Below are 57,671 nucleotides of genomic sequence, written 5' to 3'. Positions count from 1 at the left end.
CTCCTCACCTTCGTCGACAACCGGCAGGACGCGTCGCTGCAGGCCGGGCACTTCAACGACTTCGCCCAGGTCACCCAGTTGCGCGGCGCCTTGTACCAGGCCGCGCTGCAGGCGGGCGAGGAGGGGCTGCGCCATGACGACCTCGCGGAGGCGGTCACCGAGGTCATGGGCCTCACGCCCCGCGACTACGCGGCCGGCTCCGACCTGCCGCCGTCGATGGAGCGCCGGGCGACCAAGGCCTTCCGCGACGTCGTCGGCTACCGCCTCTACCGCGACCTGGAGCGCGGCTGGCGCATCACCATGCCGAACCTGGAGCAGACGGGTCTGCTGCGCATCGACTACGAGGACCTCGGCTGGGTCGCGGCGCACCCCGAGCGCTGGCAGTCCGCGCACGCCGTGCTGCGCGACGCCGATCCGGCACTGCGCGAGGAGGTCTCCCGCACCCTGCTCGACTACATGCGGCGCGAACTGGCCATCGACGTGCAGTACTTCCGTGACGACTTCGACACCCTGCAGCGGGCGAGCGAGGAGCGCCTGACCGGGCCGTGGGTGCTGAGCGAGAGCGACCGGCCGGTCGTCGGAACGGTCTACCCGTACGGCTCCCGGCCGGGCATGGAGCGCTCCGCGAAGTTCCTGTCGGCGCGCGGCAAGTTCGGCAAGTACCTGCAGCGGAACATGCCGGAACTGCGCGGCCTCCCGCTCGACGACGTCCAGTGCGTCATCGAGGACCTGCTGAAGGTGCTGCGGGAGGCGGACCTGGTGCGCGAGGTGGAGGCGACGCCCGAGCACTCCGGCCCGGCGTACCGCCGTCGGGCGGCGCAGAAGCGCACCGGCTACCGGGTGTCGGCCGCCGCGCTGATCTGGCGGGCCGGGGACGGTCAGCGCGGCGCGATCGACCCGCTGGCGCGCACCTACAGCAGCGGCGAGGGCCCGCGCGTCAACCCGTTCTTCCGCGACCTGTACCGCACCGCGGCCGCCGAACTGGCCGGCCTGTACGCGCGGGAGCACACCGCGCAGGTCGCCCCCGAGGACCGGCTGGAGCGGGAACGCCAGTTCCGTAACGCCGAACTGCCCCTGCTGTACTGCTCGCCGACGATGGAACTGGGCGTGGACATCTCCTCGCTCAACGCCGTGCTGATGCGCAACGTGCCGCCGACGCCGGCCAACTACGCGCAGCGCTCGGGCCGTGCGGGCCGCTCCGGACAGCCCGCGCTGGTGACGACGTACTGCGCGACCGGCAACAGCCACGACCAGTACTACTTCCGCCGCTCCCAGGACATGGTGTCCGGGCAGGTGGCCCCGCCGCGCCTGGACCTCGCCAACGAGGACCTGGTCCGCTCCCACCTGCAGGGCATCTGGCTGGCGGAGACCGGGATGAGGCTGGGCACCGCGATCCCGGAGGTCGTCGACGTCGCCTACGACCCCGACGGCAGTGACCGCCCCGACCCGCGGATGCCGCTGCCGCTGCGTGCCGACATCCTCAGCCGGTCGCTGGACGAGGACGCCCGCAGGCGCGCCGCCGCCACCGCCCGGACCGTCCTCGCCCCGCTGATCGCCGAGTTCGAGAAGACGACGTGGTGGTACGACGAGTGGATCGAGGACCGCGTCGAGCAGGCCCCGGCGGAGTTCGACGCCGCCTTCGACCGGTGGCGGGACCTGTTCCGGGCGGCCGTCATCGACCAGTACGAGCAGAACAAGCGCGTCGTCGACCACACCCTGTCCCCGGGCGAGCAGAGCCGTGCGCGCAGTCGCCGACGGGAGGCCGAGACGCAGACGAACCTGCTGCTGAACCGCTCCGTCGACAGCAAGTCGGTGATGAGCGACTTCAACCCGTACCGGTATCTGGCCTCCGAGGGCTTCCTGCCGGGCTACAGTTTCCCGCGGCTGCCGCTGGCCGCGTACATCCCGCGTTCCGGCAACCGCCGCAACGCCGACGGCGACTACCTGCAGCGTCCGCGCTTCCTCGCGATCCGCGAGTTCGGTCCCGGCGCGCTCATCTACCACGAGGGCGCCCGCTACCAGGTGACCCGCGTGCAGCTGCCGCCGGACGCCTCGGGCGAGCTGGCGACGACGGAGGCCAGGCGCTGCGACGGCTGCGGCTACCACCACCCCGTGAAGCCGGGCACCGACACGTGCACGATGTGCGGTGAGGAGCTGCGCGGCAAGCGCACCGGCCTGCTCCACCTGCACACCGTGTACACCACGCCGCGCGAGCGGATCTCCTCGGACGAGGAGGAGCGCCGCCGGGCCGGCTTCCGGCTGGAGACGTCGTACGCCTTCCAGGACCACGGGGCCCGCAAGGGACGGCTGACCTCGCACGTCACCGACGCCGACGGGACGCCCGTCCTCGACCTGGACTACGGCGACTCCGCGACCGTCCGCATCACCAACCTGGGTCGTGTCCGCGCCAAGGAGGGCGAGCCGGACGGCTACTGGCTGGACCTGGGCGACGGCCGCTGGCTCAACGACCGGGCCGCGGCGGACGCCATCGAGGGCACCGGCATGCCGGTGGTTGACGAGGACGGCAACGAGAAGCGCCGCAAGAAGCGGGTGTTGCCCTTCGTGGAGGACCGCCGCAACATCCTCGTGGTCACCCTGGAGGAGCCGCTGCCCGAGCCGGAGGCCCTGTCCTTCCTGTATGCGCTGGAGCGGGGCATCGAGGCGGCGTTCGAGCTGGAGGACTCCGAACTGACCGCGGAGCTGCTGCCGCCGGAGGACGGCCCGCGCCGCCGCATGCTGTTCACGGAGGCCGCCGAGGGCGGTGCCGGTGTGCTGCGCCGGATCCAGCACGAGAAGGACGCCCTCGCCGAGGCCGCCCGGACCGCCCTGGAGATCTGCCACTTCGACCCGGACACCGGCGAGGACGAGGGCGGCCCCAAGGGCGGCGAGAAGTGCGCCCGCGGCTGCTACGCCTGCCTGCTGACGTACGCCAACCAGACGCACCACCGGCAGCTGAGCCGGCACGCCGCCCGCCCGCTGCTGGCACGGCTGGCCCGGGCCCGCACCGAGCGGGAGGACCGCGGCGAGTCCCGCAGCGAACACTTCCGCAGGCTCGCCCCGGCCACCGCGTCGCGGCCTGCCGCGCCGACGCCGGTGGAGGCCGATCTGGCGGCGCTCGTGGCCGCGGGTGATCTGCTCGGCTGGCTGAAGGCCAAGGGGTACCGGCTGCCGAACGAGGTCGACGTCTTCGTCGACGGCGCGGCGGCCCGCCCCGACTTCGTCTTCCGCCTGGACGGCGCCCACCTCGCCGTGTTCGTCGACCTTCCCGGCCGCACGCCCGACTCCACCCGCGACGTCGAGGCCGGCTACCGCCTGGAGGACGCCGGCTGGGACGTCCTGCGGTTCCCCGCGGACGCGGACTGGGACACCATCGTCGAGCACAACGCCGCCTACTTCCGCCTGCGCTGACCGCCGCGCCCTGCCGACACCAAGGAAACCGAGACATCTCATGAGCCTCACGTACACAGCCGGCTCCCTGGTCGCCGCCCGTGGCCGGGAATGGGTGGTGCTGCCCGAGAGCGCCCCCGACATGCTGGTGCTGCGCCCCCTGGGCGGGAGCGAGGACGACATCGCGGCCGTCTTCCCCGCCTTCGAGGAGGTGCGTCCCGCCGAGTTCGCGGCGCCGAGCCCGGCCGACCTGGGCGACCAGCGGGCCGCCGGCCTGCTGCGCACCGCGCTGCGCATCGGGTTCCGCTCGGGCGCGGGCCCGTTCCGTTCGCTCGCGTCGATCGCCGTGGAGCCCCGCGCCTACCAGCTGGTGCCGCTGCTGATGGCGCTGCGGCAGCGCACCGTGCGGCTGCTGATCTCGGACGACGTCGGCATCGGCAAGACGGTCGAGGCGGGTCTGATCGCCAAGGAGCTGCTGGCCCAGGGCGAGGCGTCCGGGCTGGCGGTGCTGTGCTCGCCCGCGCTGGCCGAGCAGTGGCAGTCCGAGCTGCGGGAGAAGTTCGGCATCGACGCCGAACTGGTCCTGGCGTCCACCGTGTCCCGTCTGGAGCGCGGCCTGGAGCTGGGCCAGTCCCTGTTCGACAGGCACCCGTACACGATCATCTCGACGGACTTCATCAAGTCGACCCGGCACCGCGAGGACTTCGTACGCCACTGCCCCGACCTGGTGATCGTCGACGAGGCGCACACCTGTGTGGCCGCGGACGACTCCGCGCAGGGCGGCACGTCGTCCGCGGCGAACCAGCTCCGCTACGAGCTGCTGCGCAGGGTCTCCGCCAAGGCGGACCGGCACCTGCTCCTGCTGACCGCGACCCCGCACTCCGGCAAGGAGTCCGCGTTCCGCAACCTGCTCGGCCTGGTGCGGCCCGAGCTGGCCACGCTGGACCTGGACTCCCCGGCGGGGCGCGCGAAGCTCGCCGAGCACTTCGTGGCCCGCAAGCGCGCCGACGTCCGCGACTACCTCACCAAGGAGGACGGTCTCGCCGACGACTCCCTCGCGGAGCGGACGGCCTTCCCGTCCGACCGCTGGACCAAGGACGAGCCGTACAAGCTGACGCCCGCCTACCGGGCGCTGCTCGACGACGCCATCGCCTACGCGCGGGACCGGGTCGCGGCGGCCGGGGAGCAGGGCAAGCGGGAGTCCCGGATCGCCTGGTGGTCGGTGATCGCGCTGCTGCGCTCGATGGTGTCCTCCCCCGCGGCCGCCGCCCAGACCCTGAAGACGCGGTCCGAGTCCGCCGCCGCCCGCACCGCGCAGGAGGCGGACGCGCTGGGCTCTCCGGTCGCCGCGGACTCGGCCGAGAACGACCGCCTGGAAGGCATGGACGTCGCGCCGGGCGCCGCCGAGTCCGAGGAGGCGGGCGCCCGGCTGCTGGAACTGTCCGAGCGGGCCGCGCAGTTGGTGGGTCCGGCGCAGGACGCGAAACTGAAGGCGCTCATCCGTCACTTGAAGGGCCTGATCGCCGACGGCTACCACCCGATCGTCTTCTGCCGCTACATCCCGACCGCCGAGTACCTCGCCGAGCAGCTGGAGGGCAAGCTCGGCAAGAAGACGAAGATCGCCTCGGTGACCGGCATGCTCTCCCCGCAGCAGCGTCTGGAGCGCATCGAGCAGCTCGCCGCCGACTCCGCCGAGGAGGCCGGCGACCCCGCCGTCCGCCGCGTGCTGATCGCCACGGACTGCCTTGCCGAGGGCGTCAACCTCCAGCACTACTTCGACGCCGTCGTCCACTACGACCTGGCGTGGAACCCCACCCGCCACGACCAGCGGGAGGGTCGCGTCGACCGCTACGGGCAGAAGCGCGACCAGGTCCGTGTCATCACCATGTACGGCGAGGACAACGGCATCGACGGCAAGGTCCTGGAGGTGCTGTTCAAGAAGCACCGGCAGATCAAGAAGGACCTCGGCATCTCCGTCTCCGTCCCCGACGAGACGGCGTCCGGCGTCACCGACGCCGTGGTCGAGTGGCTGCTGCTGCACGGCCGGCAGGGCAGCCAGGAGAGCCTGTTCGAGCTGCCCGGTCACCAGGAGTCCTTCGACCGTATCGAACGCGAGTGGACCTCGGCCGCGGAGCGGGAGAAGACCTCCCGCTCGAAGTACGCGCAGCGTGCCATCCACCCGGAGGAGGTGGCCCGCGAGGTCGCCGCCGTACGGGCCGCGCTCGGCGGCGCCGACGAGGTGCGCGAGTTCGCCCTGGAGGCGCTGCGCGACCTGGACGCGCTGGTCCGCGACGCCCGCGACGGCAGCGGCGACTTCACCGCCCAGCTCGGCGGGGCCCCGGCCGGCCTGCGCGACGCGCTCGCCGCCACGCTCGGCGGCGGGCTGATCGAGGAGGACCGGGAGATCCCGGTCCGTACGTCGCCGGCGATCGCCCGCGGCGAGGCGGCGCTGGTCCGCACCGACCCGGCGATCGCCGCCATCGCCTCGTATGTCCTGGACTCGGCGCTCGACGCGAACACTCCCGGCCCCCGCCCGGCCCGCCGCTGCGGTGTGGTCACGACGGACGCGGTGGCGACCCGCACCACGCTGCTGCTGGTCCGCTACCGCTTCCACCTCACGCTGCCGTCCCGTTCCGGCGAGCGGCAGCTGGTCGCGGAGGACGCCCGCCTGCTCGCCTTCGAGGGCATGCCGTCGCGCGCCCGCTGGCTGGACGACGACGCTGCCACCGCGCTCCTGGCGGCCCGTGCCACCGCCAACACGCACGAGCAGATGGCCCGCAACGCCATCACCCGTGCTCTGGACGGCCTGCCGGACCTGTCCGCCCACCTCACCGAGTACGGCAAAGCTCTCGCCGCCGAACTCGACGCCTCGCACCGCCGGGTGCGCAAGGCCAACGAGGAGATCGTCCGCGGCCTGAAGGTCGTCCCGCAGGAGCCCGCCGACGTCCTCGGCGTGTACGTCTACCTGCCGCAGCCCGCCTCTACCGTGTCCGGAGCCGAAGCCTGATGCCCGTCGCCGCCGCCCGCACCACCCTGGCCTTCACCGCCGTCACCACCGTCGGCGGACTGCTCCCCGCCGACATGCTCCTGCGCATCGCCGAGGCACGGAACCTGCCGGGCACCAAGCCCGCCGACTACGGCCTGCCCGCGTCGGTCCCCGTGCGCGACGAGGCCGAGCGCGCCTGGGAGTACCTCAAGCCGCTCTGGCGCGACCTGCGCACGGCCCTCCCCTCCGACCCGAACACCGGGGCTCCCGCCGCCGACCCGACCGGCCGCGCCGGCACCGACTGGCTCGCCCAGCTCTTCCGCAAGCTGGACTTCGGCGCCCTGACGGAGGTCGGCGCGGCGGGCATCCCCGCCGACTCCGACCCGGAGAAGCGGTTCCCAGTCTCCCACCGCCACGGCCCGGCGCTCATCCACCTGATCCCCTGGAACCAGGAACTGGACAAGCGCCCGGCCCCCGGCCAGGTCCCGCCCCAGTCCATGCTTCAGGACTGCCTCAACCGCACCGAGGCCCACCTGTGGGCGATCCTCACCAACGGCCGCCGCCTGCGCCTGCTGCGCGACTCGTCGTCCTTCTCCACGGCCGCGTACGTCGAGTTCGACCTGGAGGCGCTGTTCGACGGCGAGCTGTTCAGCGAATTCGTGCTGCTGTACAGCCTGCTGCACGCATCGCGGTTCGAGGTGCCGGAGGGGGCGGCGCCTTCGGGGTGCTGGCTGGAGAAGTGGCGGACGGTCGCCATCGAGTCCGGCAGCCGCGCGCTCGACCACTTCCGCGACGGCGTGCAGGCGGCCCTCACCGTCCTCGGCACCGGTTTCCTGAGCCACCCGCAGAACCACAAGCTGCGCGAGAACCTGGACGTCCATGCCTTCCAGACGGCTCTGCTCCGGCTCGTCTACCGCATGATCTTCCTCTTCGTCGCCGAGGACCGGGGCGCCCTGCTGGACCCGGCGGCGGACGAGGTGACCCGCGACCGCTTCACCCGCTACTTCTCCACGGCCCGCCTGCGCCGCCACGCCCTGCGCCGCCTGGGCACCGCTCACGACGACCGGTACCGCGCCCTGAACCTGCTCATCGAGGCGCTGGGCTCCGAGGAGGGCCGCCCCGAGCTGGGCCTGAAGGGACTCGGCGGACTGTTCAACGACACCCCCGCCGACGAGCCGCTGCACGGTGCGCGCCTGGCCAACCGCCACCTCTTCGAGGCGGTCAAGCACCTGGCCCGCGTGCGCGACGCCGGTTCCGCCCGCTGGCGCCCCGTCGACTACCAGCACATGGGCGCCGAGGAACTCGGCTCCGTCTACGAGGCGCTGCTGGAGCTGGTGCCCAAGCACAGCGCCGCCGACCGCACCTTCGAGCTGATCGACCGTATCGGCAACGACCGCAAGAAGACCGGCAGTTACTACACCCCGACCGAGCTCACCGAGACTCTGCTCGACTCGACGCTGGACCCGGTGATAGACGACGCCGTCAAGCGGGGGGAGCGGCGCGCGAGCGCCGAGGGCCACCCGGACCCCTCGGACGCGATCGTCGAGGAACTCCTCTCGCTCACGGTCTGCGCCCCCGCCTGCGGTTCGGGCCACTTCCTCGTGGCGGCCGCCCGCCGTATCGCCAAGCGCGTCGCCGCCGTCCGCGACCGCAACCCCGAGCCCACGGCCGAGTCGGTGCGCCACGCCCGCCACGAGGTCGTCTCCCGCTGCGTGTACGGCGTGGACCTCAACCCGATGGCGGTCGAACTCGCCAAGGTGTCCCTCTGGCTGGAGGCGATGGAGCCGGGCAGGCCCCTCGGCTTCCTGGACGCGCACATCAAGCACGGCAACGGCCTGATCGGCGCGACCCCGGCCCTGATGCGGGACGGCATCCCGGACCGGGCGTTCAAGAAGACCGAGGGCGACGACGAGGCCTGGGCCCGGCAGCTGCTCAACCGCAACACGGAGGAACGCAAGGGCCAGGGCAGCCTGTTCGAGACCGAGACGGAGACGAAGGTCGCCAACGCCTCCTTCGCCCGGGGCCTGCGCCGGATCACCGCCTCCCCGGACGACAACCTCGCCGACGTCCGCCGCAAGGAGGCCGCCTACCGGGACTGGTCCGCATCGGACGAGTACCGGCACGCCCTGCACCTGGCGGACGCCTGGTGCGCGGCGTTCGTCTGGGTCAAGCGCGAGGACGCGCCGCCGGCCATCACCCACAAGGTGTTCCGGGACCTGGAGGACCCCGCAGGCGACGCGGCCCCGCAGTCGGTGCACGACGAGATCGCGCGCCTGCGTAAGCAGTACGCCTTTTTCCACTGGCACCTGGAGTTCCCCGAGATCTTCACGGTCCCGGAGGACGGCGCCGCCTCCGCGGACACGGGCGCGGTCGACCCGGCGACGGGGTGGGCCGGCGGGTTCTCGTGCGTGGTCGGCAACCCGCCGTGGGATCGTTCCGAGTTCGAGGACAAGAAGTACTTCAGTGTGGTGGAACCGTCCATCGCAGAATTGACGGGTGCTGCCATGCGCAAGCGGATCACTGAGTGGCTTCAAAGGAACCCGACGGAAGCGGAGCGATACCAGACCGCTCGCCGGACGCTGAAGTCCACCTTCATGTTCGCGGCGAACTCAGGTGTCTTCCCCTTGTGCGCGCAAGGGCTCACCGCTGGGGGCGTTACCAAGCTCCAGACGGACCAACTGTTCACTGAGCTCTTCTCAAACGTGTGCAGTCCAACTGGCCGCTTCGGCTCCATCATCCCGACTGCTATCGCCACCAACGCCGGCGGGCAGTTCCTGTTCGGCGACTTCGTACGCAGGGGAGTACTGGCGTCGCTGCTGGACTTCGAGAATCGGCGCCCCACATCCCCTGCGTTGCCTAAGGGAGGCAAGTGGTTCGAAAGTGTCCACCCTGGATATAAGTTTTGCCTGCTTTCACTTACCGGCCGAGCCCAGCGGGAGGCCGCCGCGCGCTTCGGCTTCTTCCTCTCCGACATCACCGACCTCGACAACCCCGAAAATGTCTTCACGGTGGCACCGGAAGACCTTGCGCTGATCAATCCGAACACTGGGACCTTGCCGATCTTCCGCAACCGGCGGGACGCAAATCTCACAACAGAGATCTACCGGCGCTTCCCGGTACTGCAGAACGAAACAGCGCGAGACGGCAACCCCTGGAGAATCGACTTCAAGTACATCTTCCGCAGCGCCAACGACAGGGACATTCTCCGCACACGCGCCGACCTGGAAGAGGAGGGCTGGCAGCTACAAGGCAACGCGTTCGTGCGCGGCGACGAACGCATGCTGCCTCTGTACGAAGCCAAGATGGTCGACTTCTTCAATCATCGGGCTGCCGACGTCATCAAGAGCGCGACCGCTGTCAACCGGCAGAATCAGCCCAGGTATCTGTCTGTGAACGAGCTTCAAGACCCGACGCGACAGTCCCTGCCTCTCAACTGGATTCAGGACACTGGAACGATCTTGACGGAGCGGAATGGCCGAGAGGTCGAGGTACCCGGCGTCAGCATGCGTCTTGCAGAAGCACGCTGGGAACACGACTGGCTGTGCGGCTGGTGCGATGTGACCGCTTCAACCAATGAACGAACCGCCATTCCGGCCTTCATTCCTCGGGTGGCTGCGCTGCACACTTTCCCCCTGATGCTGCCGCGCGTCGCGCCTCCGCTGGTTGCGGCCCTGGTCGCCACCCAGTCCTCCCTGGTCTTCGACTTCGTGAGCCGTCAGAAGATCAGCGACGCCCATATGAAGCTCTTCATCTGGAAGCAGCTTCCCGTCCCCACCCCCGCACAGCTCGAACCCCACGTCCCCTTCCTGCTCCCTCGCGTACTCGAACTCGTCTACACGGCCTGTGACATGACCCCGCTTGCCCGCGATCTGGGTGACGAGGGCGAGCCGTTCCGGTGGGACGAGGACCGCCGCGCCCAACTGCGCGCAGAGCTGGACGCGTTCTTCTTCCACCTCTACGGCATTTCCCGCGAGGACACCGACTACGTCCTGGAGTCCTTCCAGTCGGAGTCGGGCGGCCTGAAGAACAACGAGATCGCCAAGTACGGCGAGTACCGCACCAAGCGGCTGGTCCTCGCTGAGTACGACCGCATGGCCGCTGCCGGCCTCACCCTGGAGAACCCGCTCGTCGAGGGCGAGGGCGGCACCTACCGCTCGACCCTTACCCCGCCTCCCGGCCAGGGCCCCCGGCACGACTGACCGAGGAGGCGACACCACGTGGTACGCCGAAGCCAGACCAGCAACCCGCGCTCGATCGTCGTCCTGACGTCGGGCGCGGACTGGGGCACGCGTGCGGCCGGGCAGCGGCGGAGCAGCGGGGCCGAGTCACCGCTACCCAAGCGCCAGCCGGCGAAGATCAAGGCGTTGCAGCGGACCATCAGCGTGGCCCGCGCGGCCATCAACACGAAGCACTGGAATGAGGCGCGTTACGCCCTCAGCCGGGCTCGCGCTCTCACCGACGACCTCCCCGCCCACCTGACCGTGCAGGAGCGGGAGCAGCTCTCGGCGCTCCGCAAGAAGTACGCGGCGCGCAACACCCCGGCTGCCAAGAAGGCCCAGCAAGCGAAGCCGAAAGCAGCCAACCGTGCGGGCGGCAAGAAGCCCGCTCCGAAGAAGTCCACGGCGAAGAGCGTCGCGCAGAAGCCGAAGCCCGCGCCCGTGCGCGACCTCGGTGACCGTTTCATCAACCGCGCCGCCCTCGGCTACGGGTCCACGGACAGGGCCAAGGACTCCTCGACGCGGTGAGGGCGTGCCGTCCGCTGCTCCAGCCGACGGCACGCCCTCAAGTCGCTCAGCACTCCGACGCGAACCGCACGAACCGCCCCCAGCCTTCCCGGCCGACGGCGAAGGCCGGGCGGTTCACGTCCTTCGAGTCCCGCACGTGGACGGCGTGTTCGGCGATCGCTACCTCCACGCAGTCATCGCCCTGGGTGCCGCTGTAGCTGGACTTGAACCAAGCGAGTTCCGTCGTTCCGCTGTTCATAGCTCTCCTCGCAGTCGCTCCAGCAGGTCCCGGGACTCCTTGGGATTGAGGGCCTGCGAGCGCAGTGTGTCATAGCGTCGGCAGAGCAAGCTCATCTCTTTCGGGTCGGAGATCAACCGCCCGTTCTGCTGCCCTTCGGAGTAGCCGAGCCGCCGCCCGTCCGGAGTCTCCAGGATGCGTACGGGCCCGTCCAAGCACCCATGAAACTCCAACTCCAGCGGCACCACTTGCAGCGTGACGTTGCGCGGCGCGGTCAGCTCAAGGACGTGGTCCAGCATGCTCGCCTGCACCTGGGGGCCACCCAGCCCGCGCCGGAAGACCGCCTCCTCCACGATGAAGCCGAACGGCACCGTCGGCCGCTCCCGCATCATCGTCTGCCGCTCCATCCGCGCGGCAACCTGGGCTTCCGTCTGCTCATCGGTCAGCAGCGGGATGCTGTTGTCGAACACCGCCCGCGCATACGCCTCCGACTGCAACAACCCCGGCACCAACCGGCACTCGTACGTGCACAGGCTCACCGCCTCCCGCTCCAGCCGGGCCCACCGGCGGAACCACGCCGCGAGCCCCGCCTCGCCCCGCGTCAGATGCCGGGCGGCCTTCCGCAGCGCGCCCGTGTTGCCGAGGGCCTCCTCCGCGCGCTCCACGAACGCCTCATCGGGCATCCGGCGGCCCAGCTCCACCGACTCCACGGTGTGCTTGGAGAACTGGACCCGGGCGCTCAGCTCGGCCCGGCTGAGGCCCGCGTGTTCGCGCAGGGCCTGGACGACGGCGCCGAACGTGCGGAGGCTGTCGGACGGGTGGGGCTCGCGTTCCCACTCCCCCGCCGGAACCGCCCGCGCGCCGGCGCCCTCGGCCACCGCCTCCCCCTCGACTCCGACGCTTCCCATCCGCCGCCCCTTTCTGCCGTACGGCACCCGCGGCGGCTCCTCACGCCGCCCCGCAGTCACCGGCCAGCGTGACGGAACACCACCCGTACCGTCCACTCTTCGTGTCCGTACGCTGACTCAGCGTACGGGGTGCCAGACTCGTCCTCGCCCCGTCCGACCGCCACTCTGACGGCAGGGAGAGCGAGGAGGAACGGCCCGTTCCCGCAGTCCGGAGCGCCGTAGTCGCGAGCGCCGTGGTCCGGAGCGCCGTACGGGAACACCCGGCCGCACCTCACTCCCTCCCGTCGGCTCCCGCCCGGGCACGGGCGGCGGCGGTCGGTCCCGGCCGCGTTCAGACGACCTGGAAGGTGCACAGATGCAGAACGGAACCCACCTGTACGCGCTGGACATCAGCGGGGCCTCGTTCGTGAAGGCGTGCGGCGGTCCCTGCACGGAGGGATGCGTGACGCTGGCCCGGATCGGCGCGGACGCCTGGGCCCTCGGCGACAGCAAGCGGCCGGACGCGCAGCCGCTGCGGTTCACCACGGCGGAGCTGGCCGCGGCCGGTATCGACCCGGCGCGCTTCGGCCTCGGCGTCTGATCCTCACCCCCACTGCACCACCCTTTCCCCCTGCCGGCCGGACCAGGGCCCTCCCCGCGTCCGGCCGGCGCTTCCCGCAGCAGGAAGCAGGACAGCTCATGCACCACCACGCCTACCTGTGGACCGGCCCGAAGGCGCGCTTCGACGACGAGGCCCTGCGGCGGCCCCCGCACCCCGATCCGCCCCCGGCGGAGAGCAGGCCGGAAGTGATCGAGCGCTACCGGCAGGCGGCCGCGGAGTTCCGCACGGCGGACCTGCCGCCGCTGGAGACGGCGTACTGGCTCGTCAAGCCGCGCTCCCTGGTGCGGGGCACGTGGGACGAGGCGAAGGAGGCGGCGGCGTGGCTCGGTGAGCGGCTGGCCGAGTACGCGCCCCGGTTCACCTGCGCGGCCGACCGGGACACCGCGCGCCTGGCCCGGCTGGTGGACGCCGCCGCGGAGAGTCTGCGCTCGGGCGCCGACGTGTCGTACGGCTACTACCTCGACCGCCCCTCTTACCTGTCCCTGGCCGTGGTGACGTGCTCCCCGAACCGCGCGAAGCCCGAACTGGCCTGCCCGTGCGCGTAGTCGGGAGCCGGGACGACCGGCCCGTGGCCCACCGCGACGGCTCCGCACGGCCGTCCGCACCCGTCACCCTGCGTGGCGGAGGGCGGGCGGTCGGGCCGACCACACCGGGCACCCTCCGCGTCCGTACGCTGACCCCGCGTACGGGGCACGGCCCTCGCCCTCACCGGCGCCCTCCCGCCACGCTGGCGTCATGAATCACGCGACACCCGACGTCGGCGCCCCGGCGGGCACCTTCACGCAACTGCTGTCCTCCACGCGGCGCGGCGCCCGGCTGGCCCGGTTGCTCACCGTCACCGAACTGCGGTCCTGGGGCGCCCCGGACGACCTGACGGAGCGCGCCGAGATCGTCGTCGCCGAACTCGCGGCGAACGCCGTGCTCCACGGCCGCGTACCGGGCCGCAGCTTCCGGCTGACGCTCGTGTACGACGCCGCGGCCGGACACCTGCGCATCGAGGTCACCGACGCCCGCGGAGACGCCTACCCGCACCGCACGGCCTGCGGCACGGAGGGCGACGCGCTCCGCCTCGGCGGTCGCGGTCTGGCGCTGGTGACCGCCCTCGCCGATCACTGGGACTGCGTCCCGTACCCGCCGGGCGGCAAGACCGTCCGGGCGGCGCTGTCCACGCGAAGGGAGACGACGCCGTGACGCGTGCAGCACGGCCCGGCCGCACTCCACCGCCCGACCCCCTTCCTCGAAACGAAACTCGGCCAGCCACTTAGTTCGTACGAGTATTCGAAAGGTGGGGCCCGATGTAGCCGACGATCACCTTGCCCGTGGCGCCCGCCGTGTCGTCGTAGAAGTGAACGCGAGGGGCGATCCTTCCCTTGCTGTCGATCTTTATGTGGGCTTCCATGAACACCTTGCCCGAGGCGTCGACCTCCGACGGCACCGGGAGCATGCGCTGCTGCCGGAACTTCTTGTCGCTGCGCACGGATTCGGACTCCACCATGGCCACACGCGTCACCGGATAGGTGCGCATGCCCTGCGGGGAAGCCTCGCAGAAATCCCGGAAGGTTCCGTCGAATCCCTGCTCGCCGCCGCTGCACGCCCCGTACGAGTCCAGCGCCAGCAGGGCGTCCCACACCTTCGACGCCCAAGTCGAACTTTTGATGTCGTCGTCGAGGTCCTCCGCCTTGCTCGTGTCGTAGGTCAGGACAAGATGCTGCATCCGCTCCTGCACCCGTTCGTTCAGTTCGGCGAAGGACATCGGCGCCGGTTCTTCCGCCGGCGGCGTGTAGGCGTCCTCCGCCCGGCCGGCCTCGACCAGCCGCTGCTGCAGAACCGCCACTTGGTGGCGCAAGGCGGACAGTTGGGCCTGGGTGGCGTCGTGGTCGGCGATCTCGTCCTCGTAGCGGTCGGTCGCCTCCCGTAGCTGCTCGTCGAGCGCGCGTCTGCTGCGCTCCGCCAGGTCTCGGGCGCTGGCGGCCTCGCTCAGCTCTTCCAGCGCTTTGTCGATCGTCTCGTTTGCCGTGCTCAACTGGGCCCGCAGGGAGTCGACGGTCTCGTTTCCCGAGGACTCAGCGGTCTGGGACCGTGCCGCGCGCAGATCCTTGAGGACCTCCTCGATGCCTGGGAACGCGGGCTCGGCGAGCAGGGCCGGTTGCGGTGTGGTGACAGCGTGCTGGCGTGGATATCTGGAAATCCGGATGTCCGCGTTGCGGAACTTCGGATCGCTGAGCCGTCGGTACGTCAGCAGACGATGCCGCCGACCGTCTTCGGCGGAGCCGAGGGCGACGCCCGGCAGATAGGTGCGTATCTGACCCGGGAACACGTCGTGCCGGTCCCCGGCCGCCTCCCGGAACGCGGGAACGGCCTCCCGCTCCAGCCGGAACACCGAGGCAATGCCGACCAGGTTTCTGACGACTCCCGTCAGCAGCTTCTCCCAGGTCGCATCGTCGTTGGGTGGCTCCGCCACGAGGACCAACGGAAGCCCACGGGTGGGATCGGTGAGAGCGGACGTGAGCAGGCCGACCGAGTCGGAGCGGACGAGGTGAGGTGCCGTGGTGAGCCGGATCGTCCCGTCCGACACGGTGAAGTGGTCCAGTATTTCGCGGACGAGCCGAGGAGGTACCGGCGTGACCTGCCGTCTGCCCGGACTGGGGTAGTGCTCCAGGTCGACACCGACGTACGCGGTGTTCGACGCGCGGTCGACAGCGGACGTGAGTGTCGTCTGCCAGGTCCCCTCGTGCCTGTCCTCCTTGCTCTCCCGTAGACGAAGCCGCAGGGCGGTCTGGTGGCCGTCGGTGTCGTATGAATCGGTCACGGTGAGGGTGTAGGTCTCCGTGAGCCGATGAACACCCGAGGAGAGGTGCGTCGCCAGTCCCTTGCTCTCCAGCCAGGAGGTGAAGCATGAGCGAGCCCCGGCGAACATCTGCTCCTGCTCGTCGTCGGGGATCGGCAGGACCGCCCGGTAGACCAGCGGGTTCTCGGCGCGCGGCTCGTCTCGGACGAACTCGCCCCGGCCCCACCGCGGAGCCTTTGGCGTGGGCTTGCGGCTGGGCATCACCAGTGGAGTGGGTCTCAACGCTGACCTCTGTTTGATCGACGAAGAACGAGAGCGATGGCAGATGGTGGCGAACAGAACCGATTACCGGGTGAGTGCGAACGCGTCAACGCCTACGCGGCCAGCGCAGGGAACACCACCACCGAGCCGTCCTTGTCGCGGGCCATCTCGATCGCCACGTCCGTCGCGCGGGCGTCGGGCACGGCCCCGTCGCCCAGCCGGCGGAGGCGGTGCGCGGCCCGCAGCAGGCGGTCGGCCTCGGGGGCGAGGAGGGGGCGCCGGCTCGAACGTCCCAGTTCGAGTGCCGACAGGCGTACCAGGACCTGGGCGATGCCCGACTCCAGCGCGTCGACGCTTCGCTGCTCGCGCCGCAGTACGCGGGTGAAGTTGCGGAACGGGTTGCCGGGCTCGGCGTCGGCGTGCTCCACGGCCTGGAGGACGGCGACCCGCCGCTTCAGAGCGATGGCCAGGGAGGCGAGTTCGAGGTGGGCGCGGAACGTGCCCGCGTCGTCGTCGATGCCGGGGAACGCCTTCGTCAGCGTGCCGAGGTCGACGGGTGCGCCCTCGGGCAGTGCGTCGAGCGCGCCCTGCCACCGGGCGAGGCGGTCCTCGGCCTTGCTCAGCGCCGTGTCGAGGGTGTGCACCGCCGAGTCGAGTCCCAGCGACAGGCCGAGCTTGCCCTGGTCGAGCAGAACAGCCGTGGCCTTGTCGATGGCCGCACGGCATCCGTTGAGTGCGCTGTGCTCGTCGTCGAGCCTGTCCTGCTGGAGTTGCTCCAGCATCTCCGTGATGTGCTCGATGGCCTGCTGACGCTTGTGGTCGGCGTGCGCACTCACGCCAACCGCGACGGCCATGAGCACCAGCGGAGCGGCCACGGTGAGCGCCGTACCGCCGGCGGCCACGGCGCCCGCGGTCGCCCCCGCCCCGCCGGCCGTGCCCGCCGCTGCGGCCCCTCCGACCGGCACGAACGTCGCGCCGCCCACGATCTTGCCCGCGGTGTCCACGATCGGCCCGCGAATCCCACCGGCCACCGCGTTTGACGGCATTGAGCGCAGAAGGCCCTGGCCGAGTTGGGCGGCGTGCTTTGCCGGGACCACGATGCGGTACAGGTTCTCACCGGAGGCGGTCACCTTGGCCGTCGTGAGGGAACTGCGCGAGGCTCGCGTGACGAAATCCGACAGGTGCTGCGCCAAGGGACTCACAGCGTCGAGCCGGATGCCACGGCTCCGGTCGATCCTGCCGGGCAGCGGGTGCACCTCAAGGGTGACGATCGGCTCGTCGGCCAGGGCGGCCAGCACACTGCGCAGTTCGGCCAGGCGCTCGGCCGTCATCGACTCGCCCTCGGTCAGCGCCGGTACCCGGGTGTCACCGGTCGCCAGCGTCCACACCGGCACGGTCGTCCGGCGGTCGTCAGTCATGATCTCCCCCTCTTGTCTCCCCGGACACCCTACGGCGGGCCTCCGACAACCACGGCCGCCCGTCAGTCCAGCAGCCGCTCGGCGCGCTCCGGGACACCGCGAAGGTGCCGGCCGCCGGCCACCATGTCGAGAAGAAGGCGGTGCCCTTCGATGCAGTGGATGTGCCCGGCCACCACAGCCTCGCGCATGACGGTGACGCTGGTCTTGACGGGGATGCCACGTGCGGTGGCGTACTCGCCCGCGTCGCGGTCGTCCGTGATCCAGACGGCACCGGCGAACTCCTCACGCGTCTGGATCAGGGCGAGGGTTTCGGCTTCACCGAGGTGACGCAGGGGCTCGGTCGGGGCGCCGCCGAACACCGCCCGGCGCAGCCGATCCGCGAGGGCGATCTCGGCATCGGTGCACAACTCGATCGGCTCGCCCAGCCAGCCCTCGGCGGGGAGCTGGGCGAGGTCGCGCACGTAGGCGGCGCTGCGACGGGCTTCCTCCGCCACCGCTTCGGTCCATCGGCCGCACCCGTCGAGCACCTTGCGGAGCAGATCCAGACGTCGCACGCTGCCGAAGTTGCACAGAACCGTGTTGTCGGGGAAGAGGCTGACGCGGCTGGGAGAATCCAAGGGACCTGTCATGGCTGGAATACCGGGTCGCCCTTCTCGTCCTCCGGCAGTGGGCGTGCGGCGCGCGCGGGTTCGACTATGGCTCTCAGGTCGTCGACGGTGCGGTCCAGGTAGGCGGCCAGCGGGCGGAGCGTCGTCTCACCGGCCTCGTACGCGGCGAGCAGTTCCGCCATCGGGACCAGCGGCGGGCGGGCCACCGCGGATTCCGCACGGTGGCGGTAGTGGTCGTCGAGCCGGCCCGTGAGGACGTGGCACGTCTCGGTGGTGAAGCCTCGGAACCGGTCCCGGCGGGCGGTGTCGAGGAGGCCGAGTCGGTTGAGGCGCGCCGCCAGCGCACTCGGTGACACCTTGAACGTGACGACGAGTTCGCTGAGTTCGGCGTCGGTGGGGCTGTCCGGGTCGGTGACCGTGCGCTCCCAGGCAGCCCGCACCTCGGCTTCCGGCATCAGGAAGTGGGCGGCGAAGACGTTGGCCCTCACCTCCGCGTAGTCCTTCTGCCTGCCGGGCTGTGGTGCCGCGTCGGCGCGCAGGTCCTGGGCGTCACGGGCGAGAAGGTGTCCGACCTCGTGGGCCAGGGTGAAGCGCGCCCGGGTCCACTCCTGGGTGGTCGCGAGCAGGACGATGCGGAAGGCGTCGGACTGCCAGGTCGCACCGGACAGGGCAGCCCGGGCGGGGAAGTCGACGAGCGCCACGTCGATTCCGCAGTGGTCCGCGAGGAGCCGGGTCAAGGCCGGCAGATCCATGCCGGCGGGGGATCCCGCGTTTCGCCGCGCGAGGTGGTCCGTGAGGTCGGCCGCCAGACGTTCGCCTTGGTCGACGTACCGTTCGAGATCCGGGCGGGGTGCGGGCAGGTCGGGGACCGGGCGGGGCCGGCCCAGCAGTTTCAGGACGTCGTAGGCGTTCTGGTAACGGCAGGCGATCGCCTCGATCTCGGCCCACCCCGTCCCTTCGGCAATCGTCCCGGCGGGGCGGGCGGCGGAACGGGGACGTACCGGCTCGCGTCCGCTGAGCAGGTAGTCCACCGTCGTGCCGGTGGCTTCCGCGATACGGGCGAGATCCAGAGAACTGAAGCGGCGCACGCCGCTGAGCGACTTGGAGAGCTTGTCCGGAGAAAGACCCACCCGATCGGCGAACGCGGCCTGGGACAAGGAGGCTGCGTCCATAACCCTGCGTACACGGTCGATCACAGTCTCGGTCATCAGCCCACGGTATCCGCGTGTTGCGAAAATCGCAACACGTCGGCGGGGGCCGTCTGCCCCGTGGCGCCCCATGGCGGCCACCGCCAATGACCCTCCTTGCGTTCCCGTGCCGACGATCCGAGTGGTCCCGGCGGCGGCGCACGCTCGCGCCCTCTGTCCCGCCGTCACCGTGTACCCACCCACCCGTCCAGCCCCTCCAGATGCCGCGGCAACCGGCTCCCCTGCCAGCCCAGCACCAGCCGCTCGCGGGCCCGGGTGATCATGACGTAGTACGCCATGCGCAGGGCCGCCGACGTGGGGTCGGTGCCGGCATCGGATTCCGCGTCGGCGATGACGACGGTGTCGAAGTCCAGACCCTTGGCGCTGGCGCGGTGGACGAGGACGACGCCGGGGCGGGAGAGGTCGAGGTCACGGTAGCGGCCGGAGGTGGCGGTCGAGCTGTACAGCTGGGGTTCCTGGGCGAGGCTTGCTCGTTCCAGGCGGCTCATCAGGTCGGCGGCCGTCCGCAGTGAGTTGACGATGACGCCGATGCGGTGCCGCGGTTGCCTCGCCGCCAGGCCGGCGATGTCGTCGGCGAGGTCCCCGGGGCCGGTGTAGTGATGGAGCACGGGCAGGGCGCCGCTGCGGAAGGGGAGGGCGGGCCGGCTGCCGCCGGTGCGGAAGTGTTCAGCGAGGGCGGCGATCTCGCGGGTGTTGCGATGGTTGCCGGAGATCTCCGTGCGGCCCGTGGAGCGGCCGAGGGCCTCGGCGATCTCGGCCAGGGTGGAGTTCGTCTCCGTCAGGCGCTGGCACTCGTCGGCGAAGACCGTGACGGAGGCAGCGGTGAGACGGACCAGCCGGTAGAAGCCCGGGGACAGGTCCTGGCCTTCGTCGATGACCAGGTGCGGGGTGGTCGACTCGTCCTCGCCGAGGGTGTCCGCGGCCCGGCGGGTGAGGGTCGGCCAGTCGAACCAGCCGTCCTCGGTGCGCGGGACGTCCCGGCCGAAGCGGCGCTGGATCCAGCTGTGGACGGTGGCGGCCTCGACCGGGGCGCCGGGGACCGTCAGGCCCCGCAGGGTGTCGCGCAGGAGCTGGCGCAGCAGGTTCGAGCGGGACAGCAGCAGTGTGGGGCGGTCGGTGAGAGCGAGGTGGACGGCGCGGTGTGCGGCGAGCAGGCTCTTGCCGCTGCCGGGCGGGCCGCTGACGAGATGGTTGCCCGACAGCGGCAGGGCCTCCAGACAGTCACGCTGGGCCGGGGAGAGGTCCGGGTGGAGCACGGGCGTGTGCGCGGTGGTCATCGGGGTCATCCCTGGGCGGTGGCGGCGGCGTACTCGCGGCTCGCGGTGAGGACGTCGGTGAAGTAGCCGGGGACGCGGGCCGAACCCACGACCAGGGCGCGGTCGAGGAGGGTGTTGCCGGTCTCGCAGCTCGTCTCGGGCAGCAGGGTGCAGGCGTGACAGGCGGCCCGGTTGAGGTTGCCGAAACCCTGACCGGTGTGTTCGGCGCACAGCGGGTCCGCCGAGCACCAGGCTGCCGCTTCCAGCATCCGGATGAGCGTCTCGGCGAAGTTGGGTGCCTCGCCCTGCCGGACGAGACCGCCGAGGGTGCCCTCCGCGTCGCCGGCGGCCGTGTAGATGAGCAGTCCGTGCTGGCCGTACTCGGGACGGCCGTAGACGCGTTCACGGAGGCTGGCGGTGGTGTAGCCGGAGTCGAAGGAGAGCTGGCGGATGAGGAGGTGGGCGACGGTGTGCAGCAGCAGGAACCGGGGGGAGAGTTCGGCGCCGACGGTCTCGGCCAGCTGGTCGCCGCGGAACGACGCGTCGAGGTCGGCCCGGACGCCGAGGACGTGGGCCCGGACGCGGGGGTCCTGCTCCCAGGCGGTCAGCCGCCGCTCGTCGAGGGTGAGGACGATCCCCTCGCCGTAGACCTCGGTCGCGGGCAGCCAGCGCAGACGGCCACTGGTGTCGGCCGGTACCAGGGTGCCGTTCGGGGAGTGGCGGCGGAAGCCGGTCAGCGCCCGCACCTCACGCAGCCGGTCGACGAGGACGACCTTGCCGATGTGCGCGTCGAGGGTGGCCCAGGGCTCCTCCTGTTCTCCGTCGAGGCCGAGTCCGCCGCGGCGGACGGCGAACTCCTTGCTGGGCTCGGGGAACCGGTCGGCGTCGAAGGCGTACCACTCGTCGCGGCTCAGGTCGATCTTCTCGCGCTGGGCGGACCGCGGGCCGGCGGGAGAAGGTGCGGCCGGGGCGCCGGTGGCCTCCGCTACGAGGTGGTCGATGAGGCTGTCCGGGGCCTCGGTGTCCTCCTTGATCATGCCGCGGAACGTGTCGGCGCGCGGGGTGCCGAGTGCGTCGAGCAGCAGAGGCCAGCAGCCGTGGTTCAGGACGGCCTCCGCCAGGTTCCGCTCCGCTCGCGGGGCCTCGGTGGTCTGCGGGATGTCGAGGGCGGAGTAGACGACCGGGTAGTAGACGTTGCCGGCGGTGCGCTGCACGATGTGCACCTGCTGGTCGCAGGATGCTCTTGTGTCCCAGCGCTGCCAGGGGTTGCGGCCCGGGCAGTGCCCGCCCTGCGGGCCGAGGATGTCGAGCAGGTCGCGCTGGGCGCCGCACGGCGTGCCGTCCTGCCGGGTCGCTCCGCAGTGCACCGAGAGCGCTTCGAGGCCGGAGGCGCGGTCGGCTACACGGAAGCTGAGACGGCGTGCCTTCCAGGCGTTCTCCGACTCGGGGCAGGAGTCCCGCAGTTCGGGCGGGAGCTTGGAATGGGCCCAGTACCACCAGTCGACGTCGTCGAGGTGCCCGTCCGCGCAGATGCGCACGAAGCGCATCGGGGTGAGACGGGGCGCGGCAGCGCACGACGTGCAGACGGGCGGCTCGCCGGGCTTCTCGTGCTCGCGCAGCACGCGGACCATGCTCCGGCAGGCGCCGCAGAACAGCCAGCCGGGGAAGCGGATGTAGGGCACGCCCGGGCGGTCGGGCTGGTCGTAACGGTCGTTGAGGGTGTGGGGTGCGGCGTAGAAGTTCTTGACGCCGAGCCGGGTGGCGAGCCGCTCGGAGGGGACGGGTGTCTTGAGATCCGGCCACCTCTCGATGCCGGCGGCGACGAAGGACTCCCCCTGGACGTCGAGTATCGCGCCCACGCCGAACGGCAGGACGGTCTGCGCCTGGCGGACGCGGAGTTTGCGCTTCACTTTCCTGCTCCTGTCACGGTGATCTGGCACTCCCGGTCCACGCTGCGCATCGAGTTGGGGGTCTCCCACAGGCCGTAGCGCTGCTCGAAGGCCTTGAGCAGGTTGTGCTGGCCTTTGCCCTGGTTGCGGTAGTAGAGGTGCTTGCCCTCGGCGGCGGCGGTGCCGGCCAGCCGGTACCAGCTGTCGAGGAGATAGCCGAGTTCGGCCCGTACCTCGGTGCGTACGGTGTCGGCGTCGGCTCCGGCGGCGCCCCGTTCCGCTGTCGCGGCCCGCACGGCGAGGGCGTCCGCGATCCGCGCGGCCTCTTCCCGGTGGTCAGTGATCCGTCCGGCCTGGTTCTCGGCGGCGAGGCCGAGCCGGTGGCGGACGAGGATCACGAGTGCCGCGTGCAGGGCCCGGCGCCGGGCGGGCAGCGACCAGGGGGTGACGCTGGCGGGCTCGACGTAGCGGTAGAGAGCCCGGTGGTAGTCGACGAACGTCTCGTAGTGGGAGCGGTCGCGCGGGCGGGTGGCGTTGAAGTAGGTGACGACGAGTCCGGGCACCCGGTGGCGGCCGACGCGGCTGGTGGCCTGGATGTACTCGGCGGTGGTCTTGGGCTGGCCCTGCATGAGCATGTAGGCGAGCCGCTTCACGTCGACGCCGACGGAGAGCATGTTGGTGCACGGCAGGAACGACACCGCTCGAGGGTCGTTCCAGGGCTTTTCGAGGCGGTCGAGGAGGATCGGCTGATCGGCGCGCCGCACGCTGCTGTCGAGCTGCTGGACCTGGTCGCCGGCCAGCTCCCGCGTCCCGGCGCCCTCGTCGAGTCCGCGGAGCTGGGCGGGGATGTCGTCGCCGGCGGCGGTGACGGTACGGCCGAGTTCGCGCAGGCTGTGGTGGTAGGCGACGAGGGTCCAGTAGGCGTCGCGGTGTTCCTCGGGCAGCTGGTGGACGCCCTGCAGCATGGCCGCCGTGGTGGCGACGGCACCGCGACCGGCGGTGTGACCCTGCGCCATGACACCGAGGTAGAGGCGGCCGGGGCGGCCGGCGTCGGGGACGGCGAAGAAACTGTCGCGAGCGTCGAGTCCGGACGGGGGAAAGAGCTGGACGTCCTGGTGGTGCAGGGCGCGGACCTGTTCCGCGGAGCGCCGGATGGTGGCCGTGGCGGCGACGATCTTGGGCGGGTGGCTGTCCGGTCCGGTGCACAGCTCCAGGACGGCCGCCTCGTAGAGCCCGACCGTGGTGCCGAGCGGTCCGGTGAGCAGGTGCAGCTCGTCCTGGATGATCAGCGACGGGGGCCGGTGGCCGGTACCGGTTCCGAAGAGGCGGCCGGAGTCGGGTTCCCAGGCGAGCCGGGCGAACTTGTCGACGGTGCCCAGGACGAAGGTGGGCGGAGCCTCGTAGAGATGCTGGTCGACGACGGCGACGGGCAGGACGTCATGGAAGGCGCACGCGTCACGGGTGCAGTGGAACGCGAACGCGTCCGTCCCGGCGCGGACGCCGTAGTCGGCGCGGACGCTGGACCAGGACGGCGGCAGGATGCGTGTCCCGCACCAGGGGCAGCGGTCGAGAATGAACACGTCCTCCGGGTGACTGGCCGCGCGCTGCTCGTCGAAGGCCTTCTTGGCCGACTGGTACGTGTTCGGGGTGGTGGTGTCTCCGACCCACAGGCCGATGGTGATGGGTTCGGTACCGAGTCCGAGACCGGGTTCGGTGCGGCGGAGGTGCTCCAGGGCGCAGATCGTGGTGGCGGCGCGCTGGAACTGCTGGGTCGTGAGCAGGCTGAGGGTGTAGCGGCTGAGCACGGTGGTCCCGCCACCCTCGCCGCGGATCCGGCGCAGGGCGATGGTGAAGGCGGCCAGCAGCAGATAGGCCTCGGTCTTGCCACCGCCGGTGGGGAACCAGATCAAGTCGGTGGTCGCCCGGTCCTCGTGCCCGGGGTCGACGACACCGTCGAGGGCGAGGAGGAAGAAGGCGAGCTGGAAGGGCCGCCAGGCGGCATGCGGGTCGACGGGCGGGTCGAGGGCCACGGCATCGGAGCGCAGACGCCGCTGACCGGCCTGGTCGGGAGCGGAATGCCGCATCTGCAGCAGCATGGCGCGCTGGGCGACACGGAAGGCGTCGAGCACGTCGGGTCGGCCGGGGTCGCACAGGGTGCGCACGCCCGCGTCGATCCGGGTGACCGCCCGATGTATGCGGTCCAGGATCCGCTCCGCGGCCTCCCGCCCCCACTCCGGGACCTCGACGGAGCGTTGAGCCACGTACCAGCCGTGATAGGCGGCAGCGAACTCAGCCAGCTCTTCGCGCAGTTGGTCCCTGTCGACGGCGGGGTCCGCAAGGTGGGGAAGGTTAAGGACCGGGGCGTCGAGCGGGCCGCCGGCCCGGACGGCCGGTACCTCGGCGCGCGGCAGGACCTCGCAGGCGAGGAGTTCGACGCGGCCGTCGTGGCCGCGTTCCTCGCGGACGGCGCAGCCGTGGCCGACGGCATGAGTGATGACATGCCGGTACTGGAGGCGGAGTTCGCGTTCCTCGGGATCGCGGCTGGCAAGTCGGACGCTGGGATACGGCAGCACGGATCCGTCGACGGGGCGGACGGTGAGCCCGCACTGGAACAGCATGTCGTCCCAGTTGGGCGTCTTGCCGCCGGAGCTGTCGTGGTGGCGGTCGTTGATCAGGGCCACGGTGATCAGCGTGCCGTCGCCGTAGCGGCGGCGGGTCACCTGGATCCTCGCGCGGTCGTCGAGGACGGGCACGTCCTGGCGGTCGGGGCCGATCTGGTGCGTCTCGGGCCGAAGGGGTATGCGGTGCCAGCGCCTGCCGCGCCCCGCTTCGCCCCGCCGCGTCTCGTAGCGGGCGGCGGTGCAGCTCACCTCGACCTCGGTGGCGTCGGTGTAGAAGCTGAGGCCGAGGGAGGCCGGCAGCCAGCTGTTGGTCTCGGGCACGGGATCGGCGGCGGGGCTTACGTCGGGGGCGGACAACTCGGCACCCGGCGCCTCGGGCTCGTCACCGGTGACGGCGAGCTGCCGCTGGAGTTCGGCCTGCTGCGGGTAGAGGGTGCCCATCAGGTACTGCCGGTCGGGCGGGGCGTCGAGCACTTCGTCGTCGCCGCCGGCGGGGCCGACGAGCTGGCGGGTGAGGTAGTCGACCAGCTCCTGGCGGGGGTCCATGTGCGGATTCCTTCGGATCAGGTGAGAGGGGCCGTGAGATACGTACGAGGGATCAACCGGTGGCGGACCAGCTGGCCGATGAACTGGGCTTTGGCCTTCGATTCGATCTGGCGGATGCGTTCGCGGGTGACGCCGAACCGGACACCGATGTTCTCCAGGGTGTCCGGCTCGTCGCCGTCGAGGCCGGTGCGCCGGACGAGGATGTGCCGCTCGCGCTCGGTGAGATGCCCGAGGACATGCCGCAGGCGCTCGTGGAACTCCTTGCGGAGCAGCACGGTGAAAGGGCCGGGCAGCCGGCTCGGCCCGATGATCAGGTCGCCGAGGGCCGTGTCGTCGCCGATGATCCGGTCCAGGGAGTCGGTGGGCCGGCTGATCCGCCGTACCTCTTCCACTTCTGCGAAGGTGAGTCCGGTCGCGTAGGCGACGTCGGCGACCGACGTGGCGCGGCCTTGGCTGAGCAACGTGCGCTCGGCCGCTGCGACCTTGCCGACCCGCTCGTGCAGGTACACGGGCAGCCGAATCATGGTGCCCTCGTCGGCGATGGCGCGGGTGATGGCCTGTCTGATCCACCACGTCGCGTAGGTCGACAGTTTGTAGCCCTTGGTGACGTCGAACTTGCGGACCGCGCGCATGAGTCCGAGGGTTCCGTGCTGAACCAGGTCCTCCAGGTCGAGTCCGTGGCCCTGATGGCCGTGCGCGATCTTCCACACGAGCCGTTGGTTGTGCAGGACGAGGCACTCGTAGGCGCGCCGTCGCTCGCTGTCCCTGGGCAGCGCCTTGATCTCCTCCTCGGGAACGTCGCGGCCGAGACGGTCGGTGCCACCGCGGAGGAGTACGGCGAGGCCGACTTCCTCCTCTGCGGTGAGCAACGCCTTGCCCACGTTCCGGCGCCGACGGTCGTCCTCCAGCACGGCTCGGGCGGCGCGGACGGCGTCCGGCAGCGCGTCGCCCACAGGGGCAGGGGAAGGGCAGGCGGCGCGCGTCCCGTCCGTCGGCGGCTCCGCGGGGACGGCGGACGATGCCCGAGCCGCGGGGCCGACCGCCCGGCCGTCGGGCAGCGGCAGCGCAACAGCGGGGGGCGGGCGGGGGCCTGCCTCTTATATACATCTCCGAGCCCACGAGACGTGTGGAAGGGGATGTGGCGAGCGGTGGGGCCGCCGGATCGCCGAGGCGCGGTGCCCCGGTACCGCCGAAGGGCCCGGCGCCCGGGTCCACCAGGGGCGGGCCGCCGGGTTCCGCGAGCGGTGAGCCACCCGAGCGGGCGAGCGGGGTGCCGCCGGGCGCGGCGAGCGGCGGTCCGCCGGTGCGGCCGGCCGGCGCCGGGCCGGACGCGGCGAACGGCGCGCCCTCGGGTCCGGTGAGCGGCGGGGCGCCGGCCTCGCCCGGCCCGGCGGTGCCGGACCCGCGGGCCGGTGGGCCGGCGGGCCGTCCCGCCGCGGTGCGGCCGGCGGGGGCGGGCCTGACGCCGGCCGGCTCGTTGTCGTCCCGCTCGTCGTCGTCCCGCTCGTCCTCGGGCTCCGCGCGCAGCGCCAGGGCCGCCGCGTCCGAGCCGGCGCCCGGCTCGCTCAAGGCGAAGGCCGCGATCGCGCTGCCGGAGCGCACGGCGGGCAGCCAGCGCGCGCGCTGGGCGGGGGTGCCGTGGGCGTGCACCGGGTGGGCGCCCAGGCCCTGCAGGGCGAGCGCGGTCTCGGCCTCCGTGCAGGCGTAGGCCAGGGACTCGCGCATCAGGCACAGGTCGAGGGCGCCGGAGGTGAACAGGCGGTCCAGCAGGCCGAGCCGGCCGAGTTCGGCGACCAGGGGGCGGTTGACGCGGCCGGGTCCGCTCTGCGCGGCCTTCTCGGCGAGGGGGCGCAACCGGTCGGCGGCCAGGGCGCGCAGTTCGGCGCACCAGGCGAGCTGTTCCGGTTCGAGCGAGAATGCGGGCATTCGCCGGTCCTCCCTCCCCCGGGGTGCCCGGGGTCCACCCCCACCGTATCGCGCACCGTTGACTGTCGTCACCAAGGCGATACGCTCCGGGGTGAGGGCCCCTCCGGCGGGCGCCGCCGAGCAGGCGGGCGGGCACCGAAGGAGCCCCGGCCACCACGACAAGGGGGGCGAACGCCATGGACCAGCTGGACCCGGTCAGGGACGGCACCCGGCCGCCCACGCCCTCGGCGCACGTCGACACCTTCGCGCGCGACCACCTGCCGCCCCCCGACCAGTGGCCGGTGCTCCGTTTCGACCTGCCCGAGCTGCGCTACCCGGACCGGCTGAACTGCGCCGCCGCACTGCTGTCCGGGGCGGAGGGCGCCGGCGCCGCACGCCCGGTGTTCCGTACCGCCACCGGGGAGAGCTGGAGCTACGGCGAGCTGCTGGCCCGCGTCGACCGGATCGCGCACGTCCTGACCGGCGACCTCGGGGTGGTGCCCGGCAACCGGGTGCTGCTGCGCGGCCCGACCACGCCCCACCTGGCGGCCTGCTGGCTGGCGGTGCTCAAGGCGGGCGCGATCGCGGTCACCGTCCTGGCCCAGCAGCGCCCCCACGAGTTGCGGACGATGTGCGAGATCGCCCGGATCCGGCACGCGCTGTGCGACGTCCGCGCGGTGGACGACCTGGCCAAGGCGGAGATCCCGCACCTGGCGATCACGACGTACGGCGGTGACGCCCCCGACGACCTGCTGCGCCGTCCCGCGCCCGACGCGCCCTTCCCGGCGGTGGACACCGCCGCCGACGACGTCGCGCTGATCGCGTTCACGTCGGGCACCACGGGCCGACCCAAGGGCTGTGTGCACTTCCACCGGGACGTGCTGGCGATCGCCGACACCTTCTCCCGGCACGTGCTGCGCCCGCGCCCCGACGACCTGTTCGCGGGCAGTCCGCCGCTGGGTTTCACCTTCGGCCTGGGCGGGCTGGTGATCTTCCCGATGCGCGCGGGCGCCTGTGCGCTGCTGCTGGAGCAGGCCCGTCCGCGGCAGTTGCTGGCGGCGGTGGCCGAACACCGGGTGTCCGTGCTGTTCACCGCGCCCACCGCCTACCGGGCGATGCTCGACGCGCTGGACGGGTACGATGTCTCCTCGCTGCGGCGCTGCGTGTCCGCCGGGGAGAACCTGCCCGCGGCCACCTGGCACGCCTGGCACGAGCGGACCGGGCTGCGCCTCGTCAACGGCATCGGCGCCACCGAGTTGCTGCACATCTTCATCTCGGCGGCCGACGACGCCGTCCGTCCCGGCACCACCGGGGTCCCCGTCCCCGGGTGGTACGCGCGCGTGCAGGACGAGGACGGCCTGCCCGTGCCCGACGGGCAGCCCGGCCTGCTCGCCGTCCAAGGGCCCGTCGGCTGCCGCTACCTCGCCGACGAACGCCAGCGCACGTACGTCCGGGGCGGCTGGAACGTCACCGGCGACACCTACGTCCGGGAACCCGACGGCTACTTCCGTTACGTGGCCCGCGCCGACGACATGATCATCTCGGCCGGGTACAACATCGCCGGGCCGGAGGTCGAGGACGCGCTGCTGCGCCACCCGGACGTGGTGGAGGCGGCGGTCGTGGGCCGGCCCGACGAGGACCGCGGCCAGGTGGTGGTGGCGCACGTGGTGGTCAAGGAGGGCGCGGCGCGGGACGCCGAGGCGCTGCGCGCGTACGTCAGGTCCCGGCTGTCGCCGTACAAGTGCCCGCGCGAGATCGTCTTCCTGGACGCGCTGCCGCGCACGGCCACCGGCAAGCTCCAGCGGTTCCGGCTGCGCGGACGCGGCGAGGATCAGTGACACCGACGACCTAAAATGATCAACGTGTCCGAGCAGTCCGCGCAACCCGCACCGAGGTCCCTCATCGTCACGCTGTACGGCGCGTACGGTCGTTTCGTGCCGGGCCCGGTGCCCGTCGCCGAACTGATCCGGCTGCTGGCCGCGGTCGGGGTGGACGCGCCCTCCGTGCGCTCCTCGGTGTCCCGGCTCAAGCGGCGCGGGCTGCTGGTGCCGGCCCGCACCGCACAGGGCGCGGCCGGTTACGAACTGTCGGACCAGGCACGGCAGTTGCTCCAGGACGGCGACCGCCGCGTCTACGCCACCGAGCCGCCCGCCGACGAGGGCTGGGTGCTGGCGGTGTTCTCGGTGCCGGAGTCGGAGCGCAACAAGCGCCATGTGCTGCGCTCCCGGCTGGCCGGGCTGGGCTTCGGCACGGCGGCGCCCGGGGTGTGGATCGCGCCTGCGCGGCTGTACGAGGAGACCGCGCACACGCTGCAGCGCCTCGGCCTGGATCCGTACGTGGACTTCTTCCGCGGGGAGCACCTGGGGTTCACGCCGACCGCCGAGGCGGTGGCCCGGTGGTGGGACCTGGCGGCGGTGGCCGCGCTGCACGAGGCGTTCCTCGACCGGCACGCGCACGTGCTGCGCGCCTGGGAGCAGCGCGGCGACACCCCGCCGGAGGAGGCGTACCGCGACTATCTGCTCGCCCTGGACTCCTGGCGTCATCTGCCCTACGCCGACCCGGGCCTGCCCGCCCGGCTGCTGCCCGAGGACTGGCCGGGGGTCCGCTCGGCCGCCGTCTTCCGGGGGTTGCACGAGCGGCTGCGGGACGCCGGGGCGGTGTTCGCGGGGGTCGCCGAGGCGTGAGCGGGGCCGGGAGAAGAACGCGGCGCGGCCGGCCGTGCCACGGCCGGCCGCCGGCGTCCCGCGTCACCGGACCCGCCGGTCGAAGGGCTGCCGCGGCGGCCGGCGTGCGCGGCGTGGGGCTACACCTCGCGAGCGGTGGCCGCGGCGTGCGGCGGGAGCAGCGTGAGCCGCGGCCTGGGGGCGTCCGTGCGGCCGGTCTGCGGGCGGCGGCTGCCGGCCCGGTAGGGCGCCGGCCATACGGCGGCGGGGCCGGTGTAGCCCTGCTCGGCGGCGGCGTGCAGCGTCCAGTGCGGGTCGTACAGGTGCGGGCGGGCCAGCGCGCACAGGTCGGCGCGTCCGGCCAGGATCAGTGAATTGACGTCGTCCCAGGAGGAGATGGCGCCGACCGCGATCACGGGGACGCCGGCCTCGTGCCGGATGCGGTCGGCGAACGGCGTCTGGTAGGACCTGCCGAACTCGGGCCGCTCCTCGGCGACCACCTGCCCGGTGGAGACGTCGATGGCGTCGGCGCCGTGCGCGGCGAAGGCGCGGGCGATGGCCACGGCCTCCTCGGCGGTGGTGCCGCCCTCGGCCCAGTCGGTGGCGGAGATCCGTACGGTCATGGGGCGTTCGGCGGGCCAGGCCGCGCGGACGGCGTCGAAGACCTCCAGCGGGAAGCGCAGGCGGTTGGCGAGCGAGCCGCCGTAGGCGTCGGTGCGGTGGTTGGTCAGCGGGGAGAGGAAGCCGGAGAGCAGATAGCCGTGGGCGCAGTGCAGTTCGAGCAGGTCGAACCCCGCCCGGGCGGCTCGCGCCGCGGCGGAGGCGAACTGCTCGCGCAGGTCGGTCAGCTGGGCCCGGGACAGCTGCCGCGGCACCTGGCTGCCCGGCCTGTACGGCAGCGGGGAGGCGGCCACCAGCGGCCAGTTGCCCTCGGGCAGCGGCTCGTCCATGCCCTCCCACATCAGCCGGGTCGAGCCCTTGCGTCCACTGTGGCCCAGTTGCACGCCGATCGCGGTGCCTGGTGACTGCCGGTGCACGAACTCGGTGATGCGCCGCCAGGCGTCGGCCTGCCGGCCGCTCCACAGACCGGTGCAGCCGGGCGTGATGCGGCCCTCGGGGCTGACGCACACCATCTCGGTCATCACCAGGCCGGCGCCGCCCAGCGCGCGGGCGCCCAGGTGCACGAGGTGGAAGTCGCCGGGCACGCCGTCGACGGCGCAGTACATGTCCATGGGCGAGACGACGACCCGGTTGCGCAGGGTCAGGCCGCGCAGCCGGAACGGGGTGAACATCGGCGGCGTGCCCGGCGGGCAGCCGAACTCGCGCTCCACGGAGTCGGTGAAGCGGGCGTCGCGCAGCCGCAGGTTGCCGTGGGTGACGCGGCGGCTGCGGGTGAGCAGGTTGAAGGCGAACTGGCGGGGCGGCTGGTCCAGGTACAGGGCGAGGTTCTCGAACCACTCCAGGCTGGCACGGGCGGCACGCTGGGTGGAGGCGACGACCGGTTTGCGTTCCGTCTCGTAGGCGGCCAGCGCCTCGGGCACGGACGGCTGCTCCGTCAGGCAGGCGGCGAGCGCGAGGGCGTCCTCGACGGCGAGTTTGGTGCCGGAGCCGATGGAGAAGTGGGCGGTGTGCGCGGCGTCGCCGAGCAGCACCAGGTTGCCGTGCGACCAGCGCTCGTTGACGACCGTGCGGAAGGTGGTCCACGCGGAGTTGTTGGAGCGCAGGGGGCGGCCGCCGAGCGCGTCGGCGAAGATCTTCGCGCAGCGCTCGACGGACTCGGCCTCGGTCATCTCGTCGAACCCGGCGGCCCGCCACACCTCCTCGCGCATCTCGACGATGACCGTCGAGGCGGATCGGTCCTGCGGCCCGGAGGGCCTCGCTGAGGGGTGCTGGTCGGGCGAGGGGCGGGCGTAGGGGTAGCCGTGCAGCTGCATCACGCCGTGCTCGGTCTCGGCGATCTCGAAGCGGAAGGCGTCGAAGGGGAAGTCGGCGGCGAGCCAGATGTAGCGGCAGCGGTGGCCGGTCACCGTCGGCCGGAAGACGTCGGCGTACGCCTTCCGGGTGGCGCTGTGCACGCCGTCGGCGGCGATCACCAGGTCGTACGTGCGCGTCAGGTGGGCCGGGGGCGGTGCCTCGGTGCGAAAGCGCAGCTCGACGCCGAGTGCGCGGCAGCGCTCGTGCAGGATCTGCAGGAGCCGGCGCCGGCCGAGGGCGGCGAAGCCGTGCCCGCCGGAGGTGTGCCGCCTGCCGCGGTGCACGATGTCGATGGCGTCCCAGCGGACGAAGTCCCGCTGGAGGGCCCGGTACACGACCGGGTCGGCGTGCTCGATGCCGCCGAGCGTCTCGTCGGAGAGCACGACGCCGAAGCCGAAGGTGTCCTCGGGTGCGTTGCGCTCCCAGACGGTGATCTCGCGGGTCGCGTCGAGCCGCTTGAGCAGGGCCGCCGCGTACAGGCCCCCGGGGCCGCCGCCGATCACGGCGACCCTGCGCGCACCGGTCATCCGGCCCTCCCCCCCCCCGCCACTTCGGCGGCCGCTTCTCGGTGAAGGCCGCGTGGAACTCCGCGTAGTCCTCGCCGTTCATCAGCAGCGCTTGGGTGGCGGCGTCCATCTCGACGGCGGCGGACAGCGGCATGTCCAGTTCGGCGGTGAGCAGGGCCTTGGTCTGGGCGTGGGCGAGGGCCGGGCCGTCGGCCAGCTGACGGGCCAGGGCCTGGGCGGCCTCGTCGGCGCGGCCCTCGTCGGTGAGCCGGCTGATCAGCCCGATGCGTTCGGCCTCGGGCGCCCGCCCCGGCTCGCCCAGCATCAGCAGCCGGGTGGCGTGGCCGAGGCCGACCACGCGGGGCAGCAGATAGGCGGCGCCCATGTCGCCGCCGGACAGGCCGACCCGGGTGAACAGGAACGCGAACCGGGCGCTGGGGTCGGCCACCCGGAAGTCGGCGGCCAGCGCCAGCACGGCCCCCGCGCCCGCCGCGACCCCGTGCACCGCCGCGATCACCGGGAACGGGCACTCCCGCACGGCCCGCACCACCTGCCCGGTCATCCGGTTGAAGTCCAGCAGCTCGGCGGTGTCCATGGACAGGGTGGCGCCGATGATCTCCTCCACGTCGCCGCCGGAGCAGAACCCGCGTCCCGCGCCGGCCAGCACCAGCGCGCGCACGGCCCGCTCGCGCGACAGCTCGGCCAGCAGGTCGCGCAGGTCGGCGTAGGCGCCGAAGGTGAGCGCGTTCAGTTTCTCCGGGCGGGCCAGGGTGACGGTGGCGACGCCGTCGGCGATCGCGACGCGCAGATGGCGCCAGTCGGCGGTGCGGGCGGCGGAGCCGGTGAAGGGACTCATGGGCGTACGGCCTCCTCGGTCGGACTGCCTCGGACTGCCTGGGTCTGCGTCGGCCGCTGCGGCGCCGCGGCCGTCGTGCGTGCCCGGCTCGCTCGGTTCTCCCTCGAAGTTATCACTCATCCGTGACTGTCGTCACGAGTGCGCGATACACCGCGGGGAGCGTCACGGTCCGGAAGCCCGCCGGCCGCCGTTTCGTCACAGGACGTCAATGACGCGGTAACGACCGGCCCCGCCAGGGGAGGGAGGGCGCGCGCCCGGGTAGGTCCGTCCGTGCCGGGGCCGACGGCGATCCCGGACGGAGGGCGCTGTCGGTCGCCGCGGACGGCCCCCGTACCATTCCTCTCGTCGAAAGCAGGACTGCCTGATGGTGACCACGGGGACGCCCTGCGTCATGAACGGACCCACCTTGTACGAGCCCTCCGCCACGTCCTGGCGCGTCGCGCTGCCGCACACGGCCGCCGCCGTGCCGGCGGCCCGTGCCCTGGTGCGCAGCGCGCTGTCCGGGCCGGCGCACCCGGCCGACAGCGACACGGCGGAACTGCTGACCGCCGAGCTGGTCGCCAACGCCGTGGAGCACACCGCGGGCCGTGGGCCGATAGAGCTGGTGGTGGAGGTGCTGCCGACCGGCTGCCACGTCGAGGTGCACGACGCCGACCCGGCGCCGCCCGGCGGGCTGACCCACCCGGATCTGCCGGCCCCGGACCCCTGGCAGGAGGACGGGCGCGGCCTGCTGCTGATCCGCGCGCTGAGCAGCTCGTGCGGACACCGGCCGACGGCGACGGGCAAGGCGGTGTGGTTCCGCCTGTCGGGAGCCCCTCAGCGGCTGCACCCGGCGTGACGGACGGGCCGTCCCGGGCGGGCTCCGCCCCGGACAGGGGCGCGGGCGAGGCAGGCGGCCCCGGACAGGGGCGCGCGCCGCGGCCCGGTGGGGCGCGCGGCGCGCGGGAGGAGCCCGGGGCGGTCAGGCGAGCGTGGCGACCAGGAGCGCCTTGATGGTGTGCAGCCGGTTCTCGGCCTCGTCGAAGACGACGGAGTGGGCCGACTCGAACACCTCGTCGGTCACCTCCAGACAGCTCAGGCCGTGCCGCTCGTGGATCTCGCGGCCGACCTTGGTGCCCAGGTCGTGGAAGGCCGGCAGGCAGTGCAGGAACTTCACGTCGGGGTTGCCGGTGGCGCGCAGCACGTCCATGGTCACGGCGTACGGGGCCAGGGCCTCGATGCGCTCGTCCCAGACCTCCTTGGGCTCGCCCATGGACACCCAGACGTCGGTCGCGACGAAGTCCGCGCCGCGCACGCCCTCCTGAACGGACTCGGTGAGGGTGATGCGCGCACCGCTGGAGCGGGCCAGCTCGCGCGCCCGCTCGACGATCTCCTGGGCGGGCCAGTAGGTCTTGGGCGCGACCAGGCGCACGTCCATGCCGAGCAGGGCGGCGGTGACCAGGTAGGAGTTGCCCATGTTGAAGCGGGCGTCGCCGAGGTAGGCGAAGGCGATCTCGTGCAGCGGCTTGGCGCTGTGCTCGGTCATGGTGAGCACGTCGGCGAGCATCTGGGTGGGGTGCCAGTCGTCGGTGAGGCCGTTGTAGACGGGCACGCCGGCGTACGCGGCCAGCTCCTCGACGGCCACCTGGCTGTCGCCGCGGAACTCGATCGCGTCGAACATCCGGCCGAGCACGCGGGCGGTGTCCTTCACGGACTCCTTGTGCCCGATCTGCGAGGCGGACGGGTCGAGATACGTCGTGGCGGCGCCCTGGTCGGCGGCGGCGACCTCGAAGGCGCAGCGGGTGCGGGTGGAGGTCTTCTCGAAGATCAGCGCGATGTTCTTCCCCCGCAGGTACTGCGGCTCCGTCCCGGCCTTCTTGGCGGCCTTGAGTTCGGCGGCCAGCTCGATCAGGCCGCGCAGCTCCTCCGCGGTGAAGTCCAGCTCCTTGAGGAAGTGGCGGCCGGCGAGGGCGGTCGGGACTGTCGCCATGGGGGCGCTCCAACGAGTGAGGGACTGGGACAGGCGAAATTCTATACGACACTCAGAATTTCTATGCGACCCGACGGCCGCCGGACGTCCTGCGCGGCACGCGGCGTCACCGGGTGTCCCGCGCGGTTCCGCGACGTCACCGGGCGCCCTGCACGGTCCGTGGCGTCAGGCGAGCCCGGGGACCGCGTCGCGCACCACCGGGCAGCTCATGCAGCGCGGGCCGCCCCGGCCCCGCCCCAGCTCGCTGCCCGGGATCTCGATCACCTCGATGCCCTGCTTGCGCAGATGGGTGTTGGTGGTGGCGTTGCGCTCGTAGGCGACGACGACCCCCGGCTCGACGGCGAGCACGTTGCAGCCGTCGTCCCACTGCTCGCGCTCGGCGGCGTGCACGTCCTGGGTGGGCGTGAGAACCCGGATCTCGCTCAGGCCCAGCGCGGCGGCGATCGCCCGGTGCATGTGCTCCGGCGGATGGTCGGTGACCTTCAGCTCCTTGTCGTCGGTGCCCGGCTCGATGGTGTACGAGCGGAGCATGCCGAGCCCCGCGTACTGGGTGAACACGTCCCCGTCGACCATCGTCATCACCGTGTCCAGGTGCATCAGGGCGCGCCGCTTGGGCATGTCCAGCGCCACGATGGTGCGGGCCGAACCGGCGGCGAACAGCTTGTGCGCGAGCATCTCCACCGCCTGCGGCGTGGTGCGCTCGCTCATGCCGATGAGCACCGCGCCGTTGCCGATGACCATCACGTCGCCGCCCTCGATGGTGGACGGGTAGTCGGCCTGGCCCTCGGACCACACGTGGAAGCTCTCGCCGCGGAAGAGCGGGTGGTAGCGGTAGATCGCCTCGAAGTGCACGGTCTCCCGCTGCCGGGCGGGCCAGCGCATCGCGTTGATCGAGACGCCGTCGTAGATCCAGGCGGAGGTGTCCCGGGTGAACAGGTGGTTGGGCAGCGGGCCGAGCAGGAAGTCGTCCAGGTCCATCACGTGGAACCGCACCGAGGTCGGCTCCGGGTAGCCCCGCAGGAACTCCCGTTTGGTCATGCCGCCGACCAGCACCTCGGCCAGCTCCCGCGCGGGCATCCGCTCGAACGCGTCGCGCAGGTGCTCGGTGGCGAGCGGGCCGTACTCCTTCTCGTCGAAGACCCGGTCCAGGACCAGCGTCCGGGCCGAGGGGATCTCCAGCGTCTCGGCCAGCAGGTCGCCGAAGAGGTGCACGGCCACGCCGCGGTCGCGCAGCACGTCGGCGAACCCGTCGTGCTCGGCGCGCGCCCGGCGCACCCAGAGCACGTCGTCGAAGAGGAGGGCGTCCTTGTTGCTCGGGGTGAGCCTTTTCAGCTCCAGATCGGGCCGGTGCAGAATGACGCGGCGCAGCCGCCCGGCCTCGGAGTCGACATGGAATCCCATGTCTCCATCCTGACCACAGCGGCGCGGGTTCACCCGCGTCTTCCCGGTTTCGGCGGCCCGTGGTCGCCGTCCGTACGGCGGGAGGTACGGACGGCGACGGCGGCCGGCACGCGGCCCCTTGGAGCCGCGCGCCCCCTGTCGCCCCCTACAGCTGCCCGCCTTACAGCCGCGGGTCCACCGGCTCGGACTCCAGGGCCAGCACCCCGAAGACCGCCTCGTGCACCCGCCACAGCGGTTCGCCGTCGGCGAGCCGGGCCAGGGCCTCCAGGCCGAGGGCGTACTCCCGGATCGCCAGCGACCGCTTGTGGTGCAGGGAGCGCTGCCGCAGCCGGGCCAGGTGGTCGGGGCGGGTGTACTCGGGGCCGTAGATGATCCGCAGGGACTCCCCGCCCCGGCACTTGATCCCCGGCTGGACCAGGCGGCCCTGCTCGGTGCGCACCAGGGCGCCGAGCGGCTTGACGACCATGCCCTCGCCGCCGCGGCCGGTCATCTCCAGCCACCAGTCGACGCCCGCCCGCACCGATTCCGCCTCGCCGGTGTCGACGTACAGGCGGCGGGTGGTCTGCAGCCTGCCGCTGCCGTCGTGCTCCACCAGCCGGTCGATCAGCGCGAGCTGCCGGTCGTGGGGCAGGCCGGCGAGGCTGCGGCCCTGGACCGCCCGGATCTGGAACGGCGCCAGGCGGACGCCGTCCAGGCCGTCGGTGGGCCAGCAGTAGCGGCGGTAGGCGGCCGTGAACGCGGCGGCGGCCGAGGCCCGCTCCCGCTGGCGGTCCAGCAGCCCGGTGACGTCGATGCCCCGGGCCGCCGCACCCTCCAGCGCGGCGAGCGCCCCGGGGAACACCGCCCCGGCGGCGGCGCCGACCGCCGCGTACTGCGCGCGCAGCAGCCCGGACGCCTTCAGCGACCACGGCATCAGCTCGGCGTCCAGCAGCAGCCAGTCGGTGTCGAGTTCCGCCCACAGGCCCGCGTCGTCGGCGGCCGTGCGCAGCCGGCCGAGGATCTGCTCGGTGAGCGCCGGGTCGTCGGTGAAGGACCGTCCCGTGCGGGTGTACAGGGAGCCCGTCGGCCCCTCGACACCGAACCGGTCGCGCGCGACCTCCGCGTCCCGGCACACCAGGGCCACCGCCCGCGAGCCCATGTGCTTCTCCTCGCACACCACCCGGGCGACCCCGTCCTGCCGGTACTGCTCGAACGCCTCCAGCGGGTGCTCCAGGTATCCCTCGACCCGGGAGGTGGGGGTGGGCGCCATGGTCGGCGGCAGGTACGGCAGCAGCCTGGGGTCGATCGCGAAGCGGCTCATGACCTCCAGGGCCGCCGCCGCGTTGTCCTCGCGGACGGCGACCCGGCCCGCGTGGCGGGTCTCCACGCTCCGGCGGCCGTGCACGTCGCCGAGGTCCAGGGGGCGTCCGTCGTGCCCGCCGGGCGCCTCGGTGCGCAGCGGTCGGGCCGGCTCGTACCAGACCCGCTCGGCCGGTACGTCGACCAGCTCCCGCTCCGGCCAGCGCAGCGCGGTCAGCCTGCCGCCGAAGACCACGCCGGTGTCCAGGCAGAGGGTGTTGTTCAGCCAGGTGGCCTGCGGCACCGGGGTGTGCCCGTAGACGACGGCCGCCCGGCCCCGGTAGTCCTCCGCCCACGGGTAGCGCACCGGCAGGCCGAACTCGTCGGTCTCGCCGGTGGTGTCGCCGTACAGCGCGTGGGAGCGCACCCGGCCGGAGGTGCGGCCGTGGTACTTCTCCGGCAGACCGGCGTGGCAGACCACCAGCCGGCCGCCGTCGAGGACGTAGTGGCTGACCAGGCCGTCGATGAACGCCCGTACCTCCTGCCGGAACTCCTCGCTCTCGCCCTCCATCTGGGCGATGGTCTCGGCCAGCCCGTGCGTGGGCTGGACCTTGCGGCCCTTGAGGTACCGCCCGTACTTGTTCTCGTGGTTGCCCGGCACGCACAGCGCGTGGCCGGAGCGGACCATCGCCATCACCCGGCGCAGCACGCCCGGCGTGTCGGGGCCGCGGTCGACCAGGTCGCCGACGAAGACGGCGGTACGGCCCTCGGGGTGCACGCCGTCGACGTAGCCCAGCTTGCCCAGCAGCGCCTCCAGTTCGGCGGAGCAGCCGTGGACGTCACCGATGATGTCGAACGGGCCGGTGAGGTGGGTCAGGTCGTTGAACCGCTTCTCGGTGACGACACGGGCGCGGTCGATCTCCTCCACGCCCCGCAGCACGTGCACCTTGCGGAAGCCCTCGCGCTCCAGGTGCCGCAGGGAGCGCCGCAGTTCCCGGATGTGCCGCTGGATGACGCGGCGCGGCAGGTCCGCCCGGTCGGTGCGGGCCGCGTTGCGCGCGGCACACACCTCCTCGGGCACGTCCAGGACGATGGCGATGGGCAGCACGTCGTGGGCGCGCGCCAGGTCGATCAGCTGCCGGCGGGCGTCCTGCTGCACGCTGGTGGCGTCGACGACGGTGCGGCGGCCGGCGGCCAGGCGCTTGCCGGCGATGTAGTGCAGCACGTCGAAGGCGTCGCGGCTGGCGCTCTGGTCGTTCTCGTCGTCGCTGACCAGGCCGCGGCAGAAGTCGGAGGAGATGACCTCGGTGGGCTTGAAGTGGCGGCGGGCGAAGGTGGACTTGCCCGAGCCGGTGGCGCCCACGAGGACGACGAGGGAGAGGTCGGTGACGGGCAGGACCCGCCCCGGTGCGGTGGTCGCGGTCTCGGTCTCGGTCATGCCGCCTTCGCCTCCTTCGTGTCGGTCGTGCCGGTCGTGTCGTGGGCAGTGGTCAGGGTGAACACGGCCATCTGGGTGGGCGGGCCGACCTCGGGGTCGTCGGGGCCGACCGGCCGGATGCGGACCGTGTAGCCGTGGCGTGCCGCCACCGCCTGCGCCCAGGCGCGGAACTGCTCGCGGGTCCACTCGAAGCGGTGGTCGCCGTGCCGGGCGTGCCCGGCGGGCAGGGTCTCCCAGCGGACGTTGTACTCGACGTTCGGGGTGGTCACGAGGACCGTGCGGGGACGGGCGGCGCCGAACACCGCGTGCTGCAGGGCCGGCAGCCGCTCCGGGTCGACGTGCTCGATCACCTCGCTGAGCACGGCGGCGTCGTAGCCCGCCAGCCGCTTGTCGGTGTAGACGAGCGAGCCCTGCAGGAGCCTGACGCGGGCGGCCTGCCGCTCGCCCATGCGGTCCGTCCTCAGCCGCCGGGAGGCGATGGCCAGCGCCCGCACCGACACGTCCAGGCCGACGATCTCGGTGAACCGCGTATCGCCGAGCAGCGCCTGCACCAACTGGCCCTGCCCGCAGCCGAGGTCGAGCACCCGGGCGGCGCCGGCCTCGTGCAGGGCCGCGACGATCGCCTCGCGCCGCTGCACGGCGAGCGGGGCCGGCTTGTCCTCCTCCGTCGCGGTCTCGCCCGCGACCGCGTTGTCGATCTCCTCGACCTCGCTGTCGTCCGTCTCGGCCAGCCTCAGCAGTTCCAGGCGCTCCGTGGCCTGCCGGGCCAGCGACCAGCGACGCGACAGGTAGCGGCTGGTGATCAGCTTCTGCTCCGGGTGGCCGGGCAGCCAGCCCTCGCCGGCCCGCAGCAGCTTGTCGACCTCGTCGGCGGACACCCAGTAGTGCTTGGCGTCGTCGAGCACGGGCAGCAGGACGTAGAGGTGGCGCAGCGCCTCGGCCAGGGTCACGGTGTCGGAGCGCAGCACGAGGCGTACGTACCGGGACTCGCCCCACTCGGGGAACTCGGCGTCCAGGGCGACGGGTTCGGCGGTGACCGCCCAGCCGAGGGGCGCGAACAGCCGGTGGACGAGGTCGCGACCGCCGCGGGCGGGCAGCGCGGGTATCTCCACGCGCAACGGCCGCGGCCGCGCGGGGAGTTCGGGCCGGGCCCGGCACACCCCGCGCATCGCGCTGGAGAAGACACCGCCCAGCGCGACGGCGAGCAAGGAGGAGGCCGCGTACGGGCGGTCGTTGACGTACTGCGCGAGCGTCGCGTCGGGCGCACCGCCGCGCCCCTTGCCCCGGCCCTTGCGCACCAGCGCCACCGGATCGACCTCCAGCAGCAGCGCCGCCGTGCAGCGCAGGTCGTCCGCCTCGCGGTAGAAGACGTGCGCCGTGCCGTAGGAGGTGGAGAACGCCTGCGCCTTGCCGGGGTGCTTGTGCAGCAGGTGGCCCAGGTCGGTGGCGGGGTGTTCGGGGGTGCCGGTGGTGGTGACGGTCAGGAACACGGTGGGTGCCTCGAAAGAATCGGGAAGAAGCGAAGCCGCTGGTCGTGGGCTCGCGTGCGGTCCCAACGTACAGAGATCGGGGGGCGGGCACCCGGGATTTTCCGGCGAGGCAGGAGGAGGGGGCCCGCGCCTGGCGGCGGGGGGAGAGGAGGTGCGAGGCAGCGGTTGAGGAATGCAAGGCGACAGGAGCAGGAGGATGGTGGGGTTATCGGTGGTGACACGAGCACGGTGGCTGAAGACCGAGTAGAGGCGTTTTATGAGACGGCGAACGCGGTGCGGGACGGGTGGGGTGTGGACGGCAGCGTCGGATGTGTATAAGAGGCAGGGTGGGGCGGGCGGCGGCTGCTCTTCGTCCGGGGCGGTCACCGGTCCCCCGAGCGCACGGTGCGCAGGGCGATCGTGGTGCTGCCGTCGGCGTCCGGGTCCCGCTCGGGGTCGGCCCCGGCGTCGGGCGCGGTGCGGGCGGCGGGCGGCGCGGGACGCGCTGCGGAAGTCCCGGATCCGCGCCGCCGGTTCCCGCGGCGGGAGCCGGCCGCCTCGCGCCGCCGCGACTCGGTGTGCGTGACCGCGCCGAGCACGGTGCCGCCGGCGCCGACGATCAGCTCGCGGATGCGGACCAGGTCGGCGCGGTGCACGGTGCGCGGGTCGCAGACGATGAGGACGCCGTCGACCCGGTCCACCAGCGCGAGCGCGTCGGCGTAGGCGAGGACGGGTGGGGCGACGACCACGACGGCGGCGGCGGGGTCGTCGGCCTCGGCGATCAGCCGGGTGGTCCGGGCGGAGGTCAGCGCGCGGGGCACGTTGCGCACCCGCTCGCCGGGGACGAGGCCGAAGGCCCCGGACTCGCCCGCGTCGACCACAAGGTGGCCGGGGCCGGGCCACTCGCCGTCGGCGTGCTCGCCGGTGCGGCTCCAGCGGGGCCGGGAGGCGGCGGAGACGTCGAGCCGTTCGGCCAGTGACGGGGTGCGCAGGTCGGCCTCGACGAGCAGTACGTTCTTGCCGGTCTCGGCGAAGGAGGCGGCGAGGTTGACGGCGACGGCCACGCTCGCCTCCATGGAGCCGCGCGCGGCGACCACCAGCAGGCGGCGCCGGTCGGCGAACCGCTCGTCGTAGGCGAGCCGGAAGGCGATCGAACGGTACTCCTCGGCGACCCGGGAGTCGCTGCGGCCGACCACCAGCACGCCCGCCGAGCCGCGCGGCAGCGCGCCGAGGACGGGCCCGCGCACCGCGCGCGCCACGTCCCCGGCCGAGCGCGGCGCGGGGTCGAAGACCAGGCGGACCCAGGCGCCGAGCAGGCCGAGGCCGACGCCGACGAGGCCGCCGAGGCCCAGCGACAGCGGCAGGCCCGGTCCGTCGGAGGAGGTGGGGGCGGTGGCGTTGCGGATCACGTTGCCGGGCGTCATGTCGAGCGCCTTCAGGCTGGTGATCTTGGAGCGCAGGTCGGTGATGCGGTTGAGCAGGTTGGCCTGCACGGCGTAGGCGGAGTCGGCGGCGGAGCCGTCGGGCAACTGCTTGATCCGCTTGGAGAGTTCGTCGTTCTGCTTGGCGACCGGGTCGAGCTGGTCCTGCAGGCTCTTGAGCATCGACCCGCGCACGGCCTCCCACTGCTGCTTGCGCAGGTCGATGTAGGACTGGGTGAGGGCGTTGGCGCGGCGGGCCGCCTCCTTCGGGTCGGAGGAGGTGTAGGTGAAGTGCAGGACGAGGGTCTGCGGCGGGTTGGTGACCTGCAGTCCGTGCTGCAGCCGGTCGGCGTCGTCCGCGCGCATGCCGAGCCGCTGCGCGGCGCCCTCGGCGACCTTGCGGCTGAGCGCCGTCTGCCGCTCGGAGCCCATGTTGATCGCCTTGTCGCTGGACAGGGTGGGCGCGAACGGGTCGCTGGTGGGGGCGCGCAGCACGATGTCGGTGGTGGCGGCGTAGCTGTCGGCGCCGGTGATGCCGAGCCAGGCGCCGGCCAGCAGCCCGATGCCGACCCCGCCGCCGATCAGCCAGCGGTAGCGCAGCAGTTGGCGGAACTGTTCGCGCAACTGCTCCGGCTCGTCCTCCCCCCGGACGGAAACGTGTGTGTCGCTCACCTGCGACGACCCCCCAAAGCCTCGTCGATCAGCGCGTCGATCCGCGCCAGACCCGCCTCCGGCGACAGATGAGCGGCCACATGGCGCGGTCCCGCCGCGCCCAACTCCTCCGCCGCGCCCGGATCTTCGGCGAGTCTACGCACTGCTGCCAGAAACTGATCGGGATTCTCCGGTTCCACGACGATTCCGGCACCGGAGCGCAGCACCTCGCGGGCGGTGCCACCCTCGGCGGCGACGGAGGCGACCACGGGACGCCCGGCCGCGAAGTAGGAGGTGAGCTTGGAGGGGACGCTCATGTCGAGGACGGAGGCGCGCTGGGTCACGGCGAGGACGTCGGCGGCGGCGAGCACGTCGGGGAAGTCGGCGTCGGCGGCCGGCGGCAGGAAGTCCAGGTTGGGCAGTCCCTCGGCGCGGCGGGCCAGGGGCTCGCGCTGGTTGCCGTCGCCCATCAGCACGATCCGGGTGGCCGGGTCGCGGCGGGCGGCCTCCACCAGCACCCCCAGCCCCTGCTTGAGGCCCATGTTGCCGGAGCGCAGGACGACGGGCTGCTCCGGCGGCCAGCCCCGCCGTGCGCGGGTACGGTCCCGCGGCCTCGAAGGGGCTGCTATGTGCGGCCAGTTGGGGACCAGCCGGATGCGTCCCGGATCCACGCCCATGGCCCGCACCCGCTCCACGAACGTCTCGTGGATGACGCCGACGAGGGTGGCGCGCCGCAGCACCCACGCCTCGGCACGCTCGGCCAGCTCGGCGGCGCGGCCGCCGCCCTGGATGCCGGACTGCGCGGCGGCGGCCCCCATGAGGTCCTGCACGACGGGCACGTACGGGGCGTGGTGCCGGGCGGCGATCCGGGCGCCGAGCACTCCCCCGGCGAGGCTGGGCAGCTGGGCGAGCACAGCGTCGAGACGTCCGGTGCGGGGCGGGGCGAGCAGCCCGTGGGCGAGGATCGATCCCTCGAACAGGGCCCTGCGCAGGGCGCTCTGGCGCGGCGGGACGCTGTGCCGGCGCCGGTGCACGGTGACCCCGGCGCGCTGCTCGGTGGCCCGCCACACCTTCCGGTAGGCGGGGTCCAGGCGCCAGGACGGGTAGTGCGGGAGACCGGCGAGGACGTGGGTGTCGTGCCCGCGGCTCGCCCAGTGCTCGGCGATGCCGGTGGCGTAGGGGCCGATGCCGGTGTGCTCGGGCGCGTAGTTGGTCGACACCAGAAGCAACCTGCGTCTGCGGCTCTGCGTCACGCGACGAAACCTTCCCCCCGGCCGCTCGGCGGCCTGCCCTGTGCGTCCGCGGGGCACAGGACCCCCCGGTGCCACGCGCTGCACACCAGTGAACCAGGAAGCACCCCGTTTGTTCACCCTTCCTGCACCGGACATGAACGCTATGGTCAAAGTTCGCGCGCTCTTCGGTGAACGGTGAGCGGGGTGCGCGCGGGGCATCCGGCACCGGGTGCCCGCAGGGGGACGTCATCGAACCAAGGGGGGTATCCGTGCCGTCGGCATCGAGCAGACCGTACCGGGTGGGCTACGCACCGGGCGCCTACGACCTTTTCCACATCGGGCACTTGAACATCCTGCGCCACGCACGCGCCCAGTGCGACTACCTGGTGGCGGGCGTGGTCTCGGACGAGATGGCCGAACGCGCCAAGGGCAGGCGGCCGATGATCCCGCTGGTCGAGCGGCTGGAGATCGTCCGCAGCATCCGGTACGTGGACGCCGCGTTCGTCGAGACCGTGCCGGACAAGCTGGAGACGTGGAAGCAGGTCCGCTTCGACGTGCTGTTCAAGGGCGACGACTGGCGCGGCACGCCGAAGGGGGACCGGCTGGAGCGGGACTTCGCCACCGTGGGCGTGGACGTCGTCTACTTCCCGTACACGGTGCACACCTCCAGCACCCAGCTGCGCCGGGCCATCGACGTGCTGAACACCCCGCAGGTCACCGAGGAGGCGCGGACAGCTCCCGGAACCACTTGGTGAGGAAGGCCAGGAGGAACAGCGCGGCGGCGGCACCGAGCACGGTGTAGGCCCAGCGGAACGCGCTGCCGCCGCCGAGCAGCAGGAAGACCAGGCAGAACACCCCGTGGTCCACGGGCAGCAGGGCCACCGCGCGCACCGTGGACGGCGCGGCGCTCGCACCCGCACCCGCACCCGCACCCGCACCCGGGGCCGCCTTCCGCTTGAGCTGCTCGGTGAGCAGCCCGCCGAAGAAGGTGACGACGGCGGCGAGCTGGAAGCCGAGCGGCACCAGCAGCCAGCCGTCGGCCCCGGTGCCGAAGTGGCCGGGGTGCCGGTGAAAGGCGATCAGCACAGCGGTGTGCAACGCGGTGATCTTGGCGCAGTCGACCACATGGTCGAGCCACTCCCCTGCCGCACTGCCCCCGCCGCGCAGCCGGGCCAGCTGCCCGTCGGCGGAGTCGAAGGCGAACCCGACGGCGAGCCCCAGCCACACCAGCAGGCCCGTGCCCCAGGTGGGCGAGGCGCACGCGGCCGTGGCCACCGCCGCGAAACTGAAGACGGCGCTGATCGCCGTGACCTGGTTCGGCGTCAGCCCGAGGCGATAGGCCCCCGCGGCGAGATACCGCCCCGCCGGCCGGTTCACGAACCGCGAGTACAGCGACACGCCCTTCGCGCTCTTCTGCGCGGCCTTCAGCCGGGTCAGCGCCGACGCGGTGTGCTCCGTGCTCGTGGTACTCGTCGTGCTGCTCATCGATCCCCCCGGACCCCATGACGTCACCGGTGTCACTCCCCTGGTGCACATCATCACAGGCAACGGCGCCCGGCGACAGAGCGATCGGCCCCGGGCACGCCTCCAGGCGGTGCCGCCGGGCCAGGACGGGGCGGCCGGCCCGAGGGCTTCCGGCTCAGCCCAAGCCGCGGTGGGCGGCCCACAAGGCCCCGGCGCGATCGGCGGCGCCGGAGACCAGGGCCGCCAGTTCGGGCCGGTCGGGGACGGGGAACGAAACGTACGCGCCCCGACCGCCCGCGACGGGCCGGCCGTAGGCCTTGACGGCGAGGTGGCCGTCCGGGAGGAGCCGGACGTTGAGCGTGGTCAGGGTGAACTCCTCACCGCGCCGGGTGTCCGTCCAGCGAAGCGGCTCCGGAATCGTGACGTTGATCGCCAGGGCACTCACTTCCAGATCACTGCTCATGACCGGATGATCCCACGCCGGCCACGACCACGGCCCGGGTCACCCTGCGCCCCGGTCGCCCGGTCGCCCCGGTCGCGCTCGTCTGCGAGGCCCGGGAGGTGTGCGGACGGCGGCGGCCGCGCCGTTCCCGCCCTACCGGTCGGCGTCGACCCGGCCGTCGCGTGCCCGGTACGCCCCTGAGGCCACGTCCGCCGGCCACTCGTCGCGGTCGAGCACCGCTTCGTGGAAGGCGCTGAAGTGGGCGTCCACGGCCGCTGCGGCCAGGGCCGCGCTTCCGCTCTCCACGCCGCGGTGGATGCCGTCGTGCGTGCGCACCATCAGGCTCTTGTCGTGGATCAACCGCCGCATCTTGCGGCGCCGTTCGAGCAGGGACTGCCGCAGGGCGCCGGCCAGTGCGCGGGAGAAGAAGATCAGTGCCGGGTTCTCCGAGGCGTTGAAGAGCGCCTCGTGGAAGGCTACATCCGCGCGGTCCAGGTCCTCCGCGGCCTGCGCCCGCTCCATCGCCATGACCTGACGGCGCATGTGGCCGATGAGCACGGGGTCGCCCTTGATGGCCGCCTCGACCGCCGCCTGCCGCTCCAGACCGACCCGCACGCTGTGCAAGGCGGGCAGGTCGAGACCGCTGGCGCGCATCCCCACCTCCAGCGCGAAGGCGAGCCCCTCGGGGTCGAGGGCCTGGACGTAGGTGCCCGAGCCGGTGACGCGCCGCAGCGCCCCGAAGGCCTCCAGGAGTTGGAGCCGGTCCCGCAGCGCCGTACGGCTGACGCCCAGCTGTTCGGCGAGGAGCCGTTCACTGGGCAAGCGGCTGCCCGGTTCCATCTCGCGGATCACCCGCGTCAGGCCTTGGGTGATGGAGTCCTCTCGGATGCCTTCCGCCCTCTTCGTGCCGTTCCGCTCACCGGTGCCGCCCATTCCGCCCCTCCCTCTCCGATTCGATGATCGTCCAGGGCCTTGAAGATGTGGTCATACCGATCGCAAAATCAGTCGTACCGCAGTATAGGGAGCCGTGCCCCGTTGCCCGACGCCCTCGACGGCACCTCTCCCGCGCCACTCGCCCCGCCCTGAAAGGCAGGACTGCCGTGCCCTCCCCCGCAGACCCCGAGTTCCTCGCTCCACAACGCAGCAGCACCGCTTCCCGCGACGACGGCTCATCGGCGTCACCGCCGACGCCCCCGGCCGCCGCGGCTGTTGCCGCCGGTGCGGCCGACTCCGCCGACTCCGCCGGCTCAGCCGACTCCGCGGAGTCCACCGAGTCCATGGGGCGTATCGCCGTCGCCAGTTTCATCGGCACCGCGATCGAGTTCTACGACTTCTACATCTACGGAACCGCTGCCGCCCTGGTCCTCAACGGCGCCTTCTTCCCCCAGCTTTCGCCGGTCAACGCCACGCTCGCGTCCTTCTCCACCTATGCCGTCGCCTTCGTGGCACGCCCCCTCGGTTCGATGATCTTCGGGCACTTCGGCGACCGCGTCGGCCGCAAGTCCGTCCTGGTCGCCTCGCTGCTCCTGATGGGCCTGTCCACGGTCGCGGTCGGCCTGCTGCCGGACTACGACACCTGGGGCGTCTGGGCGCCCATCACCCTGGTCGTCCTGCGGTTCCTCCAGGGGATCGGCCTGGGCGGCGAGTGGGGCGGCGCCGCGCTGCTGGCCGTGGAGCACGCGCCCGCGAAACGGCGCGGTCTGTACGCGGCCTTCCCGCAACTCGGCCCGTCCGTGGGCTTCTTCGCCGCGACCGGCATCTTCCTGATCCTGTCCGACAGCCTCGACGACGCCTCCTTCGCCTCCTGGGGTTGGCGCGTACCGTTCCTCGCCTCGCTGATCCTCGTGGTCGTCGGCCTCTTCGTCCGCCTCAAGATCAGCGAGACGCCCGTCTTCGCCGACGTCATGGCGAAGAACGAGGCCAGCCGCGCGCCCTTCGTGCAGGTGCTGCGGCGTCACCCGAAGGAGCTGCTGCTGGGCGCGGGCGGCATGACGGCGGCGTACGGACTCTTCTACACCGCCACGACGTACTGCCTGTCGTACGCCACCGGCCCCCTGGGCATCGGGCGCACCACCATGCTGGTCGTCTCGCTGTGCGCGGTGCTCTTCCTCGCGCTCGGCACCTGGCTCTCCGCGACCCGCTCGGACACCGGCGGGCGGCGCAAGCTGGTCCTGCTGGGCGCCGCCGCGGCCGTGGTCTGGGGGTTCGTGCTGTTCCCCCTGATGGACACCGGTACGTCCGTGCTCGTCACGCTGGCCCTGGGCGGCGCGCTCTTCTGCATGGGTCTCATCTACGGGCCCATGGGCGCCTATCTGCCGGAGCTGTTCCACACCACGGTGCGCTACTCCGGTGCGAGCATCGCCTACAACCTGGGCGGTGTGCTCGGCGGTGCCGTCACGCCGCTCGTCGCCACCCGGCTGCAGTCGTCGTTCGGGTCGGCCACGGTCGGCTGGTACCTCAGCGTGCTCGGTGCGATCTCGCTGTGCTGCGTGCTGCTGCTGCCCGAGACCCGCGACCGCAGCCTGGCCGCCGAGGCCTGACCGGCCGATGGGCGGTGCGCCGGTCGGCGGGCGGTGTGATGCGGCGATCGTCGTCCGGGCTCGGGAGCAGGACCGTGCGGCCCGGCGCCCGCTCCGGACGAAAGGAACCCCGGCCGCCGCACGACCGGGGTTCCTCCGGGCGGTGGGCGCCGGTCATCGGGGGAACGACCCACGCCGTGAACCGCTCGCGCAGCACACCTCCGAGGCCCGCCCCGTCACGTTGACCGTCACCCAGGAGGTCAGCGCTGCAGGGTGAGGACGCCCGGCCGCCACGGCAGTTGGTCGTAGGGGCCGCTCGCGGTGGGCGACTTGCCCTGGTAGAGGAACTGCAGGTTGCAGGGGTCGATGGTCATGGTCTGGTCGGGGTTGGTGCGGACCAGGTCACCGTGGCTGATGTCGTCGGTCCAGGTGGCACCGCTGTTGGCCTTGCCCGCGAAGGGGTTGCTCTCACTCGCGGCCTGCGGGGTCCACGCACCGCTGAGGCTGGAGGCGGTGAAGGAGCGGAAATAGCGCTGCTCGTTCGCACCCCGGGCCTCGACGATCATCAGGTACTGGTTCTGGCCCTGGACCTTGTAGACCTGCGGCGCCTCGAACAGGTTCTTCACGCTGTCGCTCATGACCGTCGTGTAGGACGAACCGAAGTTGCCGGGGAAGTTCCCGATCGGCATGCTCGCCCGGTAGATCTTGCCGTTGTCCCCGGCGAAGAACAGGTACATGTTCTGGCCGTCGGCGATCAGGGTCTGGTCGATCGGGCCGGTGCCGGAGTCGGAGATGCTTCCGGTGAACAGCGGCTGCGGGGCGGACCAGCCGTTGGGGTTGGTGGGGTCGCTCGACGTGCGGTAGACGAAGGGCGACGCACCCCACTGGTACGCCAGCACCCAGATGTTCTTGGGCGCGAAGTAGAACAGCGTGGGCGCCACCGCGGCCTGGTTCATGCCGGTCTGGCCGGCCGACGCCATGTCCGACCAGTTCGTGAAGGGCTGGAACATCATCGAGCCGTACGACGACCCCGACACGTTCGAAGCGTAGACCAGGTGCTTGCCGTTGTACGTCACGGTGGTGAAGTCCTTCAACGACACCCAGCCGTTCGCGGGCTGGGCCAGCGCACCCGTCGACGTCCACCGGTACGTCGAAGGAAGGGAACACGTGCCGCCCCCCGGCGGAGTCGACGACCCGGACAGGCCGGTCCACTTCTGGTTGCTGCCGCCGTTGCACGTCCCGATCTGCACCGCCGTGCCGTTGGCCGTACCGGCGCCCGCCGTCTCCAGGCACAGCCCGGACTCCACACCGACGACCGTGCCGTCGGAGTTCACCCGCCACTGCTGGTTCGCACCGCCGGAACAGGTCCAGATCTGCACGCGGGTACCGGAGGCGGTGGCATGGCCCGGGACGTCCAGGCACTTGGTGCCGTACACGGTCAGCTCGTTGCGGTCCGTCCACGTCCACTGCTGGTTGGTCCCGTTCCAGCAGTCGTAGATCTGCAGTGAGGTGCCGTCGCTCTGGACGGCGCCCGGCACGTCGAGACACCGGTTCGAACCGACACCGCGCAAGGCGCCGCTGGTGGCCGCCTGAGCCGGGGTGGCGACGAGCATCGCCGCCACCGCGGCCAGGGCCGCGACCGCGGCGGCGAGCACCGCGGACACACGCCCGCGGCGGAAACTTCCTCTGTGCATGGAGACTTCACCAACCCTGAGTAGGTGATTCCGACAGCGCTTAATGACAGGTACATGACATGCGGGACCGCGGGTGCGATGGACTCCTTGCGGCTCGGCGTTCGGAACACACCCGGAGATGCCCTGCTGCACGATGGAACGACCTCAAGCGCTGTTCGAGATATCGAACAAAGGTCGAGTTATCGAGCAAGTTTGAATGATAGGAACCCAGTGGACGACGTCAACTCCCCGCGCAAGAATCGAGTTTGATCTCGAAAGCTTTCGCAGCCCGCATCGGCCGAACGACCGAGGTCACAGCCTCGGGCAGCGAGGAGCACCGCCCTTCAGCGGCGGGAGGGAGCGATCTGGCGGACGACGTGAGGCCCGGTCGGCCCTGTCCGCGGCGGCTCCGCCTGGCCGACTTTCCGAATGACGTCAGAAATTTCGCCGGCAACAGGGACCGGGAGGGTCGCTCGCACCGCCACTGCGGAGTGCGGCAGAGACCTCCGCTTTGTCGAGCGTCATCCGAGCGTCACCAGGTCGAGCAACCCACCCGGACCGAGAAACGCGTCGTCCACGTCCACGGCCGGTGCGCGGGCGACGCGGGACGCCGCGCCGGAAGAACGCCGGCGTCAGCCGCTCAGCTCGTCAGTTCCAGGAGACGTCGCATCAGGTGCTGCTCCTCCTCCGCGGCCTCGTGCACCATCGTCGACGCGCTCCGGAGGCATGCCCGCGACGAGGTGGCTCCGGCCTCGCGCACGAGCCCGGCCACGTCGGTCCACTTCTGCGACACCCCGCGGTACGCGTCCGAGATCTCCTGGAACTCGCCGGTCCCGGTGAGGTCGGCCGTCTCCGCGAGGAACTCCGCCCACATCGTGCGGAACAGGCCCCCGCCGGTTCCGGCGTCCTCCATGAGCGTGGACATCTCGGACAGGCTGTCCGCGGGCGAGTCGAGGTCGTCGAGCCACCGCGGCATCAGGTCGGCGACCTTGTGCATTCCCTTGAAGCCGAAGTTGGAGATCGGCGGATTCAGGAATTGCTGCGCCGCCGCCCTGATGCCCTTGCGGGCGGCTTCCCCGAGATCGGGAAGGCCGCCCTTCCGGGGTTGCAGGGTGAAGGCACGGTTGCGCGAACTCATCGGACCCCGGGGGTCGCGCGCGCAGGCGAGAGATGCGGCGGAAGCCCATTGCAGGCCGAGCGGCTTGGTTTCCACCAGGGCGAAGCGGTCGTCGTCGTGTCCGACGCAGGCGACATAGTGCGCCGCGAACCGGAAGTCGTCGGTCGAGTAGTCGAGCAGGTAACGGTCGAGTTTGAGGCCGACGACGTTTCCGGAGTCGAGCTCTGCCAGCAGATGCTCCCGCGCCCGCCTGGCCGAGGACGTCTCGTGCCCCGACAGGTGCAGGTTCAGTGCGTCCGCGAGATTCTCGGACAGCGCGTCGGGTTTGATACGACCGCCGACGAACGGTGTCGGCATCTGCTTCGTCCGCCAGTAGATGAAGGACAACCCACCGGCGAGCCCGAAAACGAACGCCTCCGACAAGTCGATGTCCCACTGCCGCAACAGATTCACGAGGGTGGTCGACTCACAGTGGTTACCGACGAACGGACGTTCCTCTGACAGCGGCACGTGGCTGCGTCTCCCTTCGTTCGCGGCAGAGCGTAGCGCAGCCCGAGGACGGCCTCGTGGGCGTCGGGTTGAAGGCGGGCGGAGCGCTGGGTGGTCTGGAAGCTCTCGTGGCCGGGGAGGCCGAACCTCGTAGAGCGGGACTCGCCCCGCGCGGACTCGCCCGCTCGAACGATCAACGCTAGCCTGCGCGGTGTGATGACGGCTGACGACGTATTGTCGATCCTTGCCGTGCGGCGGAATGCGGGCGCCGACATCTGGATCGGCGGTGGCTGGGGCATCGATGCCCTGGTCGGTCGGCAAACCCGCCGGCACCGCGACCTGGACCTGATGCACCGCAAGAGCCAGGAACCGGCTGTCGTGGCGGCCCTCGCGGGTGCCGGGTTCGTCCAGACCCCCGACTGGCGCCCCGTGCGGTTCGTCCTCACCGATCCCTGTGGCCGGGAGATCGATCTCCACCCTCTGACTTTCGCCGCGGACGGATCCGCGGTGCAGGCGTCACCCGACCCTGAGCACCCGTTCGTCTATCCCGCCTCGTGCTTCGTCACCGGCACGATCCTGGGGTCCACCGTCCCGTGCCTGTCACCGGAGCAGCAGGTCTACTTCCACCAGGGCTACGAACCGGCTGATCACGACCGTCGCGACATGGCCCGGCTCCGTCAGGCATTCGGGATCGCCACACACTTCTGACCAGCTCTCCCAGGACACCCTCCCGTCGCGTCGACCGGCACATTCAAGCCCGGGCGTGCGCAGGAGCGGCTATCTCAGCGGCTCCTGTGGCTGCCGGCGCGCTGCGGGCGCGAAGTCGTGCCCGAATGCGATGTCCGGCCTGGGGATCACCTACCGTGCGGCCCGCTCAGCCCCGCCTGGGACGGCGCCGGCCCGCACCCGGGTGACCGCAGCCCCGACGCGCCCCGCTCCTGGCCGAACGGGCGCGCGGTGCGCCTGTTCGCGCCGCAGCGCGGCGGCGACTGGACGCTCTACCGGTCGGCATCGGCCCACTGCCCGACGTCGCCGGGGTCAACGCCTGCTCGATCGGCTCCGACCTGCTCGACCCGGGACCGCGAGCTTGTCGTATCGCGTGGCGACAGCGCGGCGCCTCTTGAGCCGGTCGATCCCGCACTCGACCGGGTCACGCTCGCGGTGGTCTGCCGGATCGGCGATCGCTCACGATTCACTTTCGATACGCGGCCTAGTGCTGGACCGGCGGGCAGTAGCCGGTCTGCTCGCCGATGGAGTTGATCTCGGCATTGGACCGGGAGTCGCCTGCGTAGTCGATCTGGTTGGTGCAGCTCACGCCCGGCTTCTTCGGCGTGCCGGACGGCTTGCTGCCCTTCTCCGGGGCGGGGCAGTGGCCCGTCTGCTCGCCGATGGAGTTGATCTCGGCATTGGACCGGGGGTCACCGGCATAGTCGATCTGGTTGGTGCAGCTCACGCCCGGCTTCTTCGGCGTGCCGGACGGCTTGCTGCCCTTCTCCGGGGCGGGGCAGTGGCCCGTCTGCTCGCCGATGGAGTTGATCTCGGCGTTCGACCGGGGGTCACCGGCATAGTCGATCTGGTTGGTGCAGCTCACGCCGGACTTCTTCGCGGCGCCCGACGCCGTGGTGCCGGCCGAGCCCTGGCCGCTCTTGGCGGCCGACGTGCCGGACTGAGTGCCGGCCGCGGAGTCGCCGGACGAACCGACGGAGCCGGAGGCGCTGACGGAGCCGGAGGCACTGGAGGAGCTGGAGGCACTGGAGGAGGACGAGGCACTGTCCGAGCCACTGCCGCTGCAGGCCGTCAGCGACAGGCCGACGGCCACACCGGCAACGGCGAGCATCGAGAACTTCCGAACGTGCATCACGATCCCCCTCGGAGCGGGCCGGCTCCTGGGGGGCCGGCCTTCTGCTCATCAAGACAGATGCCTCGCGGGTCCAGTTGCGCCGCAGCTCTCGCCGGGACACGCCTGTGACAAACGTGGCCGATGCATGAAGCAACTGGCCGAGAGCAGGCCGGAAAGGGGCCGGAAAGGGCTACCGCAGGTCAGGAGCCCTTCGCGGCCGGTTCGAGGATCGCCACGCACTCCACGTGATGCGTCATCGGAAACAGATCGAACGCCCGCAGCGTCCGCACCCGGTAGCCGCCCTCGCGGAAGTACGCCAGGTCGCGGGCCAGGGCGGCGGGGTCGCAGGCGACGTAGGCGATGCGGCGGGCGCCCAGGGTGGACAGGTGGGCCACCGTGGAGCGGCCGGCGCCGGCGCGGGGCGGGTCGAGGACGACGAGGTCGACCTCGGTGATGCCGGTGCGCGGCAGGACGGACTCGACCTTGCCCTGCTCGATGCGGACGCGGGGGAAGTCGGCGAGGTTGTGCCGGGCGTCCTCCACCGCGCGCTTGCCGGACTCGATGCCGAGGACGGCGCCCTTGTCGCCGACCCGGTCGGCCAGTGCGCCGGCGAAGAGGCCGACGCCGCAGTACAGGTCCAGGGCCATGTCGCCCTTGCGGGGCAGCAGGCCCTGCATGACCGCGGTGACCAGGGTGTCGGCGGCCTTCGGGTGGACCTGCCAGAAGCCGCCGGCGCCGACGCGGTGGGTGCGGCCGTCGGCGCGCTCGCGGACGAAGGGGCGGCCGTGGACGCGGTGGATTCCGCCGGTCTTCTCGTCGACGCGGAGCACGGAGACCGGCCGGTCCAGTTCCACCAGCGGCAGGCGGGCGCCCGGGCGCGGGGTCAGGACGACCTGGCGGTCCTGGGAGCCGGTGGCCGCGATGGCCTCCACCGCTTCCATGCCGGTCCACTCGCGCCGCTCGATGCCCAGTTCGCTGACGCCCTGCGCGGCGATCATGCAGTGGTCGATCGGCTCCACCTCGTGGGAGCGGTGCCGGCGCAGGCCCGCCTTCCCGGTGGCCGGGTCGACCGCGTACTGCACGCGCGTGCGCCACTGGGGGACCTCGCCCGCGGGCAGCTTGTCGCCCTCGGCGGGCATCACCGTGCCGTCCCAGCCGGCCTCCTCGGGCGTGAGGCCCGCGAGCCGCTTCAGCTGCTCGGCGATCACCTCGCCCTTCAGCCGGCGCTGGGCGCCGGGCTTGGCGTGCTGCCAGTCGCAGCCGCCGCAGCGGCCGGGGCCGGCGTACGGGCAGGGGGCCTCGACGCGGTCCTTGGACGCCTGGAGGATCCGTACGGCGTCCGCGCGCAGGAAGCGGGCGCCCTCCTCGCCCTCCGTGACCCGGGCCACGACCCGCTCGCCGGGCAGCGCGTGCCGTACGAACAGCACCTGTCCTTCGGCGGTGCGGGCGATGCAGTGGCCGCCGTGGGCGACGGGGCCGATCTCGACCTCGTACTCCTGGCCCACCAGCGACTTCTTGGGTTCTGCCTGCATGGTGGGTCTACTCCAGATCAAGACGAGAGGAACGACGAGACGAACGAGTCGACGTCGGGGACGGGCGAAGGCCGGACAACAGCCCACCAGTCTACGTGGGTGTCGTCCGGCCGTTCACCACGAGGGCCCCGGGCCGAAGCCAAGGCCAAAGGTGCGGGTCAGGACTTCGGTGTCGACGTCTCCTTCGGCCGGACCTGGGCGGGGCCGCGCCGGACCGCGCCCGGCGCGCTCCACTCCTGGCGGCGGCGGGCCCGGTCGCGGGCCGCCTCGGAGGAGGCCAGCTGGTAGGGCACCGAGGTGACCATGACGCCGGGCGTGAACAGCAGCCGGCCCTTCAGGCGCAGCGCGCTCTGGTTGTGCAGCAGGTGTTCGTACCAGTGGCCGACGACGTACTCGGGGATGATCACCGAGACGGCGTCGCGCGGGGACTGGCTGCGCAGGCTCTTGACGTACTCGATGACCGGGCGGGTCACCTCGCGGTAGGGCGAGTCGAGCACCTTCAGCGGTACGTCGATGCCGCGCCGCTCCCACTCCTCGCGCAGCGCCTTGGTCTCCGCGGGATCGACGCTGACGGTGACCGCCTCCAGGGTGTCCGAGCGCATCAGCTTGGCGTAGGCCAGCGCGCGCAGGGTGGGGCGGTGGATCTTGGAGACGAGGACGACGGAGTGCACCCGGGAGGGGCGGACGGTGTCCTCGCTCGGACCCTCGGGGGCGGCGATCTCCTCGGAGACGCGGTCGTAGTGCTTCCTGATCGCCGTCATCGTCGCGTAGAAGATGCACATACCGAGCAGGGCCACCCAGGCGCCGTGGGTGAACTTGGTGAGCAGCACGACGACCAGCACCAGGCCGGTCAGGCAGGCGCCGAAGGCGTTGATCGCCCGCGAGCGGATCATGTGGCGCCGCTTGGCCTGGTCCCGCTCGGTGGCCAGGTGGCGGTTCCAGTGCCGGACCATGCCGGTCTGGCTGAGGGTGAAGGACACGAACACGCCGACGATGTACAGCTGGATCAGCCGGGTGGAGTCGGCGCCGTAGACCACGGTCAGCAACGTCGCGGCGCCCGCGAGCAGCACGATGCCGTTGGAGAAGGCGAGGCGGTCGCCGCGGGTGTGCAGCTGGCGCGGCAGGTAGCGGTCCTGGGCGAGGATCGAGCCGAGCAGCGGGAAGCCGTTGTACGCGGTGTTCGCCGCGAGGAACAGCACGAGGGCGGTGGCCGCGGCGAGGACCACGAACAGGAAGCTGCCCTTGCCGAAGACGGCCTCGGCGACCTGGGAGATCACCGGGTTCTGCACATAGCCGGAGCCCACCGGGACGCCGCCGTGCAGCAGGTCGGTGGCCGGGTTCTCGGCCATGCGGACCTTGGTCGTCATCGCCAGCGCGATGATGCCGCAGAACATGGTCACGGCCAGCAGGCCCATCATCGCCAGCGTGGTCGCCGCGTTCTTGGACTTGGGCTTGCGGAAGGCCGGGACGCCGTTGGAGATGGCCTCGACACCGGTGAGCGCGGCACAGCCGGAGGAGAAGGCGCGCAGGAGCAGGAAGACCAGCGCGAACCCGGCGAGCCCCTGGTGCTCGGCCTTGATGTGGTAGTCCGCCGTCGGCGCCCGCATCGTGTCGCCGAGGACCAGGCCGCGGAACGCGCCCCACAGGATCATGATGAACACGCCCGCGACGAACACGTACGTCGGGATCGCGAACAGCGTGCCCGACTCCCTCACGCCGCGCAGGTTCATCAACGTCAGCAGCACGATCACCGCGACCGCGCACAGCACCTTGTGCTGGACGACGAACGGGACCGCGGAGCCGAGGTTCTCGATGCCGGAGGAGATCGACACGGCGACGGTCATCACGTAGTCGACCAGCAGCGCACTGGCCACCGTCAGCCCCGCCTTGGCGCCGAGGTTGGTCGTCGCGACCTCGTAGTCGCCGCCGCCGCTCGGGTAGGCGTGCACGTTCTGGCGGTAGGAGGCCACCACCGTGAACATCAGCACGACCACCGCGACCGCGATCCACGGGCTGAAGTGGTACGCCGACACGCCCGCGATGGACAGCACCAGCAGTACCTCTCCGGGCGCGTACGCCACGGAGGACAGCGGGTCGGATGCGAAGACGGGAAGTGCGATGCGCTTCGGCAGCAGGGTCTCCCCCAGCCGGTCGCTGCGCAGTGCGCGCCCGATCAGGATCCGTTTGGGCACGTCGGTCAGTTTGGACACAACAGAGGATCGTAAGGGTTCGAACTGGGGGCCGCCCACCTGCCGTGCGTGTTCTGCCTCCCGGGTGAAATCGCGGCCCGAGCGCGCTACGGATTCCGCAGGGCGGCGGACGGCCGTGCCTAGATGACTCAACCCCGCCACGTGCCCGCGGATTCCCCGCCCCCGCCGACCTCTCGGAGGTTG

General features: G+C 72.0%; 38 protein-coding genes and 3 pseudogenes (1 of these 41 cut by a window edge). 13 read left to right on the top strand and 28 right to left on the bottom strand.

Annotated elements, in window-relative coordinates; translation table 11 throughout:
* The 4 genes in view from GV126_RS25145 to GV126_RS25130 are tightly spaced (at most 40 nt apart) and all read left to right on the top strand, a layout consistent with a single transcriptional unit that may run on beyond the window.
* Positions 1-3,408, top strand: partial view of a protein kinase domain-containing protein gene (locus tag GV126_RS25145; protein ID WP_159670901.1) — the 3' portion only. 2,925 nt of this gene lie to the left of the window's left edge; the window shows 3,408 of its 6,333 coding nt (coding positions 2,926-6,333); its start codon lies off the left edge, out of view; it ends in the stop codon at positions 3,406-3,408.
* 40 nt (positions 3,409-3,448) lie between these two features.
* The gene (locus GV126_RS25140) at positions 3,449-6,394 is read left to right on the top strand and encodes a DEAD/DEAH box helicase (RefSeq protein ID WP_159670898.1); all 2,946 of its coding nucleotides are present in this window, start codon (positions 3,449-3,451) and stop codon (positions 6,392-6,394) included.
* Positions 6,394-10,572 (top strand): Eco57I restriction-modification methylase domain-containing protein, encoded by a 4,179-nt coding sequence (locus GV126_RS25135; RefSeq protein ID WP_159670895.1) that lies wholly within the window; start codon positions 6,394-6,396, stop codon positions 10,570-10,572. The genes GV126_RS25140 and GV126_RS25135 overlap by 1 nt, the downstream gene beginning before the upstream one ends.
* 18 nt (positions 10,573-10,590) lie before the next feature.
* Complete coding sequence (locus GV126_RS25130) at positions 10,591-11,118, top strand: hypothetical protein (RefSeq protein ID WP_159670892.1); 528 nt, start codon at positions 10,591-10,593, stop codon at positions 11,116-11,118.
* A gap of 46 nt (positions 11,119-11,164) precedes the next feature.
* On the opposite strand, the gene GV126_RS25125 is transcribed toward GV126_RS25130, so the two are convergent.
* On the bottom strand, positions 11,165-11,356 hold the full coding sequence (locus tag GV126_RS25125; protein ID WP_159670889.1) for a DUF397 domain-containing protein: 192 nt from the start codon (positions 11,354-11,356) through the stop codon (positions 11,165-11,167).
* A complete protein-coding gene (locus GV126_RS25120) occupies positions 11,353-12,243 on the bottom strand; it encodes a helix-turn-helix domain-containing protein (protein ID WP_159670886.1) in 891 nt (296 codons plus the stop codon). The genes GV126_RS25125 and GV126_RS25120 overlap by 4 nt, the downstream gene beginning before the upstream one ends.
* Positions 12,244-12,598: 355 nt before the next feature.
* Here GV126_RS25120 and GV126_RS25115 point away from each other — a divergent pair, with 355 nt between their 5' ends.
* From GV126_RS25115 to GV126_RS25105, 3 genes are all read left to right on the top strand, one after another.
* Positions 12,599-12,823, top strand: coding sequence for a DUF397 domain-containing protein (locus GV126_RS25115; RefSeq protein ID WP_159670883.1), 225 nt, complete (start codon positions 12,599-12,601; stop codon positions 12,821-12,823).
* 98 nt (positions 12,824-12,921) lie between these two features.
* Positions 12,922-13,389 carry a hypothetical protein gene (locus tag GV126_RS25110; protein WP_159670880.1) on the top strand — a complete coding sequence of 156 codons (468 nt, stop codon included), beginning with the start codon at positions 12,922-12,924 and terminating at the stop codon, positions 13,387-13,389.
* A 190-nt stretch (positions 13,390-13,579) separates the two neighbouring features.
* Positions 13,580-14,035, top strand: a complete 456-nt coding sequence (locus GV126_RS25105) for an ATP-binding protein (RefSeq protein WP_159670877.1) — start codon at positions 13,580-13,582, stop codon at positions 14,033-14,035.
* A 70-nt stretch (positions 14,036-14,105) separates the two neighbouring features.
* On the opposite strand, the gene GV126_RS25100 is transcribed toward GV126_RS25105, so the two are convergent.
* The 9 genes and pseudogenes from GV126_RS25100 to GV126_RS25060 form a co-directional block, all read right to left on the bottom strand.
* Positions 14,106-15,893, bottom strand: coding sequence for a coiled-coil domain-containing protein (locus tag GV126_RS25100; RefSeq protein WP_159670874.1), 1,788 nt, complete (start codon positions 15,891-15,893; stop codon positions 14,106-14,108).
* Positions 15,894-16,006: 113 nt separating this feature from the next.
* A complete protein-coding gene (locus tag GV126_RS25095; protein WP_159670871.1) occupies positions 16,007-17,311 on the bottom strand; it encodes a hypothetical protein in 1,305 nt (434 codons plus the stop codon).
* A gap of 62 nt (positions 17,312-17,373) precedes the next feature.
* Positions 17,374-17,928: a PIN domain-containing protein gene (locus GV126_RS25090; RefSeq protein ID WP_236570098.1), complete on the bottom strand. Its 555-nt coding sequence runs from the start codon at positions 17,926-17,928 to the stop codon at positions 17,374-17,376.
* Between the two features lie 8 nt (positions 17,929-17,936).
* Positions 17,937-19,127: an XRE family transcriptional regulator gene (locus tag GV126_RS25085; RefSeq protein WP_159670868.1), complete on the bottom strand. Its 1,191-nt coding sequence runs from the start codon at positions 19,125-19,127 to the stop codon at positions 17,937-17,939.
* 164 nt (positions 19,128-19,291) lie between these two features.
* On the bottom strand, positions 19,292-20,404 hold the full coding sequence (locus GV126_RS25080) for an AAA family ATPase (RefSeq protein ID WP_159670865.1): 1,113 nt from the start codon (positions 20,402-20,404) through the stop codon (positions 19,292-19,294).
* Positions 20,405-20,409: 5 nt separating this feature from the next.
* The gene (drmB, locus tag GV126_RS25075; protein ID WP_159670862.1) at positions 20,410-22,293 is read right to left on the bottom strand and encodes a DUF1998 domain-containing protein; all 1,884 of its coding nucleotides are present in this window, start codon (positions 22,291-22,293) and stop codon (positions 20,410-20,412) included.
* On the bottom strand, positions 22,290-25,439 hold the full coding sequence (locus GV126_RS25070) for a helicase-related protein (protein ID WP_159674071.1): 3,150 nt from the start codon (positions 25,437-25,439) through the stop codon (positions 22,290-22,292). Before GV126_RS25070 ends, drmB begins: the two co-directional genes overlap by 4 nt.
* Positions 25,440-25,456: 17 nt before the next feature.
* On the bottom strand, positions 25,457-26,392 hold the full coding sequence (locus GV126_RS25065; RefSeq protein WP_185948165.1) for a sigma-70 family RNA polymerase sigma factor: 936 nt from the start codon (positions 26,390-26,392) through the stop codon (positions 25,457-25,459).
* A 556-nt stretch (positions 26,393-26,948) separates the two neighbouring features.
* Positions 26,949-27,365, bottom strand: a pseudogene (locus tag GV126_RS25060) (acyl-CoA dehydrogenase family protein); the annotation flags it as partial.
* 176 nt (positions 27,366-27,541) lie between these two features.
* Between GV126_RS25060 and GV126_RS25055 the strand changes: the two are divergent.
* Positions 27,542-29,182: an AMP-binding protein gene (locus GV126_RS25055; RefSeq protein ID WP_159670859.1), complete on the top strand. Its 1,641-nt coding sequence runs from the start codon at positions 27,542-27,544 to the stop codon at positions 29,180-29,182.
* Between the two features lie 15 nt (positions 29,183-29,197).
* Positions 29,198-30,028 (top strand): PaaX family transcriptional regulator, encoded by an 831-nt coding sequence (locus GV126_RS25050; protein WP_159670856.1) that lies wholly within the window; start codon positions 29,198-29,200, stop codon positions 30,026-30,028.
* A 119-nt stretch (positions 30,029-30,147) separates the two neighbouring features.
* Here the strand turns inward: GV126_RS25050 and GV126_RS25045 are convergent, their stop codons facing one another.
* Together GV126_RS25045 and GV126_RS25040 are read right to left on the bottom strand one after the other, a co-directional pair.
* Entirely contained in the window at positions 30,148-32,508 is a 2,361-nt protein-coding gene (locus GV126_RS25045; RefSeq protein ID WP_159670853.1) for a bifunctional salicylyl-CoA 5-hydroxylase/oxidoreductase, read from the bottom strand.
* A 13-nt stretch (positions 32,509-32,521) separates the two neighbouring features.
* Positions 32,522-33,343, bottom strand: a pseudogene (locus GV126_RS25040) (enoyl-CoA hydratase family protein); the annotation flags it as partial.
* A gap of 391 nt (positions 33,344-33,734) precedes the next feature.
* Here GV126_RS25040 and GV126_RS25035 point away from each other — a divergent pair.
* The gene (locus GV126_RS25035) at positions 33,735-34,181 is read left to right on the top strand and encodes an ATP-binding protein (RefSeq protein ID WP_159670851.1); all 447 of its coding nucleotides are present in this window, start codon (positions 33,735-33,737) and stop codon (positions 34,179-34,181) included.
* Positions 34,182-34,304: 123 nt separating this feature from the next.
* Here the strand turns inward: GV126_RS25035 and argF are convergent, their stop codons facing one another.
* From argF to GV126_RS25005, 6 genes are all read right to left on the bottom strand, one after another.
* Positions 34,305-35,312 carry an ornithine carbamoyltransferase gene (gene argF / locus GV126_RS25030; RefSeq protein WP_159670849.1) on the bottom strand — a complete coding sequence of 336 codons (1,008 nt, stop codon included), beginning with the start codon at positions 35,310-35,312 and terminating at the stop codon, positions 34,305-34,307.
* Positions 35,313-35,477: 165 nt separating this feature from the next.
* Complete coding sequence (locus GV126_RS25025; protein WP_185948171.1) at positions 35,478-36,713, bottom strand: arginine deiminase; 1,236 nt, start codon at positions 36,711-36,713, stop codon at positions 35,478-35,480.
* A gap of 160 nt (positions 36,714-36,873) precedes the next feature.
* Positions 36,874-39,429 (bottom strand): polynucleotide kinase-phosphatase, encoded by a 2,556-nt coding sequence (locus GV126_RS25020; RefSeq protein ID WP_159670846.1) that lies wholly within the window; start codon positions 39,427-39,429, stop codon positions 36,874-36,876.
* The gene (locus GV126_RS25015) at positions 39,426-40,919 is read right to left on the bottom strand and encodes a 3' terminal RNA ribose 2'-O-methyltransferase Hen1 (RefSeq protein ID WP_159670844.1); all 1,494 of its coding nucleotides are present in this window, start codon (positions 40,917-40,919) and stop codon (positions 39,426-39,428) included. Before GV126_RS25015 ends, GV126_RS25020 begins: the two co-directional genes overlap by 4 nt.
* Before the next feature lie 362 nt (positions 40,920-41,281).
* Positions 41,282-42,991, bottom strand: a complete 1,710-nt coding sequence (locus tag GV126_RS25010; protein WP_159670842.1) for a P-loop NTPase family protein — start codon at positions 42,989-42,991, stop codon at positions 41,282-41,284.
* Positions 42,988-44,193 carry a glycosyltransferase gene (locus GV126_RS25005; protein WP_236570285.1) on the bottom strand — a complete coding sequence of 402 codons (1,206 nt, stop codon included), beginning with the start codon at positions 44,191-44,193 and terminating at the stop codon, positions 42,988-42,990. The genes GV126_RS25010 and GV126_RS25005 overlap by 4 nt, the downstream gene beginning before the upstream one ends.
* Positions 44,194-44,471: 278 nt before the next feature.
* Here GV126_RS25005 and GV126_RS25000 point away from each other — a divergent pair, with 278 nt between their 5' ends.
* Positions 44,472-44,957, top strand: a complete 486-nt coding sequence (locus GV126_RS25000) for an FAD synthase family protein (protein ID WP_028424316.1) — start codon at positions 44,472-44,474, stop codon at positions 44,955-44,957.
* Here the strand turns inward: GV126_RS25000 and GV126_RS24995 are convergent.
* The 3 genes from GV126_RS24995 to GV126_RS24985 all read right to left on the bottom strand — a co-directional run bounded on the left by GV126_RS24995 (position 44,917) and on the right by GV126_RS24985 (position 47,041).
* The gene (locus tag GV126_RS24995; RefSeq protein WP_159670838.1) at positions 44,917-45,687 is read right to left on the bottom strand and encodes a CDP-alcohol phosphatidyltransferase family protein; all 771 of its coding nucleotides are present in this window, start codon (positions 45,685-45,687) and stop codon (positions 44,917-44,919) included. The two genes, GV126_RS25000 and GV126_RS24995, sit on opposite strands and share 41 nt — an antisense overlap.
* A 154-nt stretch (positions 45,688-45,841) precedes the next feature.
* Positions 45,842-46,129, bottom strand: a complete 288-nt coding sequence (locus GV126_RS24990) for a hypothetical protein (RefSeq protein WP_159670836.1) — start codon at positions 46,127-46,129, stop codon at positions 45,842-45,844.
* Between the two features lie 132 nt (positions 46,130-46,261).
* Positions 46,262-47,041, bottom strand: coding sequence for a FadR/GntR family transcriptional regulator (locus GV126_RS24985; RefSeq protein WP_159670833.1), 780 nt, complete (start codon positions 47,039-47,041; stop codon positions 46,262-46,264).
* 344 nt (positions 47,042-47,385) lie between these two features.
* On the opposite strand from GV126_RS24985, the gene GV126_RS24980 reads away from it, so the two are divergent.
* Entirely contained in the window at positions 47,386-48,648 is a 1,263-nt protein-coding gene (locus GV126_RS24980) for an MFS transporter (protein WP_159670830.1), read from the top strand.
* Positions 48,649-48,887: 239 nt separating this feature from the next.
* Here GV126_RS24980 and GV126_RS24975 read toward each other — a convergent pair whose 3' ends face one another.
* Positions 48,888-50,321 (bottom strand): non-reducing end alpha-L-arabinofuranosidase family hydrolase, encoded by a 1,434-nt coding sequence (locus tag GV126_RS24975; protein WP_159670827.1) that lies wholly within the window; start codon positions 50,319-50,321, stop codon positions 48,888-48,890.
* A gap of 619 nt (positions 50,322-50,940) precedes the next feature.
* Positions 50,941-51,927 (bottom strand): BtrH N-terminal domain-containing protein, encoded by a 987-nt coding sequence (locus GV126_RS24970; protein ID WP_159670824.1) that lies wholly within the window; start codon positions 51,925-51,927, stop codon positions 50,941-50,943.
* A gap of 195 nt (positions 51,928-52,122) precedes the next feature.
* Here GV126_RS24970 and GV126_RS24965 point away from each other — a divergent pair, with 195 nt between their 5' ends.
* Entirely contained in the window at positions 52,123-52,614 is a 492-nt protein-coding gene (locus tag GV126_RS24965; RefSeq protein ID WP_201299945.1) for a nucleotidyltransferase domain-containing protein, read from the top strand.
* A gap of 330 nt (positions 52,615-52,944) precedes the next feature.
* Here GV126_RS24965 and GV126_RS37880 read toward each other — a convergent pair.
* The 4 genes and pseudogenes from GV126_RS37880 to GV126_RS24950 all read right to left on the bottom strand — a co-directional run.
* Positions 52,945-53,082, bottom strand: a pseudogene (locus GV126_RS37880) (transposase family protein); the annotation flags it as partial.
* A gap of 34 nt (positions 53,083-53,116) precedes the next feature.
* The gene (locus tag GV126_RS24960) at positions 53,117-53,764 is read right to left on the bottom strand and encodes a hypothetical protein (protein ID WP_185948196.1); all 648 of its coding nucleotides are present in this window, start codon (positions 53,762-53,764) and stop codon (positions 53,117-53,119) included.
* A gap of 182 nt (positions 53,765-53,946) precedes the next feature.
* Positions 53,947-55,278, bottom strand: a complete 1,332-nt coding sequence (locus tag GV126_RS24955) for a class I SAM-dependent RNA methyltransferase (RefSeq protein ID WP_159670818.1) — start codon at positions 55,276-55,278, stop codon at positions 53,947-53,949.
* Positions 55,279-55,436: 158 nt separating this feature from the next.
* Positions 55,437-57,488, bottom strand: a complete 2,052-nt coding sequence (locus GV126_RS24950; RefSeq protein ID WP_159670815.1) for an APC family permease — start codon at positions 57,486-57,488, stop codon at positions 55,437-55,439.
* Positions 57,489-57,671: the final 183 nt, after the last annotated feature.

Source organism: Streptomyces mexicanus (assembly GCF_902506575.1).
In the GTDB taxonomy this organism is placed as follows: Bacteria; Actinomycetota; Actinomycetes; order Streptomycetales; family Streptomycetaceae; genus Streptomyces; species Streptomyces mexicanus.
This window is presented reverse-complemented; position numbering and strand designations above follow the sequence as displayed.

Excerpts from the sequence above, each read along its gene's own strand:
- GV126_RS24965 (WP_201299945.1), top strand. The coding sequence starts at position 52,123 with ATGACGGCTGACGACGTATTGTCGATCCTTGCCGTGCGGCGGAATGCG.
- GV126_RS25095 (WP_159670871.1), bottom strand. The coding sequence starts at position 17,311 with ATGACTGACGACCGCCGGACGACCGTGCCGGTGTGGACGCTGGCGACC.
- GV126_RS24985 (WP_159670833.1), bottom strand. The coding sequence starts at position 47,041 with ATGGGCGGCACCGGTGAGCGGAACGGCACGAAGAGGGCGGAAGGCATC.
- GV126_RS25115 (WP_159670883.1), top strand. The coding sequence starts at position 12,599 with ATGCAGAACGGAACCCACCTGTACGCGCTGGACATCAGCGGGGCCTCG.
- GV126_RS25050 (WP_159670856.1), top strand. The coding sequence starts at position 29,198 with ATGATCAACGTGTCCGAGCAGTCCGCGCAACCCGCACCGAGGTCCCTC.
- GV126_RS24960 (WP_185948196.1), bottom strand. The coding sequence starts at position 53,764 with ATGCACGTTCGGAAGTTCTCGATGCTCGCCGTTGCCGGTGTGGCCGTC.
- GV126_RS24955 (WP_159670818.1), bottom strand. The coding sequence starts at position 55,278 with ATGCAGGCAGAACCCAAGAAGTCGCTGGTGGGCCAGGAGTACGAGGTC.
- GV126_RS24990 (WP_159670836.1), bottom strand. The coding sequence starts at position 46,129 with ATGAGCAGTGATCTGGAAGTGAGTGCCCTGGCGATCAACGTCACGATT.
- GV126_RS25020 (WP_159670846.1), bottom strand. The coding sequence starts at position 39,429 with ATGACCGAGACCGAGACCGCGACCACCGCACCGGGGCGGGTCCTGCCC.
- GV126_RS25035 (WP_159670851.1), top strand. The coding sequence starts at position 33,735 with ATGAACGGACCCACCTTGTACGAGCCCTCCGCCACGTCCTGGCGCGTC.
- GV126_RS25055 (WP_159670859.1), top strand. The coding sequence starts at position 27,542 with ATGGACCAGCTGGACCCGGTCAGGGACGGCACCCGGCCGCCCACGCCC.
- GV126_RS25045 (WP_159670853.1), bottom strand. The coding sequence starts at position 32,508 with ATGACCGGTGCGCGCAGGGTCGCCGTGATCGGCGGCGGCCCCGGGGGC.
- GV126_RS25100 (WP_159670874.1), bottom strand. The coding sequence starts at position 15,893 with ATGCCCAGCCGCAAGCCCACGCCAAAGGCTCCGCGGTGGGGCCGGGGC.
- GV126_RS25120 (WP_159670886.1), bottom strand. The coding sequence starts at position 12,243 with ATGGGAAGCGTCGGAGTCGAGGGGGAGGCGGTGGCCGAGGGCGCCGGC.
- GV126_RS25135 (WP_159670895.1), top strand. The coding sequence starts at position 6,394 with ATGCCCGTCGCCGCCGCCCGCACCACCCTGGCCTTCACCGCCGTCACC.
- GV126_RS25085 (WP_159670868.1), bottom strand. The coding sequence starts at position 19,127 with ATGACCGAGACTGTGATCGACCGTGTACGCAGGGTTATGGACGCAGCC.
- GV126_RS25025 (WP_185948171.1), bottom strand. The coding sequence starts at position 36,713 with ATGGGATTCCATGTCGACTCCGAGGCCGGGCGGCTGCGCCGCGTCATT.
- GV126_RS25140 (WP_159670898.1), top strand. The coding sequence starts at position 3,449 with ATGAGCCTCACGTACACAGCCGGCTCCCTGGTCGCCGCCCGTGGCCGG.
- GV126_RS25105 (WP_159670877.1), top strand. The coding sequence starts at position 13,580 with ATGAATCACGCGACACCCGACGTCGGCGCCCCGGCGGGCACCTTCACG.
- GV126_RS25125 (WP_159670889.1), bottom strand. The coding sequence starts at position 11,356 with ATGAACAGCGGAACGACGGAACTCGCTTGGTTCAAGTCCAGCTACAGC.
- GV126_RS25080 (WP_159670865.1), bottom strand. The coding sequence starts at position 20,404 with ATGACCACCGCGCACACGCCCGTGCTCCACCCGGACCTCTCCCCGGCC.
- GV126_RS24975 (WP_159670827.1), bottom strand. The coding sequence starts at position 50,321 with ATGCACAGAGGAAGTTTCCGCCGCGGGCGTGTGTCCGCGGTGCTCGCC.
- argF (WP_159670849.1), bottom strand. The coding sequence starts at position 35,312 with ATGGCGACAGTCCCGACCGCCCTCGCCGGCCGCCACTTCCTCAAGGAG.
- GV126_RS24980 (WP_159670830.1), top strand. The coding sequence starts at position 47,386 with ATGGGGCGTATCGCCGTCGCCAGTTTCATCGGCACCGCGATCGAGTTC.
- GV126_RS25070 (WP_159674071.1), bottom strand. The coding sequence starts at position 25,439 with ATGGACCCCCGCCAGGAGCTGGTCGACTACCTCACCCGCCAGCTCGTC.
- GV126_RS24995 (WP_159670838.1), bottom strand. The coding sequence starts at position 45,687 with ATGAGCAGCACGACGAGTACCACGAGCACGGAGCACACCGCGTCGGCG.
- GV126_RS25110 (WP_159670880.1), top strand. The coding sequence starts at position 12,922 with ATGCACCACCACGCCTACCTGTGGACCGGCCCGAAGGCGCGCTTCGAC.